47 protein-coding genes, 1 tRNA gene and 1 pseudogene (1 of these 49 running past the window's edge) are annotated in these 57671 nt (G+C 66.3%); 24 read left to right on the plus strand and 25 right to left on the minus strand.

Translation table 11 applies throughout. From position 1 onward, the window contains the following. From ACEQX1_RS16635 to ACEQX1_RS16675, 9 genes are all read right to left on the minus strand, one after another. The coding region (locus tag ACEQX1_RS16635; RefSeq protein WP_370197135.1) for a delta-60 repeat domain-containing protein at window positions 1-1324 on the minus strand (1324 nt) is incomplete at its 3' end. 650 nt (window positions 1325-1974) lie between these two features. Then, window positions 1975-4578 (minus strand): DEAD/DEAH box helicase, encoded by a 2604-nt coding sequence (locus tag ACEQX1_RS16640; protein ID WP_370195629.1) that lies wholly within the window; start codon window positions 4576-4578, stop codon window positions 1975-1977. Between the two features lie 2 nt (window positions 4579-4580). Then, window positions 4581-6353, minus strand: coding sequence for a site-specific DNA-methyltransferase (locus tag ACEQX1_RS16645; RefSeq protein WP_370195630.1), 1773 nt, complete (start codon window positions 6351-6353; stop codon window positions 4581-4583). A gap of 75 nt (window positions 6354-6428) precedes the next feature. Continuing rightward, the gene (locus ACEQX1_RS16650) at window positions 6429-7547 is read right to left on the minus strand and encodes a tyrosine-type recombinase/integrase (protein ID WP_370195631.1); all 1119 of its coding nucleotides are present in this window, start codon (window positions 7545-7547) and stop codon (window positions 6429-6431) included. 4 nt (window positions 7548-7551) lie between these two features. Then, window positions 7552-8025, minus strand: coding sequence for a helix-turn-helix domain-containing protein (locus tag ACEQX1_RS16655; RefSeq protein ID WP_370195632.1), 474 nt, complete (start codon window positions 8023-8025; stop codon window positions 7552-7554). A 2-nt stretch (window positions 8026-8027) separates the two neighbouring features. Then, entirely contained in the window at window positions 8028-8234 is a 207-nt protein-coding gene (locus ACEQX1_RS16660; RefSeq protein ID WP_370195633.1) for a helix-turn-helix transcriptional regulator, read from the minus strand. A 99-nt stretch (window positions 8235-8333) separates the two neighbouring features. Then, window positions 8334-9260, minus strand: coding sequence for a hypothetical protein (locus ACEQX1_RS16665; protein ID WP_370195634.1), 927 nt, complete (start codon window positions 9258-9260; stop codon window positions 8334-8336). 79 nt (window positions 9261-9339) lie between these two features. Beyond that, a complete protein-coding gene (locus ACEQX1_RS16670; RefSeq protein WP_370195635.1) occupies window positions 9340-10515 on the minus strand; it encodes a tyrosine-type recombinase/integrase in 1176 nt (391 codons plus the stop codon). A 186-nt stretch (window positions 10516-10701) separates the two neighbouring features. Next, window positions 10702-10786 (minus strand) — tRNA-Leu (locus ACEQX1_RS16675). Window positions 10787-11311: 525 nt separating this feature from the next. On the opposite strand from ACEQX1_RS16675, the gene ACEQX1_RS16680 reads away from it, so the two are divergent. Together ACEQX1_RS16680 and ACEQX1_RS16685 are read left to right on the plus strand one after the other, a co-directional pair. Beyond that, window positions 11312-12316 (plus strand): complex I NDUFA9 subunit family protein, encoded by a 1005-nt coding sequence (locus ACEQX1_RS16680; RefSeq protein ID WP_370195636.1) that lies wholly within the window; start codon window positions 11312-11314, stop codon window positions 12314-12316. 56 nt (window positions 12317-12372) lie between these two features. Further along, complete coding sequence (locus ACEQX1_RS16685) at window positions 12373-13122, plus strand: sulfite exporter TauE/SafE family protein (RefSeq protein WP_370195637.1); 750 nt, start codon at window positions 12373-12375, stop codon at window positions 13120-13122. A 21-nt stretch (window positions 13123-13143) separates the two neighbouring features. Here ACEQX1_RS16685 and ACEQX1_RS16690 read toward each other — a convergent pair whose 3' ends face one another. Further along, complete coding sequence (locus tag ACEQX1_RS16690; RefSeq protein WP_370195638.1) at window positions 13144-14037, minus strand: undecaprenyl-diphosphate phosphatase; 894 nt, start codon at window positions 14035-14037, stop codon at window positions 13144-13146. Between the two features lie 313 nt (window positions 14038-14350). Here ACEQX1_RS16690 and ACEQX1_RS16695 point away from each other — a divergent pair, with 313 nt between their 5' ends. Beyond that, entirely contained in the window at window positions 14351-15043 is a 693-nt protein-coding gene (locus tag ACEQX1_RS16695) for a glutathione S-transferase family protein (protein ID WP_009211238.1), read from the plus strand. Window positions 15044-15101: 58 nt separating this feature from the next. Next, window positions 15102-16247, plus strand: coding sequence for a tRNA epoxyqueuosine(34) reductase QueG (gene queG / locus ACEQX1_RS16700; RefSeq protein WP_370197137.1), 1146 nt, complete (start codon window positions 15102-15104; stop codon window positions 16245-16247). 69 nt (window positions 16248-16316) lie between these two features. Here the strand turns inward: queG and ACEQX1_RS16705 are convergent, their stop codons facing one another. Beyond that, on the minus strand, window positions 16317-16439 hold the full coding sequence (locus ACEQX1_RS16705; protein ID WP_370197139.1) for a hypothetical protein: 123 nt from the start codon (window positions 16437-16439) through the stop codon (window positions 16317-16319). A gap of 128 nt (window positions 16440-16567) precedes the next feature. On the opposite strand from ACEQX1_RS16705, the gene ACEQX1_RS16710 reads away from it, so the two are divergent. After that, a complete protein-coding gene (locus ACEQX1_RS16710; protein ID WP_370195641.1) occupies window positions 16568-17488 on the plus strand; it encodes an SDR family oxidoreductase in 921 nt (306 codons plus the stop codon). A gap of 16 nt (window positions 17489-17504) precedes the next feature. On the opposite strand, the gene ACEQX1_RS16715 is transcribed toward ACEQX1_RS16710, so the two are convergent. From ACEQX1_RS16715 to ACEQX1_RS16735, 5 genes are all read right to left on the minus strand, one after another. Further along, window positions 17505-17894 carry a PIN domain-containing protein gene (locus ACEQX1_RS16715; protein ID WP_370195642.1) on the minus strand — a complete coding sequence of 130 codons (390 nt, stop codon included), beginning with the start codon at window positions 17892-17894 and terminating at the stop codon, window positions 17505-17507. After that, window positions 17891-18094 (minus strand): type II toxin-antitoxin system VapB family antitoxin, encoded by a 204-nt coding sequence (locus ACEQX1_RS16720; RefSeq protein WP_370195643.1) that lies wholly within the window; start codon window positions 18092-18094, stop codon window positions 17891-17893. Before ACEQX1_RS16720 ends, ACEQX1_RS16715 begins: the two co-directional genes overlap by 4 nt. Window positions 18095-18210: 116 nt before the next feature. Then, the gene (locus ACEQX1_RS16725; protein WP_370197141.1) at window positions 18211-19728 is read right to left on the minus strand and encodes a RimK family protein; all 1518 of its coding nucleotides are present in this window, start codon (window positions 19726-19728) and stop codon (window positions 18211-18213) included. A gap of 9 nt (window positions 19729-19737) precedes the next feature. Beyond that, window positions 19738-21003: a GNAT family N-acetyltransferase/peptidase C39 family protein gene (locus ACEQX1_RS16730; protein WP_370195645.1), complete on the minus strand. Its 1266-nt coding sequence runs from the start codon at window positions 21001-21003 to the stop codon at window positions 19738-19740. Between the two features lie 756 nt (window positions 21004-21759). After that, a complete protein-coding gene (locus ACEQX1_RS16735; RefSeq protein ID WP_188075330.1) occupies window positions 21760-21978 on the minus strand; it encodes a hypothetical protein in 219 nt (72 codons plus the stop codon). 173 nt (window positions 21979-22151) lie between these two features. On the opposite strand from ACEQX1_RS16735, the gene ACEQX1_RS16740 reads away from it, so the two are divergent. Continuing rightward, window positions 22152-22883, plus strand: a complete 732-nt coding sequence (locus ACEQX1_RS16740; protein WP_370195646.1) for a glutathione S-transferase — start codon at window positions 22152-22154, stop codon at window positions 22881-22883. A gap of 82 nt (window positions 22884-22965) precedes the next feature. On the opposite strand, the gene ACEQX1_RS16745 is transcribed toward ACEQX1_RS16740, so the two are convergent. After that, entirely contained in the window at window positions 22966-23796 is an 831-nt protein-coding gene (locus ACEQX1_RS16745) for a lytic transglycosylase domain-containing protein (RefSeq protein ID WP_187390083.1), read from the minus strand. A 306-nt stretch (window positions 23797-24102) separates the two neighbouring features. Beyond that, on the minus strand, window positions 24103-25053 hold the full coding sequence (locus ACEQX1_RS16750) for a TAXI family TRAP transporter solute-binding subunit (RefSeq protein ID WP_370195648.1): 951 nt from the start codon (window positions 25051-25053) through the stop codon (window positions 24103-24105). A 188-nt stretch (window positions 25054-25241) separates the two neighbouring features. Between ACEQX1_RS16750 and ACEQX1_RS16755 the strand changes: the two genes are divergently transcribed. Further along, window positions 25242-27413, plus strand: a complete 2172-nt coding sequence (locus ACEQX1_RS16755; protein ID WP_370197144.1) for a malate synthase G — start codon at window positions 25242-25244, stop codon at window positions 27411-27413. A gap of 956 nt (window positions 27414-28369) precedes the next feature. Here the strand turns inward: ACEQX1_RS16755 and ACEQX1_RS16760 are convergent. From ACEQX1_RS16760 to polA, 5 genes and pseudogenes are all read right to left on the minus strand, one after another. After that, window positions 28370-29590 (minus strand): annotated as a pseudogene (locus tag ACEQX1_RS16760) (polyhydroxyalkanoate depolymerase); the annotation flags it as partial. Between the two features lie 256 nt (window positions 29591-29846). After that, window positions 29847-30140 (minus strand): DUF1330 domain-containing protein, encoded by a 294-nt coding sequence (locus ACEQX1_RS16765; RefSeq protein ID WP_187390087.1) that lies wholly within the window; start codon window positions 30138-30140, stop codon window positions 29847-29849. A gap of 72 nt (window positions 30141-30212) precedes the next feature. Next, window positions 30213-30929, minus strand: coding sequence for an orotidine-5'-phosphate decarboxylase (pyrF, locus tag ACEQX1_RS16770; protein WP_370195650.1), 717 nt, complete (start codon window positions 30927-30929; stop codon window positions 30213-30215). Continuing rightward, window positions 30926-32173, minus strand: a complete 1248-nt coding sequence (locus ACEQX1_RS16775; RefSeq protein WP_370195651.1) for a PAS domain-containing protein — start codon at window positions 32171-32173, stop codon at window positions 30926-30928. Before ACEQX1_RS16775 ends, pyrF begins: the two co-directional genes overlap by 4 nt. A gap of 92 nt (window positions 32174-32265) precedes the next feature. Further along, complete coding sequence (polA, locus tag ACEQX1_RS16780) at window positions 32266-35196, minus strand: DNA polymerase I (protein ID WP_370195653.1); 2931 nt, start codon at window positions 35194-35196, stop codon at window positions 32266-32268. A 635-nt stretch (window positions 35197-35831) separates the two neighbouring features. On the opposite strand from polA, the gene ACEQX1_RS16785 reads away from it, so the two are divergent. From ACEQX1_RS16785 to ACEQX1_RS16800, 4 genes are all read left to right on the plus strand, one after another. Beyond that, entirely contained in the window at window positions 35832-36941 is a 1110-nt protein-coding gene (locus tag ACEQX1_RS16785; RefSeq protein ID WP_370197146.1) for an S-(hydroxymethyl)glutathione dehydrogenase/class III alcohol dehydrogenase, read from the plus strand. Next, window positions 36941-37777 carry an S-formylglutathione hydrolase gene (gene fghA, locus ACEQX1_RS16790; RefSeq protein ID WP_370197149.1) on the plus strand — a complete coding sequence of 279 codons (837 nt, stop codon included), beginning with the start codon at window positions 36941-36943 and terminating at the stop codon, window positions 37775-37777. Before ACEQX1_RS16785 ends, fghA begins: the two co-directional genes overlap by 1 nt. Before the next feature lie 169 nt (window positions 37778-37946). Next, the gene (locus ACEQX1_RS16795; protein WP_370194545.1) at window positions 37947-39338 is read left to right on the plus strand and encodes a M20/M25/M40 family metallo-hydrolase; all 1392 of its coding nucleotides are present in this window, start codon (window positions 37947-37949) and stop codon (window positions 39336-39338) included. Between the two features lie 277 nt (window positions 39339-39615). Then, window positions 39616-40449 (plus strand): MipA/OmpV family protein, encoded by an 834-nt coding sequence (locus ACEQX1_RS16800; RefSeq protein WP_370194546.1) that lies wholly within the window; start codon window positions 39616-39618, stop codon window positions 40447-40449. A gap of 90 nt (window positions 40450-40539) precedes the next feature. Here ACEQX1_RS16800 and ACEQX1_RS16805 read toward each other — a convergent pair whose 3' ends face one another. Next, window positions 40540-41334 carry an SDR family NAD(P)-dependent oxidoreductase gene (locus tag ACEQX1_RS16805; protein WP_228239314.1) on the minus strand — a complete coding sequence of 265 codons (795 nt, stop codon included), beginning with the start codon at window positions 41332-41334 and terminating at the stop codon, window positions 40540-40542. A gap of 397 nt (window positions 41335-41731) precedes the next feature. Between ACEQX1_RS16805 and ACEQX1_RS16810 the strand changes: the two genes are divergently transcribed. From ACEQX1_RS16810 to ACEQX1_RS16850, 9 genes are all read left to right on the plus strand, one after another. Then, window positions 41732-43999: a transglycosylase domain-containing protein gene (locus tag ACEQX1_RS16810; protein WP_370197151.1), complete on the plus strand. Its 2268-nt coding sequence runs from the start codon at window positions 41732-41734 to the stop codon at window positions 43997-43999. 507 nt (window positions 44000-44506) lie between these two features. Beyond that, window positions 44507-46435 carry a molecular chaperone DnaK gene (gene dnaK, locus ACEQX1_RS16815; protein ID WP_370197153.1) on the plus strand — a complete coding sequence of 643 codons (1929 nt, stop codon included), beginning with the start codon at window positions 44507-44509 and terminating at the stop codon, window positions 46433-46435. A gap of 235 nt (window positions 46436-46670) precedes the next feature. After that, window positions 46671-47753: an acyltransferase family protein gene (locus ACEQX1_RS16820; RefSeq protein WP_370192389.1), complete on the plus strand. Its 1083-nt coding sequence runs from the start codon at window positions 46671-46673 to the stop codon at window positions 47751-47753. A gap of 150 nt (window positions 47754-47903) precedes the next feature. Continuing rightward, window positions 47904-49046 (plus strand): molecular chaperone DnaJ, encoded by a 1143-nt coding sequence (gene dnaJ, locus ACEQX1_RS16825; protein ID WP_370197155.1) that lies wholly within the window; start codon window positions 47904-47906, stop codon window positions 49044-49046. Window positions 49047-49164: 118 nt separating this feature from the next. Then, window positions 49165-49791 (plus strand): class I SAM-dependent methyltransferase, encoded by a 627-nt coding sequence (locus ACEQX1_RS16830; RefSeq protein ID WP_024350769.1) that lies wholly within the window; start codon window positions 49165-49167, stop codon window positions 49789-49791. Window positions 49792-49821: 30 nt separating this feature from the next. Then, entirely contained in the window at window positions 49822-50463 is a 642-nt protein-coding gene (locus ACEQX1_RS16835; RefSeq protein WP_188075344.1) for a class I SAM-dependent methyltransferase, read from the plus strand. Next, entirely contained in the window at window positions 50460-51044 is a 585-nt protein-coding gene (locus ACEQX1_RS16840; protein WP_009211266.1) for an NADPH-dependent FMN reductase, read from the plus strand. Before ACEQX1_RS16835 ends, ACEQX1_RS16840 begins: the two co-directional genes overlap by 4 nt. Before the next feature lie 92 nt (window positions 51045-51136). Next, window positions 51137-51742 (plus strand): HdeD family acid-resistance protein, encoded by a 606-nt coding sequence (locus tag ACEQX1_RS16845; protein WP_188075345.1) that lies wholly within the window; start codon window positions 51137-51139, stop codon window positions 51740-51742. A gap of 1 nt (window position 51743) precedes the next feature. Further along, window positions 51744-52391, plus strand: coding sequence for a hypothetical protein (locus tag ACEQX1_RS16850; protein ID WP_370192391.1), 648 nt, complete (start codon window positions 51744-51746; stop codon window positions 52389-52391). Between the two features lie 15 nt (window positions 52392-52406). Here the strand turns inward: ACEQX1_RS16850 and ACEQX1_RS16855 are convergent, their stop codons facing one another. Beyond that, complete coding sequence (locus ACEQX1_RS16855; protein WP_024350773.1) at window positions 52407-53162, minus strand: SDR family NAD(P)-dependent oxidoreductase; 756 nt, start codon at window positions 53160-53162, stop codon at window positions 52407-52409. Between the two features lie 144 nt (window positions 53163-53306). Between ACEQX1_RS16855 and ACEQX1_RS16860 the strand changes: the two genes are divergently transcribed. From ACEQX1_RS16860 to hrpB, 4 genes are all read left to right on the plus strand, one after another. Continuing rightward, complete coding sequence (locus ACEQX1_RS16860; protein ID WP_370192393.1) at window positions 53307-54551, plus strand: ABC transporter substrate-binding protein; 1245 nt, start codon at window positions 53307-53309, stop codon at window positions 54549-54551. 67 nt (window positions 54552-54618) lie between these two features. Continuing rightward, window positions 54619-56349, plus strand: a complete 1731-nt coding sequence (locus ACEQX1_RS16865) for an ABC transporter permease (RefSeq protein ID WP_370197157.1) — start codon at window positions 54619-54621, stop codon at window positions 56347-56349. Then, window positions 56346-57002: an ATP-binding cassette domain-containing protein gene (locus tag ACEQX1_RS16870; protein ID WP_370197159.1), complete on the plus strand. Its 657-nt coding sequence runs from the start codon at window positions 56346-56348 to the stop codon at window positions 57000-57002. Before ACEQX1_RS16865 ends, ACEQX1_RS16870 begins: the two co-directional genes overlap by 4 nt. Beyond that, on the plus strand, window positions 56999-57671 hold the start of the coding sequence (hrpB, locus tag ACEQX1_RS16875) for an ATP-dependent helicase HrpB (protein ID WP_370197162.1). Its footprint extends 1814 nt past the window's final position; the window shows 673 of its 2487 coding nt (coding positions 1-673); the start codon lies at window positions 56999-57001; its stop codon lies beyond the right edge, outside the window. The genes ACEQX1_RS16870 and hrpB overlap by 4 nt, the downstream gene beginning before the upstream one ends.

The raw sequence follows: 57671 nt of genomic DNA on the forward strand, positions 1-57671 counted from the left end.
CGTCGCGGATCGCCACGTCGTCGTCGAGAACCAAAGCCGCGCCGTTCTCGACATAGGCGAGCGTACCGCCGAGCGTCGGACGGGCATCGAAACTGGTGTCGAGACTGCCGTCGGCATTGTAGCGCACCAGCGCGAAGTCGTAGCTCGACCCGTTCCAGGTATCGCCGGCGACGAGGATGCCGCCGTCCGCCTGTACCGTCACGCTGTAGCCATTGTCTTGGCTGCCGGCGATATCGGTGGTGACGATGCCGTCACCGCCGCCGAAGCTCGTGTCGAGACTGCCGTCGGCATTGTAGCGCACCAGCACGAAATCGTAACTCGTCCCGTCATAGCTACGGCCGGCGACGAGGATGCCCCCGTCCGCCTGCACCGTCACGGTGGAGCCGATATCGGTGTTGCCCCCGATATCGGTGGTGACGATGCCGTCGCCACCGCCGAAGCCCGTGTCCAGGCTGCCGTCGGCATTGTAGCGCACCAGCACGAAATCGTAGCTCGACCCCGTCCAGCCACGGCCGGCGACGAGGATGCCCCCGTCCGCCTGCACCGTCACGCTGTAGCCAAAGTCGTGACTGCCCGCGATGTCGATGGTGACGATGCCGTCGCCGCCGCCGAAACTCGTGTCCAGGCTGCCGTCGGCATTGTAGCGCACCAACGCGATGTCGTTGTTCGCCCCGTTTAAGCCATACCCGGCGACGAGGATGCCTCCATCCGCCTGCACCGTCATGCTACGGCCCTGGTCAGCGCTACCCGCAATGTCCGTGGTGACGATGCCGTCGCCGCCGCCGAAGCCCGTGTCCAGGCTGCCGTCGGCATTGTAGCGCATGAGCGCGAAGTCGCTACCGCTATGGCCGGCGACGAGGATGCCCCCGTCCGCCTGCACCGTCACGCTGTGACCATAGTCGGCGCCGCCCGCGATGTCGGTGGTGACGATGCCGTCGCCGAAGCTCGTGTCCAGACTGCCGTCGGCATTGTAGCGCACCAGCGCGAAATCGTAGCTCGACCCCGTCCAGCCATAACCGGCGACGAGGACGCCCCCGTCCGCCTGCACCGTCACGCTGTAGCCCTGGTCGGTGCGGCCCGCGATGTCGGTGGTGACGATGCCGTCGCCGCCGCCGAAACTCGTGTCCAGGCTGCCATCGGCATTGTAGCGCACCAGCGCGAAGTCGTTGTTCGACCCGTTGAAGGTGTAGCCGGCGACGAGGATGCCCCCGTCTGCCTGCACCGTCACGCTCTGGCCATAGTCGTGACTGCCCGCGATGTCGGTGGTGACGATGCCGTCGCCGATTGCAAAGCTCGGCGCGCCGTTGGCAGCAGCGTCGCTCATCGCGGCTTCGCTCCCGCTGCCCAGGCCATTATCCATCGTCGTCATCATCCACTCCAAACCACACATCCAGGCCTGCGGATCTTGCGTCCCCTCGCCTCAACGCTCCCAGGAAATACATTCGAGTTCCGCCGCGTTCTTTCCGGTTCCTGGCATATGCCCGAGCGTCAAGGAAAGCAGTATGTGAAGAATTGGTAAACCCCGCGCGCCAAATGCGGCGTGATTATAGCCGATACGGCCCGCGCATGACTGGCGTCATTCTTTCCGCAGGCTGCACACGGGGTCAGATTATCTTGAGATATATCAGGCGATTGCGCCGATCCCGCGGATCGACGCCCGGCCCGAGCGCGACGGTCGCGCGCAGACGACGCCCGGCATGCGCGTCGTCATCGTCGCAAAGGGCCGCGACGGCATGCCCGGCGATGCCGGAGCCATCCTGTCGCGATGTGTTTCTGTTTTTTTTTTGGGGGGGGGGGTGTGGCTACTGTCCGGATCGCTGCGGATCATCTCGAACAGTCAATTGGTGCCAGGAGAGGCGCCGCACTGCAGGCTTAGCTATCTGAAATTGCTGCATCCTGTTCACTGCTACGGCACCGGATACCAACAAATATACCAACAAACGAGAAGGCTTGGAGCGATTTTCCCCGCGTCGCTCACAAGTACGTGGGCAACTTGGATGGCCATTCGCTCAAAAGAACAAGAGCGCATTCGACCGTCTCGCCGTTCGTCGTTGTCATTGCCAGCGTGCCGGCCGCCGTCGTCGTATCCCAGGCGAAGTTTCCGGAGAGGACGTTCAACAGTTCCCGTTTGTAAGCGGTATCAAGATTGTCGAGCTGATCGCCCTTCGTTTCAAGGACGACAATGCGCGATCCCTTTCCGGATTGCTGCGAGGCGAAGATGAAGTCGGGATAGACGCGCCCGCGTCGCCAGCCGGGAATGCCATACTGCCGAGAGGCCACGTTGCGATGCCACCATCTCAGTGTTTTCGCCTCGTCGAGATAGACCGCAACGGCTTGCTCGTCCTTGTTCAGCTCGTCCTCATAGACCGGGCTGAACAGGCTGAGCTGAAGCGGGCTTCCATCGCTTCGCTGTAGCTGACGAGAACCAATGTCCATCGTCGTTTCCATGACGTTCGGCACCTGCCAGTTTTGACCATCGACGCGAAGGCGGAATTGAATGTCGCCAGCTTTCACCGCGTCCTTGAAGACGACTTCGGCTTTATCCGATCGCGCCGCCTCCAGCCCGCGCCGCAGCTCTTCGCCGATCAGGATCGAGAGCCTGCCGATCAGCTCGGCGCCGAACCCGCGCTCTTCCAAGCGAGTGATCAGCTTGCCGACGATCTCGCGACCGACGAAGGGATTGGGCACGATGTCCGATATCCGCCGCACGGTGTAGGCGGGATCGAACACCCTCACTTCCCGAATTTGTTGATCGACGCGGGCGCTTTGAAGCCGTTCCTTGGCGTCCGTGACGGTGATCCGCTGAAGCTGGGATTCCGCCGCTTGCGCATTCTCAGGAATGCCATTGGCGATAGCGGTGGGATCGAAGCCGCGCCAGTCGAGCGCCGAAAGGATGTCCGTTTCGTAATCGAGTTCGCGCGTCGCGTTTCCCTCAACCTTCAGGACGAGAGGCAGATAAACTTGCGTCGTGGCGAAGGCCGGCCGGCGATCGATACGGCGCGAGCCCTTGTCCTTCGCCTTGGGATCGGTCGAGGCGACGCGCAAGACGAGGTCGCCGAGCCCGTCCTTTTCGAGCCCGTCCTTGATTGCGCCCACAACGTCGCCCGTCGCGGCGCGATGCGTGATCACATGACACTCGTCCAGATCTTCGAACCCTTCCACGTCGACCTTGCGCGGGCCCGGCTGGCGAAGGATGCGTCCGACAAGCTGGGTCATGGCGTTCAGGTTCGAATTCGCCGCCAGCGCGCAAAGCACGTAGGCGAAAGGACAATCCCAGCCTTCTTGAAGCGCCTGCTTTGTGATGATCGCCCGAACCCGGTTCGTCGGCGACAACAAATCGAGATTCTCGGGCTGCTTCAGATCGTTGGTTTCGGCCGTTTTGATCGCGATTTCGGCCTCGTCGAAGCCATGCGCGAGAAGCCATTCCTTGACTGCGTCGGCGTGGATATGGCCGCTGTCCCGCTGGTCCTTCCCGGTGCGCTCCACCTGAACGAGCATGATTGGCCGGATATAGCGGTTCGTATCGGCGCGAAGGTGGTTTGCCTTCGCCTGAAGGTCGTCGAGCTTATCCACTGCCGCCGAGAGCGCGCCACGCCAATCGGTCCCTTGCCGCGTGTCGAGATTGAGCGGCATCTTAATCATGCCTTCGCGATCGAGTTCGATGCCGGTGACTTCGACGAGAAGGTTGGCATACCGCCCTTCGCGCGGGTTGGCGCCGCCGCGCGGATGAATGTCGAGGGGGGTGGCCGTCAATTCGAGCACGTAAGCCGGATTGAAGCCATAAAGGGTTTTGAAGGCGAGGTCGGAAATGGCCTTGTGGCCTTCGTCTAGAACCACGATCGGCCTGATCTTGCGCAGCGCGTTGCCGAGCGAATCCTTCACCATCGGAAATATGTCGTTATAAGCGTCGAGATTGGGCGTCGCCTCGATTTCCGCCTTGTGTGCCGCCTGATCGCCTTCGGCCGGAAAGAAACCCTGGATGTCGCCGCGTTCCCCAAACATTTTAAGCTGTTCCTGCTTCCGCCGCGTCGCCGATTGCAGCATCAACAGCATGACGCAAAGATTGCCTTCGACGTCTCGCGCATTCAGCCGATCGCCTTTTTCGAGGATAAGAACGCGACCGGCCGCCGCCTGATCGAGCGCGCGGCGATAAAAATGCTGGCGGTCCTTCAAATGCTTCAGCGTTTGGGAATAGATCGCCTCGTTTGGCACGATCCACAGCACGAAGCCCGTGTTTGTGCCGAGATATCGCCCCATGATGTGCGAGAGCGACTGGATCGCCAGCCACGTTTTGCCGCCGCCGGTTGGCACCTTCAGAACCGTATTCGGCACCGGCCGGCCGCATTCATCTTCGCGCGGCGAAAATGGGATCGCCGCGCGGGAAGCCGGCAACGCTCCGGTCGCCGCCATTGCGTCCCATGCCTCTTTGGCAAAGTCTGGCACCATGAATTTCAGGTGCGGCTTGCCGGCGGCGATGGTGGCGATTTCGTCGGCTTCCGCTTTCTTCGCTTTCAAGGTGTCGAGATAGGTATCCAGAAGCTTAAGGACGCGGTCCTGATAGTCGAGTTGGCGCAGCATCGTCAGGTACGTTCGACGCGATAGAGCGCGAAGGGAAGCGGCGCAAATTCAACGTTCAGATTCTCGTCCGCCAGCATCTTCTGACTAACATAACGGGCCGGCGCGAAGACGAGGTGATTGGTTTGCTTGTCGCTCTCGGCAATGGTTTGGGCGCGCGCCAAGGTCAGCGCCGCGTCCGGCGACTTCAGCCATTCGAGGTCTGGTCTGTAGAGTAGCCAGACATGCCGGCCGGCTGCTTCGCCGATATAGCTCTTGGACTCGTCCAACTTGGCCGGATCGAAGGCCTGACTCGTCGCGGTGTTGAACAAAACGGATGCCAATGCGTCGTAGGAGGGCAGGCTTTCGCCCGACAGAATCGCGTCCATGTCGACGGGGTCGCCGAGTGTGCAATAGGTAAACGTACCGCCGAGCCCTTCGGCGCGCTCCGCGACCGCCTTCTCGCCAGTGACGATCAGTTCACCTTCTTTTATTACTTTCCTGATGCGATCGTATTCGTGGCCGTGGATGGTCTCGACCGCATCAACGGACGCCAAAACTTTATCTGCTTTTTGAAGGCGGGTCCAAGTGATTTTTTGCCTGAGCAACTCGGTCACTTGCCTTCCTTTATACTTGTAGCCAGCAATGACACGACGGACCCTCTCTGCAGTCAGCGAGTCTGCATAGTCTTCCATTTCGACCAAGATGAAATGGCGATTTCCGCCGTCGCGCTTATTGGCAGCCACGACCGCATGAGCCGTTGAACCAGATCCCGCAAAGGAATCCAAAACCAAAATGTCCTTCCTCTCGAAACAAGAAAAAATAAATTGTAAAAGCTGGATCGGCTTTGGAAACGGAAATTCGGCGTCTGGCATTATTTCACCGAAGGTTTTAGTGCCATTATTCGTATAGAAATTTCCGTTTATCATAGACGATACATTTGTTCGCGCGTCCAATTCTGACAAGAACGCTTTACGACGCGGCCGACCGCCATCTTTCTCAGGCCAAATTATCCTGCGCTCATTGATAAGGCGAGCCATAGTCCCGGGCTCAAACCTCCATCCCTTTTTGGGACAGCCGTAGTTCTTTGCGGAATCTGGGTCGATCAGGTCATAATGCAAATTTGGGCGCTTTTCCTTGGTGGCTAGCCCCACCATATTTGCGCTGGCCCAAGGTCCACGCTTATCGCCATCGGTATTTGAATAGTCGGAAGCGGAACGCAACTCTCCGTCCAAGGCACTCCCATAGATTAGTACATATTCATGGTCGTTCGATAGGCCATCCTCGTTTCTATTGTCTTTATTATTTCTTGATTTCCAGATAAATTCACCGATATAGCGATCATCACCAAATACCTCGTCGCACATGCCTTTTAGGCGACTTAACTCAACTGAATTAATTGATATAAAAATGAGGCCCTCTGGTGAGAGCAGTTCATCAAGCAATTTCAAACGCGGCCACATCATGGCGCACCATTTGTCATGCCGCAGACCGTCGTCCAGCGATATGGGGTTAGTGTTGAACCACTCATGAATCATCGGAGCGTTGACATCGTCTCGATAGGCCCACTCCTTGTTTCCGGTGTTGTATGGGGGATCTATGTAAACGCAATCGACCTTGCTCGCGTAGAGCGGCAAGAGCGCCTTAAGAGCGTGTAGGTTGTCGCCCTGTACGATCAGATTGCCGTCGAGTGCGACCGGACCAACGCCCTTTTCAGCGTGCGGAACGAGGGGACGAAACGGTACGGACAGATGGTGGTTGTAGACAAACTCCTTGCCCTTGAAATTCAGCTCGGTCATCGAATTGCCTTGTCCAACATCATGCGTCCAATAGCGCGCATGTGACCGATCCACCGGCCGCTTGGCAATCGCGACTTATCCGTTTGTTGGGGATGCGTGCCTTTCGAGAAGCCGGCGCATTTCTTCTATGATTGGATCTTTTCCTGCATCATTGGGCGCTCTCCTGCGGCCGGATGTTCGCAGCGCGGCCATGATCTCTTCCTGCCGATCACGGGACACGACGCCATAGCTCGTAAGGGTCGTCAGGACATCCTTATGGCCGAAATTCTGCGACCACGCCTTGAACGCTTCTAAATCGCCATTGCAGGCGGTCATACCCAGGCGCGTCAACGTTTTCCGAAGGCTGTGGGGATTGAAATAGGGAAGGTCGGCACCTTCGAAGCTTTCGCGAAAAATTCGGCGGATCGGATCGGCGTTCGACCAATGCGCTCTTTCGAGGCCGGCCGGCGCGAATTGTCCGTCATTCAGTCCGACCTTCGTCTTGGGAAACAGCGGATCGTCGGGACCGAACAAGAGCGCTTCTTCGAGGTAGCTCTTCCAGTCCCGCACGATCGCTTCGATATCGTCGCCGACTGGAAAGAACCAGGTCGGAAATGTCTTGCGGTTCTTTGTGCGGACCGAACGCGCATCCTGATCGAGAAGCCGCCGATCCATGTCGACATGCTTTAAGGATAAGGACGCCACAGCGTCGTCTCTAGCCCCTGTCAGGAGTATAAAGGCGATCAGCGCCCGATCGCGCATTTCAATGTCCAATCCGGCCGGCATCGATGCAATCACGTGGCGCACCTGTTCCAGGCTCGGCGCCCGCTGTTCACGGCTGGCCGTCGCGATTCGCGCGTCGTTCGCAGACGGGTTAAAATAGTCCGCATCAGAGTAGCGAATTTTCGATTTGTAACCCGGCTGTCCCGCGAGCCAGTGAATGAAGCGACCCACCGCCTTGAGCTGCGCATAGCTCGTTGCCTTGGCGATCGGCCGGCCAGTTTTCGGATTCAGATCCTCTTCGAGCTGCCTCTTGTACTTGCGCGCCTGTTCGATGTGGAACCGGGCGAAGTCCCGCCAGCCTGTCGACGCCTCGAAGCACGCGATTGCCGCCAAGGCGCGATCGACACTTTTCGTCGCCATGCGCTGCGCCTCTTCGAGATAGATGGCGTAAGCGCGTTTGATCCGCTCGTTTTTGGGATGATGTTTTCGCACGGGCTCACCTCGTCGTTTCCATGTCATCATTCGGACAGGGGTAATGGCTCTCGCCTATGCGTTCTTCCGCTTGCACGAAGGACACCGTGACCAACCGGCAGAGTTCAGGGATTCGGGCGCCAGAAACTGGTTTATGCATGACGGTCGCGCAGGTCTCGCAAAGCGCCCGCATCATCACCGTTGCATGAGTCTTCGGCCTGACCTCGACTTCGCCGAATGCCGGATCGCGGGGCTCGCGACATGAGAAACAGAAGCCTTGGTGAAGGCGACACGTCCGCCGTTCAGGCCTTCGATCGGCGAGGAAGTCGATCAGGTCGCATCCCAAGATCAGCGCGGGCCGCTGATCTGTGAGGGCGGGCAAGCCGATCTTAAGCCACCGGCGCACCGTGCCCTTCGCTACCGTCAGGACCCGAGCCGCCTCATCGACGGTATAGGTGCGATGCTTCTTGATTGCCCTGCCGTTCAGGCGCCGGGCCACTTCTAGAGCGCTCCCTTGTTGATCAATTCGCGGATATCTTCCACCCGCCAGACGGTGATCCGGCTTCCCAGCTTCGTCGGTTTGGGAAAGCGCCCATCGCGCACGCCTGCCCACCAAGTAGACTTGGAAACGGGAATAGGGCCGGCCGGCGCGAGAATGGATCGCAGGCGCAGAAAGCCGGTGCGGGGAAGGTCGTCGGAATGTGCCATCGTGTCACCTCGTCGTTATCAGGACGAGATGGGCTTAGGAGAGCCGATCGAGGCGTTGGCCGAATTCGGTTAAGGCGAAACCGAATTCGGTTATGCCAGCTATTCGGCCGGGTATGACGCGAGCAGGCTCGCCGATTCCTTCAGGTATTTTCGAACAGTGTCCTCATCCATCGAAAGCCCGATCAATGCCAGATCGCTCGCAATCTCTTTCGCGATCGGGCTTCGGGTGGAAGTCGGATCGTAGCTGTAGCCCTTTACGGCCATCCCAATGACCAACTTCAGCAAGCTATCGCGCTCCCTCAATGCAAAGTTCTTCGGGGCGGGCACCATCGGCGACGCTTCCGCAGATACTTCTTTCTTGCGCTCCGCCTCTAGCTCCAGGCGCACTGATATCAAAAGCTCTCGCTCTTGTTCGTAAAGCGATTTCCAGTCTCCGACCTGCAAGCCGAGCGCCCTAACGGCGCTGAACAACTTGTCCGGCACAGTCAGTTGCATTCGTTCCGCCCAAGCGAGGAAAAATGACGGAATGGTCTGCGCATATAGTTGTCCCATCACCTCAGCCCGCCCGATTAGGTCACGACGGGCCGCGTACATCTTCGCGAATGGCGAGATGTGGATATAAGGCTGAACGACCTTCCAATTCGCGATGCGGGGATCTCTGCCGAGAGAGAGGGCGGTCGCTTCTTCGGTGGTCCAATATGCTGCGGCAGCCCATTGCGTATAATCAGCCACCGCCGACGGCTTGTTGAAGACCCGATTATCCTCTTCTAGCCTCTCGAATTCTCTGAGCCGTTCAGACTCGTCACTTCGAGCTTTTCTGAGTAACTTTTCAAACTCCTCGATCGGCAGCGCTTGCAGCGCACACCTATACTTGTTGGATTCGTCAATAACACTCTGCCATTTTTCATGTGACCAAGACAGGTGCTTGCGAGTTATTTCACTTCGGAACGCGGCTAAAGCGGGAAACTTCCAAAGCACCACGTACTGAACGGGATCGCTTTCCCAGAGCGGTCTGACAACAGGCATTTAGCACGCATCCAAGCCTTACAATGATTCGCAATCATAGCTCGCGGTACGCGTCTCAATGCAAGCTTGCGCCGCCTTGCTATTGAGAGCCCGACAATCTCTCCGCCCACCATTCAGTCATTCTCACTCGCTCGTCCCAATAGGCGGCACGGTGATAGGCCCGCCGGACCTCGTCAGCGCCTACATGCCCTAGCTCGGCCTCGATCGCGTCCGAATGCCAATGCCCGCTTTCGTTCAGAAGCGAAGAGGCGGAGGCGCGAAAGCCGTGCGAAGTCATTTCGTTCTTGCCGAACCCCATCCGCCGAAGGGCGCCGTTCAGCGTGTTCTCGCTCATCGGACGCAACACCGTATGAATGGCAGGGAAGACGAGGCGTCCCGAGCGCGTCTTCACGCTTTCCAGGAGGGCAACCGCCGCATCGGAGAGTGGCTTACGATGCTCCCGCCGCATCTTCGTTCGCGCGGCCGGTATCGTCCAAACCCGTTTCGCCAGATCGAATTCGCCCCACTCCGCCAGCCGCAACTCACCCGGTCGCGGATAGAGCAAGGCGAGAAGCTTCAGCGCCGCGCGCGTGTCGGTCGCGCCCTCATACGAATCAATCGCTCGAAGCAGCCCGTTGAAGCTTTGCCAGTCCGTGAAGGCCGCGCGATGCGAGACGGTCGGCGCCGTGAGAGCGCCGCGTAGGCCGTAGGTCGGATCGTTTTCAGCGCGAGCCGTTGCGATTGCATAGCGGAATACCTGTCCGACGACGGCGCGAAGCCGGCGCGCAGTCTCATAATTGCCTTGAGCTTCGACGCGGCGAAGCGGCACGAGGATTTCGGCCGCGCTGATATCCGTGACGGGCCGGCCGCCGATGTCGGACCGGACCAATCCGAGAAGCCAGCGCTTCTTCATCAACGTCGCGGCGGCTTTCCCTTCCCGCTCCGCTTTCGCAAGCAGTTCTTCAGCCACCGCATCGAAGGTTGTCGCGCGCGAAGCCGTCAACGCGATCCGATCGAGTTTTGATTTCTCCGATGGATCGACATTCCGTTTCAGGAGCGACTTCGCCGCGTCGCGTCGTGCGCGGGCATCCGCCAGCGAGACCGTAGGATAGGGGCCGAGCGAGAGAAGCTTCTGCTTTCCGCCGAAGCGATAGGAGACGCGCCAAAGCTTCGAGCCGGTCGGCGATACCAACAAATGAAGCCCGCCGCCGTCGCTGTGCTTGATGGGCCGCTCGGAAGGTCTGAAAGCCTTGATTTGCAGATCGGACAGGGCCATGCCGTCATTCGTTTGTTGGTATCGCGTCGCCGTCACCGCCTCTTTCGAGAGCGGATACCAACAAAGCTACCAACAAACTCACCGGATACCAACACCCCGCCCCGGACGATGCCGGACTAACAATTCAACGTTTTCGGGGGTTTTGGCTGCTGTTCGGACCACTTCGGATCGTCTCGAACAGGGAAATGGTGCCCAGGAGAGGACTCGAACCTCCACGCCTCGCGGCACACGGACCTGAACCGTGCGCGTCTACCAATTCCGCCACCTGGGCACGGCGCGGAGCATTAGAGGGAGGCCGGGTCGCTGTCAACGCAGTTTTGCGACGATTGGCGCCGGCGCACGAATTTTCTGTCGCAGTGCAGCGGACCGGCGTGGACAGCGCGGTTTTCGCAGGCGATGGCGCACCGTTCCGCTAAGTGCTGCGAGACCGGGACGCGCATGCCGGACGCGCCCGCCGGCTGTCGCGGGGCAAGCCAGGACGCGCGGCGGGAGCGGGGCAATGGCGCCGGGCGGCGGGCGTCCCCGTGGCCGCGGCAGGGCCCTGCGACGGTTTGTGCCGCGGGCTTGCGGACCGGGGGCGATGCGCCATCTGCGCGATTGTGCGGGACCGGCGTCCCCGGTCCGGCGGACGCTGCGTGAAACAGCCGGCTCGCGGCGCGGCGCCGCCTTCACCTGACGCCGCAGACGGGCTATGACGCGGCGGAACGGGGCCCGCGCCGGGCGGCGCGAATCATCCGGCCCCGCCCGGACGGGAACCGGGCCGACGGGCCACAGGCAAGGCAGGAGCTTGAGTACGATGAGTGTCGACACGAACAAGACGGTGGTGGTGTTCGGCGGTTCGGGCTTTGTCGGCCGCTACCTGGTGCAGGCCCTGGCCCGCCGCGGCCATCGCATTCGCGTCGCCTGCCGGCGCCCGGATCTGGCCTATCACCTGCAGCCCAACGGCAATATGGGCCAGATCATGCCGATCCAGGCCAATCTGCGCTATCCGTGGTCCGTCGAGCGGGCGGTCGAGGGGGCCGACCATGTCGTCAACCTCGTCGGCATTCTCGCCCAGAGCGGACAACAGAGCTTCGACGCGCTGCAGTCCTTCGGCGCCCGCACCGTGGCGGAGGCGACCGCGAAGATCGGGGCCGGCATGACGCAGATCTCGGCCATCGGCGCTGACGAGACCTCCGAATCCGAATATGCCCGCACCAAGGCCGAGGGCGAGAAGGCGGTGCTCGACGTTATTCCCGGCGCCTATATCATGCGTCCGTCGATCGTCTTCGGCGCCGAGGACCAGTTCTTCAACCGCTTCGCCGACATGGCGCGGTTCTCGCCGTTCCTGCCGTTGATCGGCGGCGGCAAGACCCGGTTCCAGCCGGTCTATGTGGGCGATGTCGCCGAGGCGATCGCCGACACGGTGGACGGCAAGGTTCCCGGCGGACGGGTCTACGAGCTCGGCGGGCCCGAGGTGCTGACCTTCCGCCAGATGATGGAGGAGATGCTGCGCATCATCGAGCGCAAGCGCAACTTCGTCACCATCCCGTTCGGCGCCGCCGCCTCGATGGCCAAGCTGATGCGCTTCCTGCCCGGCGCGCCGCTGACGCCCGACCAGGTCACCCAGCTGCAGACCGACAATGTCGTGTCGCAGGACGCCATCGAGGACGGCCGCACGCTGGAGGCCTTCGGCATCCGGCCGCGCACCGTCGACGCGATCCTGCCGACCTATCTCGTCCGCTTCCGCAAGCATGGGCAGTTCACCCACCCGCAGCCCCAGGCCGGCGGCGTGCGGATGCCCGACGACGAGGCGGTCTGAGCCACGGCGATCGGTGAGCCCGACATGGCCGTGACCGGCTGACCGGCTTGGACGCGATGCTGCTTCCGCCGGGCCTTGCGGCCGGCACCGCGCTGCTCTTGGTCGTGGCGAGCTTCTTCACCTCGGCCGCCACCGCCGCCTTCGGCATCGGCGGCGGGCTGTCGCTCCTTGCCATCATGAGCACGGTGCTGCCGGTGGCGGTGCTGATTCCCGTCCATGGCCTGGTGCAGCTCGCCTCCAATCTCGGGCGGGTGCTGGTGCAGCGGCGGGCCGTGTCCTGGCGCGCGTTGCTGCCGTTTCTGGCCGGCGCGGCGCTGGGCGCGCTGATCGGCGCGCGCTTCGTCGTCACCCTGCCGGAAGCGGTGCTGCAGACGACGCTCGGCGCCTTCATCCTGATCCTTGCCCTGGCGAAGCTGCCGGCGATCGGCAGGATCGGGCCGCCGGGCTTCGCCTTCGCGGGTCTCGCCACGACGTTCCTGTCGATGTTCGTCGGGGCCACCGCGCCGATCAACGCGGCGTTCTTCGCCAAGGCCTTCGACGACCGCACGGAACTGGTTGCGACGCTGGCGGCGACGACCTTCCTGCAGCATCTGTTCAAGAGCCTCGCCTTCTTCGCCCTCGGCGTCGGGCTCGCCGCCTATGCGCCGCTGATCGCGGCGATGATCGTCACGGGCTTTGCCGGCACGCTGGCCGGAACGGCGCTGCTGAAGCGCATCGACGAGCGGCTGTTCCGCTTCGTGCTGACGGCGATCCTCGTCGTGATCTCGCTCGACCTCCTGCGCCGCGGCCTGACCGGGCTGCTGTGAGCCAGACTTCGACGGCCTAGGCTAGCGCGCGGGCGGCGTCCCACCGTCGGTGGCGAGCGGCTGCGAGACGGAGGCCGGCACGGGCGTCACGGCCTCGCCGCCATCCTCGGCCGGCAGGGCCAGCAGCAAGACCATGCCGACGAGGCCGACGCCGATGCGCCACCAGGCGAAGACGGCGAAGCCGTGCCGCGAGACGAAATCGAGCAGAAAGCGGACGACGAAGAGCGCCGAAACGAAGGCCATGACGAAGCCGATGACGATCAGCCCGGCATCGTCGACCGACAGAAGGTCGCGATTCTTCATCAGGTCGTAGGTGAAGGCGCCGAGCATGGTTGGCATGGCCAGGAAGAAGGAGAACTCGGCCGCCGAGCGCTTGTCGGTGCCCATCAGGAGCGAGCCGGCGATGGTGGCGCCGGAGCGCGACGTGCCCGGGATCAGGGCCAGGCACTGGAAGATGCCGATCTTCAGGCAGAGCGACAGCGGATAGTCCATGACGTCGTCGTAGCGCACGATCCGCGGCATGCGGTCGATGACCAGGAGCAGGATGCCGCCGACGATCAGCGCGACGCAGATCACCATCGGCGTTTCGAACAGGATGGTCTTGATGAAGTCGTGCGCCAGAACGCCGACGAAGGCCGCCGGCAGGAAGGCGAGCAGGATGCCGGCGGTGAAGCGGCGGCTGCGGGGGTCGGTCGGCAGGGTGACGAAGATCCGCCAGAGCCGGCCGAAATACAGGATCAGGATGGCGAGGATCGCGCCGAGCTGGATCAGCACCTCGAAGCTGCGGGCGGTGGACTGGAAGCCGAGAAAATGGCCCAGCAGCAGGATGTGCCCGGTGGAGGAGACCGGAAGGAACTCCGTCAGTCCCTCGGTGATGCCCAGAATGACGGCGTCGCCGACTGCTGCGAAATCCATGACAATCCCCTGCCCCGTTCCAGCGCGGCGTCTACCCGATCTGCCGGCGAAGGGAAACGGGGACGGCCATCGGATGGCCGGAATCCTCGGCCAGTGTGGCGAGTGCGCCCGTTCGCGGCGCAGCCCGCCCCGCTTGCCGCCGGTGCGATTCCGGCTATGTCGCTCAAAGCAAAGGCAGACCCGTTGACGGTCCATTGACGAGTGTCTGCCATCATGACGCGCAGGGACGTCCTTTCGGGCGCGCCGTCGATCATTTCAAACAGGGGCAGCCCGCGCGCGGGTGATCCATCCGAAGAGCACCCGATCCAACCGCATGCTGAAGCTACACCATCATCCGATGTCCGCCGCCTCGCGTTTCGTGCGGCTCGTCCTCGGGGAATATGGCGAGCGCGCCGAATATCTGGAGGAGCGTCCGTGGGAGAAGCGCCGCGACTTCCTGGCGCTGAATCCGGCCGCGACCCTGCCGGTGATGCTCGAGGATGACGGCCCGGCGATCGTCGGCGCGACGGTGGCGGGCGAATATCTCGACGAGACCCGCGGCGTCTTCCAGCGCGACAAGCGGCTCCTGCCGGAAAAGCCGCTGGAGCGGGCCGAGGTGCGGCGGCTGACCGAGTGGTTCCTGGGCAAGCTCGACAGCGAGGTCACGCGCTATCTCGTCCGCGAACGGGTGTTCAAGCTGGAAATGAGCGCCGATGCCGGTGGCGGACCGCCGGACGCCTCGGCGATCCGGGCGGCACGGGCCAATCTGAAGCATCATCTCCGCTATCTCGGCTGGCTGGCCGAAAGTCGCGACTGGCTGGCCGGCCCGCGGCTGTCCTATGCCGATCTGGCGGCTGCGGCCGAACTCTCGATCCTCGACTATCTCGGCGAGATCCCGTGGGAGAAGGAGCCGGCGGCCAAGGACTGGTACATGCGGATCAAGTCGCGCCCGTCCTTCCGCCCACTCCTGACCGAGCGTGTGCGCGGCCTGCCGCCGGTGCATCACTACGTCCAGCTCGACTTCTGAGCCGCAACGCGGCCCCCGGGGGCGTGCGCCGGACCGACGAACCGCCTATATCGGCACCATGACCGCGCGCGAGACACTGACCGACTTCATCCGCAAGGACGCCGGCCGGCTGGGCTTTTCGGCGGTCGGCATCGCGCCGGGCACCGGCGATGTCGCGGCCGGCCCCCGCCTCGACGAATTCATCGCCAAGGGCCGCTACGGCACGATGGGCTGGATGCCTGAGACCGCGGAGCGTCGCCGTTCCGCCCGGGCGCTGTGGCCCGAGGTGCGCTCGATCGTCGTTCTCGGCATGAATTACGGCCCGCAGGACGATCCGCTGGCGATCCTGGAGCGTCCGGATCGCGGCGCGATCTCGGTCTATGCCCGCCACCGCGACTATCACGACGTCATCAAGGGCCGGCTCAAGGAACTCGCCGGCCGCATGGTCGCAAAAGCCCGCCAGTCCGGGCTCGGCGAGCACGACGCCAAGGTCTTCGTCGACACCGCACCGGTGATGGAAAAGCCGCTGGGCGAGATGGCCGGGCTCGGCTGGCAGGGCAAGCACACCAATCTGGTCTCCCGCGAGCACGGCTCCTGGCTGTTCCTCGGCTCGATCTTCACCACGCTGGAGATGACACCCGATGCGCCGGGCCGCGATCTCTGCGGTTCCTGCCGGGCCTGCCAGGACGTCTGCCCGACCGACGCCTTTCCCGAGCCCTACAAGCTCGATGCGCGGCGGTGCATCTCCTACCTGACGATCGAGACCCGCAAGCCGGTGCCGCAAGAGTTCCGGGCCGCGATGGGCAACCGCATCTATGGCTGCGACGATTGTCTCGCCGTCTGCCCCTGGAACAAGTTTGCCGGCAAAGCCAGCGAGGCGAAGCTGATCGCCCGCGACGATCTGAACGCGCCGAAACTCGCCGATCTCCTCGCCTTGGATGATACCGCCTTCCGCGCCCTGTTCTCCGGTTCGCCGATCAAGCGGATCGGACGCGACAAGTTCGTCTCCAACTGTCTGATCGCGGCCGGCAATTCCGGCGATGCGGCGCTGCTCGGGGCCGTGAGGGAGCATCTCGCGGACGCGGCGCCCCTCGTGCGGGCCATGGCGATCTGGGCCCTCGCCCGGCTGTCCCCCGAAGACGCCTTGCAGCGCCGGCCCGCCGCGCTTGATAGGGAAGACGATCCCGTCGTCAGGAGCGAATGGCATGCTCTTCAAGGACCGTAAGCCATCCCGATCCGGTGCCCGCGCTGCCGAGGTCGAGACCAAGGTGCGACGGGCCGTCGGCCAGTTGCGTCACGGAATGCCGGTGACACCGGCCGCGGCCGCGGGTTCCGGGGCGCTTGGTGCCGGCGCAATCGGCGCATTGGCCATCGGCGCGCTGGCGATCGGATCGGTGGCGGTGGGCGCCTTCGCCATCGGGCGATTGTCCGTCGGAAGCGCCGTATCGGAACGGCCGACATCGGCAGGCTGCGGATCGGCCGGCTCGAGTTCGGCGAGATGGCCCGTCCGCACGATCCCCGCCGAACCCTGGAGCGACTGACCCCATGCATTTCTTCGTCTTCGGCCACGGCTATTCGGCCGGGCACTTCGTCGACACGCTCGATCCGCACGACGTCACCGGCGTGACGGTGCGCACGGCGGACAAGGCGAGCCGGCTGGCGGCGCATCATCTGAAGCCCTTCGTCTTCGACGGCGAGCATCCGACCGACGGCATCTCGCCGGCGCTCTACCGCGCCACGCATCTGCTCGTCTCGGTGCCGCCGGGCCATGCGGCGCCGAAGGGCGCCAGCGTCGGCGGTGCCAATGCGCCGCCCGGCGACCCGGTGCTGCGCTGGTATGGCGATGCGATCGCCCATGGCTGCCCGAACCTCGAATGGATCGGCTATCTCTCGACCGTCGGGGTCTATGGCGACCACGACGGCGGCTGGGTGGACGAGGACAGCGAGACGCGGCCGGTCTCGGAGCGATCGAAGGCCCGCATCGCCGCTGAAGTCGCCTGGCAGGAGGCCGCGGCGACGCGGCGAGTGCCGCTCGCGATCCTGCGCCTGTCCGGGATTTACGGCCCCGGCCGCAATGGCTTCGTCAACCTGGCGAAGGGGACGGCCAAGCGGCTGGTGAAGCCCGGCCAGGTGTTCAACCGGATCCATGTCGACGACATTGCCGGCGCGCTTGGCCTCCTGGCGGAACAGCGGCGTGGCGGCATCTACAACGTCACCGACGACGAGCCGGCCCCGCCGCAGGAGGTGGTCGCCCACGCGGCGGCGATGGCAGGCGTCGAACCGCCGCCGGAAATTCCCTTCGACGCCGCCGAACTCTCGCCGATGGCGCGCAGCTTCTATGGCGAGAACAAGCGGGTTTCCAACGGCCGGATCAAGGCGGCGGGCTACCGGTTCCGCCATCCGACCTATCGCGAGGGACTGGAAAGCGTGCGGGCCGATGCGGCACTGATCGGCGCCGGCAGCTAAAGGGGGGCCTTCCGCCTCAGGCGGTCTGCAGCCCGCAATGGGCTGCCAGCGCCGCCATGTCGGGATCGGCGTGCAGGACGCGATGTCCGCGGTCGATGGCATGGGCGGCGATCAGCGCCGCTTCGGGCCGCTGCAGCACGACGCCCCGCTCCCGCAGAATACGTGCGAGACCGGCAGCCCGCCCGACCGACCGCTCGCTCGTGACGGGCAGGATCGGAAACTGGCGCAGATAGCGGCCGATGCGGTCGGCGTCGCGATCATCCGCCGCCCCTGCCAGCAGCCGGAAAAGGGTCAGATCCGCGATACCGATCTCCGACAGATCGGGGCTCTCCCGCAGCAGGCGGATTTCGCGCGTGTCCTCGCCCCTCAGATTGGCGATCCAGACCGAGGCGTCGACCAGGATCATCCGCCGGCCGCGCCCGTCTGGCCGGGTCCGCCCGTCCCCGGCCAGCCCATGCCGTGCATGTCGGCGAGAGCGCGGCGGCGGCGCTCCTGGGCGATCAGCCGGCGCAGGGCCTCCTCGACCGTCGCCTTCTTGGTCGACAGGCCGGCGGCGGCCATGGCCTCGGCCATCAGCCGGTCGTCGATCTCGATATTGGTGCGCATGACCCGCTCCGATGTGCAGACAGGCCCCGCGGTCTACACATCGCCCCGGACCGCTTCAAGCGGCGTGCCGATGGCCGGGCGATCCGGGAACTACCGAAGCACAGCAGCCGAAGGTCCTAGCGTTCGATGCGGTCGATGAACCAGCGGGTGAGCCGGGTCCAGACCTCGTCCTTCTCGGCGTAATCCTCGACGCCGTGTTCGAGGTTCGGATTGTCGTTGACCTCGATCAGGAAGACGCCATCGTCGGTTTCCTTCAGATCGACGCCATAGAGGCCGTCGCCGATGCAGCGAGCGCCGCGCAGGCCCGCGTCGAGCACATGCGGCGGCACCTCGCCCAGCGCGAAGGGGCGGAAGCCGCCCTCCATCGGCCGGCCGCCGGTCTCGTGATTGATGATCTGCCAGTGCTCGCCGGCCATCAGGTACTGGACGGCGAAGAGCGGTTCGCCGCCGAGGACGCCGATACGCCAGTCGAATTTCGTCGGCATGAACTTCTGGGCGATCAGCAGGTCGGAATCCTCCAGCCACGCCGTCGCCAGCCTGACCAGCCCGGCCATGTCGTCGAGCTTCTTGACGCCCCGCGAAAAGGAACCGTCGGGGATCTTCAGCACCATGGGGAAGCCAAGCTCGTCGGCCGCCTTCTGGAAATCCTCCTTGCCGCCGATCATCACCGAGGGCGGCGTCGCCACCCCGTTCGCCGCCATCAGCTCGTTGCAATAGACCTTGTTGGTGCAGCGGATCATCGAGATCGGATCGTCGATGACCGGCATGCCCTCCTGCATGGCGCGCCTTGCGAAGCGATAGGTGTGGTTCGAGATCGAGGTCGTCTCGCGGATGAACAGCGCGTCGAAATTGGCCAGCCGCGGCAGGTCGCGGCGGGTGATCGGCTCGACATCGACCCCGAGCCGGGCGGCCGTGCGGGCCCAGTGCTTGAGCGTGTCCACGGAGGATGGCGGCAGCGTCTCGTTGGGATCGTAGAGTGTCGCGAAAGCATATTTTGCAGGCGTCTTGGCCTTGGCGGCGCGCCATTCGCGGGCGGTGTAGCGCTCCATGGCGGCCAGCAGGCGGCCGGTCTCGACCGCGTCCAGCTTGGCGGGCGCGGCAAAGCCGATACGGCGGATTTTCGCCCGCCCGTCATGCGGCGCCTGGATGCCGGTCCGCCGCGCGGACGCGGCTGGTGCCGGTCGCTCGGCGGCTTCGGCGCCGTCCAGATGCACCTCCAGCGCCGGGGCGCGGAACCAGTCGAAGACCAGCTTGGCGAAGCGCTCCAGGCGCGGATCGTCCGTGTAGCCGAAATAGATGCGGATCGGCGATGTCGGCCGCTCGCCCTTTTCCAGTGCCTTGGCGAGGGCGGCGTCCAGTTCTGGCAGGGCGTTGTCGTAGAGTTTCTTTTCCGACAGGTCGATCATCGTCTCGACCGACGGGATGATGCGATGGCCCCGCGCCTCGGCGAGCAGCGAGCCGTAATAGGCGCGGCTCTGATAGGCGTAGGAGCGCGACAGGTTGATGATCTTGGGGCGCTGGCCGCGGAACAGGCCCGGCCGCGCGAGATAGTCGCGTACCGTCATGACCTTGTGCGGCGTCGCGCCGTTGTCGAGATCGGACAGGCGTCCGACGAGAACCACCCATTGGGACATGAAAGACGGCTAAGCCTCGCGCCTGGACAGGAACACCGCGGCCCGGAGGCCGACCTTGCCGAAACGCGCGATCCGGTCGAAGGTCTCATAGGGGATCGGAAGATTGGCCGCGTCGGCGACCGTCTCGCCGCGCTCGTCGGCGACCCAGGGGTCGTGGATGACGATATGGCGGCCGTCGTCGCCATGGGCGAGCACCCAGTGCGGCACCTTCTTGCCGAACATGTGATAGCCCGAGATCAGCACGACGGCGGTCTTGCCGGCGGCGATCGCGGCGCGCAGATCGTCGAGGGTGAAGCGCCCGATGGTCACGTCGATGGCGTAGCGCTCGGCGCGGCGGCGGAAATCCTCCTGGGCGAGCCCCATCACCACCTGCTTCTCGGGACTGCGGACGCCTTCCAGAAACAGGTCACCCGGCTCGGAGACGTGAATCTCGGCGGCAAGGCCCGCCTCATGCGCGGCGACCGCCAGACCATAGGGCTCGCAGCCGCCCGGCCCCGACATCATGAAGATGGTCGTCGCCTCGCGCCACAGCCGGATCTCGGTCACCGGCTCCAGCACGAAGCCCGGAATGTCGCGGCCCATGGCCATCATCAGGCAGCAGGCGCCGCAGGTGAAGTCGGTGGTCTGCTCGTAATAGGGCACGCCAGTGTCGATCGGGTGATCGCCGCGCAGGGTCTTTTCGAAGCGCAGCGCCGTTTCGTGGTCGGCGTAATAGTCGAGATAGGTGCCGATGGGGCGGAAACCCTCGCCGCGATAAAGCGCGATGGCGGCGTCGTTATCGGCGCGCACTTCCAGCCGCAGGGCGATGCGGTCGCGTGCGAAGGCCGCGGCTTCCGCCGCCTTCAGGAGGGCCCGGCCGATGCCGCGTCCAGCCGCCTGTTGGGAGACCGCGATGGAATAGAGTCGGGCGAGACCGGTGCCGCGCCGCACGAGGAGCGCGGCATAGGCGAGGATCGGACCGGACCGTGGCGTATCGCCGGCCGCACGCGGCGCGTCAGCCGTGTTGGCGTCAACGCTCCCGGCACCCGTACCGGCCGCCTCGACGACGAGGACGACGGCGCTGGGCGAGGCGATGAGATTGCGGAAGGAGCGCCGGGAGATCCGGTCGGCCTCGAAGACCGCGGTCTCGATCGCCACGAGGGGCTCGAGATCGCCCGGCCGCGCGGGACGGATGACATATCCGGTGTGTGCGGCGGTTTCGGGATCGCGATGGGGGGATCGGGGGTGCCCGTCTTCCCGCGGGGAGACGGAGCTGGGCGACGGCTGGTGCAGCATCGGGGCGTCATCGGCAGGGAGGTGACGCAAACGACACGATGCCGCCGCCTGTCCCTTCATAGGCTATCGCTTATAGGCCTCTGCCAGAGGGAATGCGACGGGAATCGGTAGCGGTGACGCGCTGGTGATGGGCGTCGCACGGCCTCGCCATCTGCGCGACTATGCCTGCCATACAGACGTCCGAGGGCGGTGAATTGCGGCCTCGCGGGGCCATTTCTACTGACCAGTTCGTGCCGGCGCGCAGATACGGCCCGCAGCCATCGCCACACGCGATCAGCGGCCCTCAGCGCGCGGCAACGAGACGCCAGGCCAGCGAACGTCGCAGCATCCTCGGAGACGGCGCTCCGCCGGCATACACACAGGCATCCGCATCGCAGAACATCGCGATCCGGCGCTCGGAATCGGCCTCAGCTCAGGCGCCCGCACTCAAGCGGACGGGCGTGATGGAGACTTGGGAGCAGCTATGGTTCGGGCCTTCGACGAGTGCAACAGCCCGTCAGCCGCTCCCAAGGCCTGTCAGTGAAAACGCCGCTATGCGGAGGCCCGTACAACAACCTCGGCAGTCCGTGCGGCGACATGCATAGGTGGTTCCATTCGACACCTCCCGCAGCGTCATTGACGCAGTTATCAGCCTACGCTTTCAGGGCTGTGCGTCAAGTCCATGACAGCAAAATCGGTTGCCGCTCCGTCAGTTCCGGCCAAGGCGCGCGCCATGCCCATCGAGGGGGGGGGGGCCGCCTTATCGGCCCGCCGCCGTCATCCCAAACCGGCGACGAAAGGCCGGCGCCCGGTCGGCGTGATCGTCTCGGCGTAGCGCAGGGCCTGCAGCCGCTGATGCGGCGTCAGGGAGTGCAGCTTCGCCTCCGCCTCCGTCGAAACCCGGTACTCGCCGCAGCGCTCGCAATGGATCGCGCGCTGGTCCGGCTTTTCCGGCTCCAGCAATGTCGCCTCACCCTCGCAGATCGGGCATTTCATACGCTTCCTCCTCGAATGTCAGACGCCCGCGATGATACGCGACGCAGAGCGCCCCGACGAGGCCTGCGGCGCGATTGCGGGACAGGGGTTCAGACGCGGCCCGCGGCCCCTATAGTCACGGCGATGGACGGGCGAGCGATCGCTCGCTCGCGTCACCTTTGGCAGGAGCGACAATGGCCTATGATCTCTATTACTGGCCGCTGATCCCGGGCCGCGGGGAATATCCGCGGCTGGTCCTGGAAGCTGCCGGTGTCGCCTATCGCGACGTCGCCCGCCTGCCGGAATCCGAAGGCGGCGGCATTGCCGCGATGCAGGCCTTCATCGCCGGAAAGAACGGCCATCTGCCGCCATTCGCGCCGCCCTTTCTGGTCGATGGCGATCTCGTCGTCTCGCAGGCGGCGGAGATCAGCATCCTTGTCGGCGAGCGGCATAGGCTGGCGCCGAAGAGCGAGGCGGAGCGGCTCTTCGCCCGCTCGATCGCGCTGACTACGGCCGATCTCGTCGCCGAGGCCCATGACGTCCATCATCCCCTCGGCGTCGGCCTCTATTACGAGGACCAGACCGATGCGGCGCGCGAACGCGCCCTCGGCTTCCGCGAAGAGCGGCTGCCGAAGTTCCTCGGCTGGTACGAGCGGATCCAGGCCGGCAACCCGGCCGGCTCCGGCGTCCTCGTCGGGGAAGCCATCAGCTATGCCGATCTCGGCCTGTTCCAGACGATGGCGGGCCTGCGCTATGCCTTTCCACGGCGCATGCAGACGCTTGCGCCCGACTACCCGCGCATCGCTTCGCTGGTCGAGCGGGTGGCCGCGGAGCCGCGCATCGCGGCGTATCTCGCCAGCGACCGTCGCATGGCCTTAAACGAGGACGGCATCTTCCGCCACTACCCGGAACTCGACGCGGATTAGCCGTCAAACGAAAACGCCCCGGCAAAGAGCCGGGGCGTGAAACGCAGCAGAGGGCCGGACCCTGGTCCGGCCGCCTGCTTGATCAGTTGGCGAGCTTGGAGGCGAAGAGCGCCAGGGCCTTCTGGTAGACGCCGGCCCGGTTCCAGTCGCGCAGGATGGCGAAGTTCGGCTCGCCCTGCTGGTAGCCAGCGCCCGGACGCCAGCCGTGCTGGCGCAGGAAGTTCGCCGTGGAAGCGAGCACGTCGGCCTTGGAGTTGATCAGGTCGCGGCGGCCATTGCCGTCGCCGTCGACGGCGAAGCGCAGGTAGTTCTTGGCGAGGAACTGGGTCTGGCCGATCTCGCCGGCCCAGGCACCCTTCATCTGGCTCGGCTTCATGTCGCCGCGATCGACGATCGCCAGGGCCGCCAGCAGCTCTTCGGTGAAGAAGGCCGAGCGGCGGCAGTCATAGGCCAGCGTCGCCAGCGAGCTGAAGATGTTCATCGAGCCGGAATTGGCGCCGAAGCCGGTTTCCATGCCCCAGATCGCGACGATGATCTCCTTCTGGACGCCGTAGCTCTTCTCGATCGAGTTGAGCAGGCCGGCATTCTGCTGGATGATCCGCTTGCCCTTCTTGACGAAGGAGGCCGGCGCGCGGCGCTGCATGAACGCCTCGAGCGAGATGTTCATGGAATGCTGGTTGCGGTCCAGCTTGATAACCTGGTTGGAATAGCTGGTCGGCATCAGGGCCGACTGCACGGTGCCTTGGGAGATGCCGGCGCGCACGGCTTCCTGGGCGAATTCCTGCTTCCACTGGTTGAAGCCACCGGCGCTGTTGCCGCACTGGGCGGCAAGGGCCGGCGCGGCGGCGCCGAGGCCGATGGTCAGGGCGAGCGATGCGGCGAGCGTCCGCAGGGACGTCAGGCGTACCTTCATGGGTCTGCTTCCTCGTTTCAGGTCGTGGGGCCGCGCGGGCCGCGTTGCGTCGAATGGGGTGAACGGCGGCGCCGGGGCGCATGGCCATCGGCGGCGGACACCGTCCGGGTGCATCCTATCACCCTCTTTCCTAACCGATTGCGCGGTGCCTGCGTAGTGCAGCACTGCGACACGGGGACCGGGAAGTGCCGCGCGGGCGCTCTTCGGGCCGAAGCCGCGCCCTCAGACGCGAACGGCCGCGCCGCCCCCGGGGGCGACACGGCCGTCACAGCTTTGCGGCGCCCGAACGCGCCGCACGTTAACTGACTAGAGCAGGCCGGCTTCCTTGTAGTAGCGCTCGGCGCCCGGATGCAGCGGCACCGGCAGGTTCTTGCCGGCGGTCTTCGGGTCGATGCCCTCGGCCGCGTTGTGGGCGGCGATGAGCTCCGGCAGGTTCTCGAAGAGCTGCTTGGTCATCTGGTAGGCGAGTTCCTCGTCGACTTCCGACGAGGTCACGAGAATGTTGGTGATCGCCAGGGTCGGAACGGCGGCGTCCTGGCCGTCATAGGTGCCGGCCGGGATCTCGGCCGCAGCGAACGGCGCACCGAGCTTCTCGGCGATCTCGGCGGGGACCGCCACGACGGTGATCGGCAGCGAGGAGGCCAGATCGCGGATCGAGGCGACGCCGAGGCCGGCGGACTGGAGCGTCGCGTCGAGCTGGCGGTTCTTGATCAGCTCGACGGATTCGGCGAAGGGCAGATATTCGGTCTTGCCGAGATCGTCATAGCTCATCTCGGCAGCGCCGAAGATCGCCCGGGCGTTCAGCTCGGTGCCCGAGGCCGGGGCGCCGACGGACAGGGCCTTGCCTTTCAGGCCGGCCAGATCGGTGATGCCGGATTCCTGCGAGGCGACGATCTGCACGTAGTTCGGATAGATCGCGGCGATGGCGCGCAGGTTCTCGACCGGCTGCTGGAAGCCGGCGTCGGCATTGCCTTCGGCAGCGGCCTTCACCGTGTCGCCGAGGGCGAAGGCGATCTCGCCGCGACCCTGGGTGACGAGGTTGACGTTCTCCACCGAGGCCTTGGTCGACTGGACCTGCGTCTTCACGCCCTCGATGTTGTCGGCATAGACCTTGGCCAGCGCCACGCCCAGCGGATAATAGACGCCCGAGGTGCCGCCCGTCAGGACGTTGATGAACTGCTGGGCCGAGGCGGTGGCCGGCGCGAAGGCCAGGCCCGCGACCACGGCCGAGGCGGCGATGCGGTGGAAAAGCGTCATGAAGTGTCCTCCCAGTGGCGGGCCGACGGGCCCGTTCGGCCAATAAGTACCAGCCGCACGGGAAAGCTCAAGGGTCCGGTACCCCGACCATCGTCGGTAGCAACTTGCCCGGGCGCGGTGCCCTGCCTCGATTGACTTCGCCGATGCCATGTCCGATGTCGATCGCAAAGCATCTCTGGAGGAAGCGCATGCCTGAAATGACAGACGTCCACGGTTTGAGCGTCGCGACGACCCTGAAGACCTTCATCGACAGTGAAGCCCTGCCGGGCACGGGCCTCGAGCCGGACGCCTTCTGGAAGAACTTCTCGGACCTCTTGAACGGCCTGGCGCCGAAGAACCGCGAATTGCTGCAGATCCGCGCGGACATGCAGCGCGCCATCGACGAGTGGCACGTGGCCCGTCGCGGCAAGCCGCAGGACATGGACGAATACCGCGCCTTCCTCGACCAGCTCGGCTACATCGTGCCGGAAGGGCCGGACTTTGCCATCGAGACCGCCAATGTCGATCCGGAGATCGCGCTGGTGCCGGGTCCGCAGCTCGTCGTGCCGCTGATGAATGCGCGCTACACGCTGAATGCCGCCAATGCCCGCTGGACCTCGCTCTACGACGCGCTCTACGGTACCGACGCCATGGGCGACATGCCCGAGGGCAAGGGCTATGACCGCGCCCGCGGCGCGCGTGTCGTCACCTGGGCCAAGAGCTTCCTCGACGGTGTCGCGCCGCTGGAGGGCATCTCCCATATCGACGTCACCCGCTACACCGTCGACAGCGGCGCGCTGGTCGCCGAATTCGGCGCGGGCAAGACGGCGCGGCTGAAGACCCCCGCCGCCTTTGCCGGCTATCGCGGCGACGCCGCGGCCCCGACCGCGGTGCTGCTCAAGCATAACGGCCTGCATGTCGAGGTGACGATCGACGCCGAGCACCGGATCGGCAAGAACGACACCGCCCATGTCGCCGACATGCTGATGGAATCGGCCATGTCGACGATCTGCGACTGCGAGGATTCCATCGCCGCGGTCGACGCCGAGGACAAGACCGCCGTCTATCGCAACTGGCTCGGCCTGATGAAGGGCGATCTCGAGGACAGCTTCGAGAAGGGCGGCGAGACCGTCATCCGCAAGCTGAACCCGGATCGCGAATATACCGGCGCCGACGGTTCGACCCTGACGCTGCCGGGCCGCTCGATGCTGCTGATCCGCAATGTCGGCCACCTGATGACCAACCCGGCGATCCGCCTGAAGGACGGCTCGGAGGCGCCGGAAGGCCTGATGGACGCGATGATCACGTCGATGATCGCGCTGCACGACCTGAAGAAGACCGGCGGCCTGCGCAATTCGCGCGCCGGCTCGGTCTACATCGTCAAGCCGAAGATGCACGGCCCCGACGAGGTCGCCTTCTCCAACGAGATCTTCGGCCAGGTCGAGGATGCGCTGGGTCTTGAGCGCTACACGCTGAAGATGGGCATCATGGACGAGGAACGCCGCACCACGGTGAACCTCAAGGAGTGCATCCGCGCCGCCAAGCACCGCGTCTTCTTCATCAACACCGGCTTCCTCGATCGCACCGGCGACGAGATTCACACCTCGATCGAAGCCGGCCCGGTCGTGCGCAAGACCGTCATGAAGGACCGCACCTGGATCCAGGCCTATGAGGACTGGAACGTCGATGTGGGTTTGGCCTGCGGCCTGCGCGGCAAGGCGCAGATCGGCAAGGGCATGTGGGCCATGCCGGCCAAGATGAACGACATGCTCGCCGCCAAGATCGGCCACCCGCAGGCCGGCGCCAACTGCGCCTGGGTACCGAGCCCGACCGCAGCGACGCTGCACGCGACCCATTATCACACGGTCGACGTGCTCGCGCGGCAGGAAGAAATTGCGCAGAAGGGCCGCCGCGCGGTGCTTTCCGACATCCTGACCATCCCGCTGGCCAACCGCGCCAACTGGCCGGAAGAGCAGGTGAAGGCCGAGCTGCGCAACAACGCCCAGGGCATCCTCGGCTATGTCGTGCGCTGGGTCGACCAGGGCGTCGGCTGCTCCACCGTTCCCGATATCAACGATGTCGGCCTGATGGAGGATCGCGCGACCTGCCGAATCTCGTCCCAGCATATCGCCAACTGGCTGCATCACGGCGTCGTCTCGAAGGACGAGGTCATGGACGCCATGCAGGAAATGGCGGCGAAGGTCGACGCGCAGAACGCCGGCGATCCGGCCTACGAGCCGATGGCCGGTCACTTCGACACGTCGATCGCCTTCAAGGCCGCCTGCGAACTGGTCTTCGAGGGCCGCGAGCAGCCGTCGGGCTACACCGAGCCGGTGCTGCATCGCCGCCGGCTGGAGAAGAAGGCCCAGCAGGCCGGCTGATCAGCCGAGCAACGACATCGGCCGCGCCGGTTTCCCGCGCGGCCGATGTGCTTCGCAGAGTAGCGGTTCGGGACATTCCCGGCGCGGAAACCGGCGCATGTATCGCCGCCCCGCCGGTGAGGCGGATGCGCTTACGATGAGCTGACAATGCAACGCGGACGACGCCCTCGGCGCCGTCCGTCATGCCATTCCGTCGAGGCGCCGTTTTAGCGGCGGCGGCGCGTGGCTGCGGCGCGCCGGGTCTGGCGGTTGCCGCCGGTCTCCGGCTTGCCTGCCACCGGCGTCGCGGCCTTTGTCTCCGGCGCCGTCTTCCCTGCGGATGCCGAGGCCGCCACCTGTTCGGGCTTCGCAATATCCGGCTTGGCCGCTGCAACATTCTCGGCGGGCTTTGCGACTTCGACTGCCGGCTTGGCAGCCGCGACGGTCCCTGCCGGCTTTTCAACCTTCACTGACGGCGTCACCGCTTCGGCCACAGGCTTCGTCTCGGCCGCAGGTGCCGGCTTGGCAGCGTCGGCCGAGGCCGGCTGATCGTTCGCGGCGGGGCGCGGCTGCGGCGCAGGCGCCTTCGCCGGCTTGGCTTCCGCCACGGGCGCGGATTTGGCAGCAGCCTTGCGCGCCGCCGGCTTGCGGGTGGTCGCCGGGGACTTGGCGGTCGTCTTTGCCGCTGCGGTCTTCGCTACGGCTGGCGCGCTCTTCTTCGCCTTGGCCTGGGCCGGGGCAACAGCCTCCGATGCCGGTGTCACGGCCGCCTGCGCGGCGGCTGCCACGGCCTTGGCGGCGCCGCCTTCGGAGACGACGGCGCCGGCCAGAACCGTCTCGCCGGCACCGGTCACGTCCTTGCCGAGGGTTTCTGCCTTGGCCTCGCGCTCGGCGACGGCACCTTCACGCTCGGGCGTACCCGTGGCCTTTGCCGGCTGGCCCCGCTTCGGCAGCGAGGCGGACGAATGGGTGGTACCGTGGGTCAGGGCGAAGTCGACGATGCGCGGGCAGATCTCGGCCCGAAAGCGCGAGCCGTTGAAGACGCCGTAATGGCCGACCTTGGGCTGCACGTAATGGACGCGCTTGTCGTCGGGGATGTTGACGCACAGATGCTGCGCGGCCTCGGTCTGGCCGACGCCGGAAATGTCGTCGTTCTCGCCCTCGACGGTCAGCAGCGCGGTGCGCCTGATCCTGGTCAGGTCGATCCGCTTGCCCCGATGCATCATCTCGCCCTTCGGCAGCGAGTGCTTGATGAAGACCTCGTCGACGGTCTGCAGGTAGAACTCGGCGGTCAGGTCCATGACCGCGTTGTATTCGTCATAGAACTCGCGGTGCTTGTCGGCGGAATCGCCGTCATCCTTGACCAGATGCCAGAAGAATTCCTTGTGGGCGGTCATGTGCCGATCGAGATTCATCGACATGAAGCCGGTCAGCTGCAGGAAGCCCGGATAGACCTGACGCATGAAGCCCGGCTGCGGGAAGGGCACCGGCATCACGACATTGTCGCGGAACCAGTCGATGCCCTTTTCCTGGGCGAGCTGGTTGACCGAGGTCGGATTGATGCGGGTGTCGATCGGGCCGCCCATCAGCGTCATGGTGGCCGGCGCGCAATCGTCGCCCTCGGCCTCCATATGTGCCACCGCCATCATCACCGGCACGGCCGGCTGGCAGACGCCGATGACATGGGTGTCGGGCCCGAGGAACTGCAGCATCTCGATCAGGTAATCGACATAGTCGTCGAGATCGAACTTGCCGTCGGCCAGCGGCACCTTGCGGGCGTCGCGCCAGTCGGTGATGTAGACGTCGGCATAGGGCAGCAGCGCCTCGACCGTGCCGCGCAGCAGCGTCGCGTAGTGGCCGGACATCGGCGCCACGACGAGGAAGCGCGGGTCCTTGCCGTGCCGCTTGGGCAGCTCGCGCTCGAAATGCAGCAACTGACCGAAGGGCTTCTGCCAGACGATTTTGTCCTGCACCGGAATGCGCTGGCCGTCGACGACGGTCTCGTGCAGGCCGAATTCCGGCTTGCCGTAGACGCGGGTGGTGCGCTCGAACAGCTCGGCCGCTGCCGCCATGGAGCGGCCCACCGGCATGTGGGACAAGGGATTCAGCGGGTTTTCGTAGAACAGCTTCGTGGCGTCCGCGGCGGCGCGGAGCGGGACGAGCGCGGCATGGTTCCATTCATAGAAGTGGTACAGCATCGGCTCTCGCTCGTTTTAGTTTCCGGCAATCTAGCAATTATTGCTGCAATGCACAAATCCGCTCACGGTGAGGCACGCAAGGATACGCTCTTGCCAACGCGGCTTCCCACGTTGCAACGCAGCGACGACCCCGGCGTTCCGGAGCCGCCGACGACGTTCGGTCAAGCATGCGCCGAAATGCTTGCGCCAGACAGTCACGGGACCGCCACACCCGGCCATCCAGCTCGGGTGCGGGTCCCATGCGCTGCGGCCGTTCTCAGCCGTCATAGCCCTCGACGATGACCATCTCGGCGTCGGCATAGCGCTGCCGGATCGCCTTGGCCTTCTGGTACTGCTCGCTCTCGTAGCAGGCACGCGCCGTCTCGACGCTGTCGAACTCGATCACGACATTGCGGCTGCGCGCCGTGCCTTCCAGTTCGACGAAGGGGCCGCCGCGCACCAGGAAGCGCGCGCCATATTCCTTGAAGGCCGGCCCCGCGGTCTCGACATAGCCCTTGTAGCCTTCGGCGTCGTGCACATCGACGCGTGCGATCCAGTATCCCTTGGCCATGAGTTTCCCTCCCGTTGCGCCGCGTCCCCAACGGCCGCGGCGGCGATGCATGACATCGGCTTGATATTGTCGTCAGCCCAGCGCGGCGGCCATCTCGTCGAGAATGGCGATGGCGGCCTGGCGCGGATCGCCGGCGGCCACGATCGGCCGCGCCACCACCAGATGCGAAGCCCCTGCCCGCAGCGCATCGCCGGGCGTCGCCACCCGCTTCTGGTCGCCGGCTGCGGCACCGGCCGGGCGGATTCCGGGCGTGACGATCGCCATGTCCGGACCGATCAGTTCGCGCATCGGGCCGGCCTCGGACGCGGCCGAGACGATGCCGCCCATGCCGATGTCGCGCGCCTGCTGCGCCCGCCGGGCCACCAGCTCGGGCACGGTGAGGCCGTAGCCGGCATCCTTCAGGTCGGCATCGTCCAGCGAGGTCAGAACGGTGACGCCGAGAAGCGTCAGGGGCGAGCCGCTGGCCGCCTCGACCGCCGCCTTCATGGCGTGGGGATAGGCATGGACCGTCAGCATCGCGGCGCCGAGCGCCTGGGCGCTCTCGACGCCCTTGGCAACGGTGTTGGAAATATCGAGGAGCTTGAGGTCGAGAAACACCTGCTTGCCGGCGCGGGCGAGCTCGCTGACCAGCGGCAGGCCGCCGGCATAGGCGAGCTGGTAGCCGATCTTGTACCAGAGCACCTCGTCGCCGAGCGTATCGACGATCGCTTCCGCCTCCGCCCAGGTCGGCACGTCGAGGCCGACGATCAGCCGGTCACGGGCTGCCGCGCGGTTTGTCACTGCGTTCAATTGGAATCCTCCGGGGGAATGTCGACGGTCACGACCGTCCCCGCCATCTCGCTGCTGACATCGATCCGGGCGTTCAGCCCCTGCACGAGCGATAGGGTGATCCGTCCGCCGAGGCCACCCTGCGCCTGGGTCCGGCGCTGGCGGGCGAGCGCGTTGCCGCTGGTATCGACGACCTCGCTGCCGGTCTCTGCCGCGGAGTCGTCGTCGCTGCCGGCGCGGCCATGGCCGATGGATTCGGCGATCTGGCGGGCGACATTGGGCTCCTGCGCCGCATCGGCGGCGCGGGCGCGATCGGCCGGCCGGTCGTCGCTCCGGTAAGGCCACGTGCTGCCGTCGGGCAGGCCGATGCCATCGTCGGACACGGTCATTCGGATGACGCCGGAGGACAGCATCTTGAGGCGCGCCTCGACCAGCCCTTCCTCGCGGCCCTCGAAAGCGTGCTTGAGCGCATTGGTCAGGAGTTCGGAGAACAGGAGCCCGATCCGCGCCGCCCGCTCCACGTCGTCCTCGATGGCATCGCAGTCGATGTTGACGCGGATCGAGCGCCGCCCGTCGAGATGGCCGATGGTCGATGCGATCCGGCTCACATAGGCGCCCAGCGGCACGCGCTTGGACCGCGTCGACGCGATCCCGCCCTCGGTCATCTCCTGATAGAGGAGCTGCAGGCTCTCGATGCGCCGCGCCAACGCGTCGAAGGCTTCCTTGCTGGTTTTGGCCCGGGCCTGCATGCGGATCATGCCGACGACCATGGCCAGATGGTTCTTGACCCGGTGCTGGACCTCGCCGATCGCCGCGTCCATCCGCTCGGCCTCGCCGCCCTGCCGCGACGGGTCGAAATCCGCCCCCTCGCTCATGTCGCGCTGGACGCCGAGGAAGCACTGGAGATTGCGTTCCTCGTCATAGAGCGGCGTGATCATCAGCCGGTTGAGGAACTTCGTGCCGTCGGAGCGGTAATTGACGATGTCGACGGAGAAGTCACGCTCCTCCCGCACGGCCTGCGCCAGCTGGCGAACCTGTGCGGGGTCGGTATCGTCGCCCTGCAGGAACCGGCAATTGCGGCCGATCACCGCGTCGGAGGAATAGCGGGTGATCTTCTCGAATGCCCGGTTGGCGTAGACAATGGGATTGTCGTCCAGATTGGGATTGGTGAGGACCAGAGCCAGCGGCATCTTGGCGAGGGCAGTCGTGCTGATGTCCTCGGGCATGGCGGGCGTGCCATGCGCATCTCCGTCGAAACGCCCCATCGAACCTCTCTCACCGTCGTCTGCCCGCGTTCCGGGCCGTTGGGCAAAGATAAAGCCGATTGCCCGTCAGGCAATGTCCGGATGCCGCCGACCTAGTGCGCCTCGTCCCAGTTCGCCGCCGCCTTGGCATCAACCTCGATCGGCACCGAGAGTTGGACGACCGGCAGGGCGGCTTCCTCCATCACCTTGCGGACCACCGGAATGGTCGCTTCGACCTCCTCGTCCTCGACTTCGAAGATCAGTTCGTCGTGGACCTGCAGCAGCATGCGCGCCGACAGGCCGGCGTCCGCCAGCGCCGGTTCCATGCGGATCATGGCGCGGCGGATGATGTCGGCCGCGGTGCCCTGGATCGGCGCGTTGATGGCCGCCCGCTCGTTGAAGGCGCGGATCGAGGCATTGGGCGAGCGGATGTCCGGATAGTGCACCCGCCGGCCGAACAGGGTCTCCACATGGCCGTGTTCCTTGGCGAAGGCCTTGGTGGAATCCATGTAGTCGCGAATGCCGGGGAAGCGCTCGAAATAGCGCTTGATGTAGGTGCCGGCCTCGTCGCGCGGGATCGACAGCTGGTTGGCGAGGCCGAAGGCCGAGATGCCGTAGATGATGCCGAAATTGATCGCCTTGGCGCGGCGGCGGATCTCCGACGGCATGCCCTCCACCGGCACCCCGAACATTTCCGACGCGGTCATGGCGTGAATGTCGAGCCCTTCGCGGAAGGCCTCCTTCAGCTGCGGGATGTCGGCGATATGGGCGAGGATCCGCAATTCGATCTGGCTGTAGTCGGCCGAAACCAGGCTGTGGCCGGCCGGCGCGACGAAGGCGGTGCGGATCGCCCGCCCCTCTTCGGTGCGCACCGGGATGTTCTGCAGGTTCGGCTCGGAGGATGACAGCCGCCCCGTGGTGGTCGAGGCCATGGAATAGGAGGTGTGGATGCGCCCCTGTGCATCCATGTGGCCCGGCAGCGTGTCGGTATAGGTGCCCTTCAGCTTGGTGAGCTGGCGCCAGTCGACGATGCGCCGCGGCAGCGGATGGCCTTCGGCGGCCAGGTCCTCGAGGACCCGCACGTCGGTCGACCACTGGCCGCTCTTGGTCTTCTTGCCGCCGGGCAGGCCGAGCTTGCCGAACAGCACCTCGCCGAGCTGCTTGGGCGAGCCGGGATTGAAGGTCTCCCCCGCGATCTCGGCGATCTCGGCTTCCAGGCCCGCCTGCTTCTGGGCGAAGCGGCCGGACAGGCGCGACAGGATCTGCCGGTCGACCTTGATGCCGCGCTCTTCCATGCGGGCGAGGACGGCGACCAGCGGCCGCTCCAAGCGCTCGTAAACGGTGGCGAGGCCCTCGGCGACCAGGCGCGGCTTAAGCACCTGCCACAGCCGCAGCGTGACGTCGGCGTCCTCGGCGGCGTAGGCAGTGACCTTGTCGATGGCGCAGGCGGCGATCGGCCTGGCGCCCTTGCCGGAGCCGCAGAGCTCCTTGTAGCTCATCGGCTTGTGGCCGAGGAAGCGCTCGGACAATTCGTCCATGCCATGGCCGGCCAGCGAGGCAGAGGCGTCGAGGGCGTAGGAGATCAGCATGGTGTCGTCGAAGGGCGCCATGGTGATGCCGTGGCGGCGCATGACGAGATAGTCATATTTGACGTTCTGGCCGATCTTCAGGACGGCGTCGTCCTCCAGCACCGGCTTCAGGATGGCCAGCGCCTCGTCCATCGGCAGCTGCGGACCGATCTCGTCCTCCACCGCCTTGTCGGACAGGAGGTCGGCCTCGCCCGAGGGCGAGACATGGGCGAGGGGCACATAGGCGGCGCGGCCCGCTTTCGTGGCGAAGGACACGCCGACGAGGTCGCATTTCATCGCCGACAGCGAACTCGCCTCGGTGTCGAAGGCGAGAAGGCCGGTCTCGCGCGCCTCGTCCATCCATGCCGACAGCGTCGCCGCGTCGCGAATGGTGACATAGGCGCCGAGGTCGAAGACCGCGGCCGCGGCAGCCGCCCGGCGGCTTTCGACGAGGGCTGAGGGCGTCAGCGGCAGGGCGGCGTCGCCGGCGCCGGGCGCGGCGACGGCTGATCCGGCCGGGTCGAGGTCGGGCCCGCGCGCCGGCGTGTCGACGGCGATCGCCGCGCTCTCCACTTCGGAGGCATCGGTGCCGAGCTGGGCCGCAGCCCGCCGGGTCAGGGAGGTGAACTCCATCGCCTTCAGGAAGGAGATCAGCTTCTCGCCATCCGGCTCGTGTATGAACAGGTCGTCCAGCGGCACGTCGAGCGGCGTGTTCTGGTCGAGGGTGACCAGCGTCTTCGACAGCCGCGCCTGGTCGGCGAAGGCGATCAGGTTCTCGCGGCGCTTGTTCTGCTTGATCTCGGCGGCGCGCTCCAGCAGCGTTTCGAGATCGCCATATTCCGCCAGCAGCTGCGCGGCGGTCTTCGGGCCGATGCCCGGCACGCCCGGCACGTTGTCGGAGGTGTCGCCGACCAGCGCCTGCAGGTCGATCATCTTGTCCGGATGAACGCCGAACTTCTCCTTCACCTCGTCGGGGCCGAGACGCTTGTCCTTCATCTGGTCGTAGAGGATGACCCGCGGCCCGACGAGCTGCATCAGATCCTTGTCGGAGGAGACGATGGTCACGTCGCCGCCGGCCTCGACCGCATGGCGCGTATAGGTGGCGATCAGGTCGTCGGCCTCAAAACCCTGCTTCTCGATGCAGGGCAGGTCGAAGGCGCGCACCGCCTCGCGGATCAGCGCGAATTGCGGGACGAGGTCCTCGGGCGGCGCCTCGCGATTGGCCTTGTAGTCGGCATAGAGCTCGTTGCGGAAGGTCGTCGAGGAATGGTCGAAGATCACCGCGAAATGGGTCGGCGCGACGCCGACCGAGGTGTCGCGGGATTCCTCGACCAGCTTCCACAGCATGTTGCAGAAGCCCGAGACGGCGCCGACCGGCAGGCCGTCGGACTTGCGTGTCAGCGGCGGCAGCGCGTGGTAGGCCCGGAAGATATACGCCGATCCATCGACGAGGAAGAGATGGTCGCCCTTGTTCATGGGCCGGTCGTAGCTTGGCGCCTCGCGCGAGTCCATCCGGTTTGCACCCTCTCCAAAGCGTCTGCCGACATGGCCCGGAGAAGGGGTTTGCGCCGCCATTTCCGCGGCCTTCTAGGTCCGCGGCGCGGCGCGCAGGCGCACAAATTAGCCCGCCCCCTTGCAATCACACGATTGTTGCTGTTTGTTACGGTTTGGCAATGGTGCGATCACGGCGATGTGATCGCCCTTCACGAGTCCATTGCTTGATTTCCCCCACCCCACGACGCATCTCTTGTTCAACGACGCCCCGAGCGTCGTGTTCGGCCACAAGCACGTCCCCCGCTTATGTGCCGGAATGGAGAGCGACACGGCCCCTTTCCCCCTCTCCGGGGCGCGCCGCTCGGACTAAGCGAGAGAGTCGTTGCGGTGTATCCCCCTCCAGGCCGCGGCGGCTCTCTTCTCGCGTCCCCACCCCTCTTCAAGACCATCATCGTCGCAGGCTGAATCGCGTCGGCCGCTATCGCTTCGGCGCTGATCGCAAGCGTTTGTCGCGGCTTGCCGGCTGCCATTTGTCGGCGCCGACCGCCTTTCGGGGTATTTGCATCGCGGCCCGAAACGTCTAGCAGGAACCCGGCACCGACAGTCTGGAGACCTCTATGAAGACCCGCGCCGCCGTCGCATTCGAAGCCAAGAAGCCGCTGGAGATCGTCGAACTCGACCTCGAAGGCCCCAAAGCCGGCGAGGTCCTCGTCGAGATCATGGCGACCGGCATCTGCCATACCGATGCCTACACGCTGGACGGCCTCGATTCGGAAGGCCTGTTCCCCTCGGTCCTCGGCCATGAGGGCGCGGGCATCGTCCGCGAGGTCGGCGCCGGCGTCACCTATGTGAAGCCCGGCGACCACGTGATCCCGCTCTACACGCCGGAATGCCGCCAGTGTAAGTCGTGCCTGTCGGGCAAGACCAATCTGTGCACCGCCATCCGTGCCACCCAGGGCAAGGGCGTCATGCCCGACGGCACATCGCGCTTCTCCTACAAGGGCAAGCCGATCTACCATTACATGGGCTGCTCGACCTTCTCGAACTTCACCGTGCTGCCGGAGATCGCGGTCGCCAAGATCCGTGAAGACGCGCCCTTCAAGACCTCCTGCTATTGCGGCTGCGGCGTGACCACCGGCGTCGGCGCCGTGGTCAACACCGCCAAGGTCGAGCCGGGCGCCAATGTCGTGGTCTTCGGCCTCGGCGGCATCGGCCTGAACGTGATCCAGGGCGCCCGCCTCGTTGGTGCCGACAAGATCATCGGCGTCGATCTCAACAACGACAAGAAGGAATGGGGCGAGCGCTTCGGCATGACCCATTTCGTCAATCCGAAGGAGATCGACGGCGACATCGTCGCGCATCTGGTCGAGCTGACCGGCGGCGGCGCCGACTACACCTTCGACTGCACCGGCAACACCATGGTCATGCGCCAGGCGCTGGAAGCCTGCCATCGCGGCTGGGGCGTCTCCGTGGTCATCGGCGTCGCCGAGGCCGGCAAGGAAATCTCCACCCGGCCGTTCCAGCTGGTCACCGGCCGCGTCTGGAAGGGCTCGGCCTTCGGTGGCGCGCGCGGGCGCACCGACACGCCGAAGATCGTCGACTGGTACATGGACGGCAAGATCCAGATCGACCCGATGATCACCCACACGCTGACGCTCGAAGAGATCAACAAGGGCTTCGACCTGATGCACGAGGGCAAGTCGATCCGTTCGGTGGTGGTGTTCTGATGGAGACCGTCTCCACCAACACCGCCCATGGCGGCGTGCAGGGGGTCTACCGTCACGCCTCCAAGGAAACCGGCACCGAGATGACCTTCTCGGTGTTCGTGCCGCCCCATGCGGACGGCGCGAAGCTGCCGGTGGTCTGGTACCTGTCGGGCCTCACCTGCACCAATGCCAACGTCACCGAAAAGGGCGAGTACCGGCGCATCTGCGCCGAGCTCGGCCTGATCTTCGTGGCGCCGGACACCAGCCCGCGCGGCGAAGGCGTGCCGGACGATGCCGAGGGCGCCTACGATTTCGGCCTCGGCGCCGGCTTCTACGTCGACGCCACGCAGGCGCCCTTCGCCGAGAACTACCGCATGTGGTCCTATGTCACCGAGGAACTGCCGGCGCTCGTCGCAGCCGAATTCCCGGCCGACATGGCCCGCCAGTCGATCCTCGGCCATTCCATGGGCGGCCATGGCGCGCTGACCATCGGGCTGACCCATCCGGACCGCTACAAGGCCGTCTCGGCCTTCGCGCCGATCGTCGCGCCCGGCCAGGTGCCGTGGGGCCACAAGGCCCTGCCGCTCTATCTCGGCGACGACAAGGCCGCGTGGCGCAAGCACGACGCGGTGGCGCTGATCGAGGACGGCGCACGGGTGAAGGACCTTCTGGTCGACCAGGGCGAGGCCGACAATTTCCTCGCCGAGCAGCTGAAGCCGGAACTCCTGGAAAAGGCCTGCGCCGACGCCGGGATCGCGCTGACGCTGCGGCGCCAGCCGGGCTACGACCACAGCTACTACTTCATCTCCTCCTTCATGGAAGACCATCTGCGCTGGCACGCCGAACGGCTCGGCTGAGCGCGCGACATCCTGCCGGGCGGCGCCGCGACGCGCTGCCCGGCAGCGGCCTTGATCCCCACCCGATGTCTCCCGTAACGAAGGACATCGCGTGCCTGCGCCCCATCTTCACGGGCACGACCCGGCCCCGCCCGCCGCGCGGCCGCTCCCTTGCAGAAACGGATCTCCCATGGCCAATCTCGACAGCGTCCTTGCCTGCCTCGACCTCAATCTCGAGCGCTCGCTCGGCCGGCTCACCGATCTCCTGAAAATCCCGTCGATCTCCACCGATCCGGCCTATGCCGCCGATTGCCGCCGCGCGGCGGAATATCTCGTCGGCGATCTCGACGCGATCGGCTTCGACGCCTCGCTGCGCGAGACGCCGGGCCACCCGATGGTCGTCGCCCATCACGACGGGCCGGACGGCGCGCCGCACGTCCTGTTCTACGGCCATTACGACGTCCAGCCGGTCGACCCGCTGGAATTGTGGGAGACCGCGCCCTTCGAGCCCGTCGTCAAGGACGGCCCGGACGGCACCAAGCGGATCGTGGCGCGCGGCTCGGCCGACGACAAGGGCCAGCTGATGACCTTCATCGAGGCCTGCCGCGCCTACAAGGCGGAGACCGGCGGCCTGCCCTGCAAGGTCACGATCTTCCTCGAGGGCGAGGAGGAATCCGGTTCGCCCTCGCTGACCCCGTTCCTCGACGCCAATCGCGAAGAGCTCTCGGCCGACGTGGCGCTGGTCTGCGACACCAATATGTGGGACCGCGAGACCCCGGCGATCTCGACCGGCCTGCGCGGCCTCGTCGGCGAGGAAATCGTCCTGACGGCGGCGAACCAGGACCTGCATTCGGGCTATTTCGGCGGCGCCGCGCAGAACCCGATCCGCGTCCTCGCCCGCATCCTTGCCGACATCCACGACGCCGACGGTCGCGTCACCGTCCCCGGCTTCTACGACGGCGTCCAGGACATTCCGGACGAGGTGCGCGCCATCTGGGACGGGCTCGACTTCTCGGCCGAGGAGTTCCTCGGCTCGGTCGGCCTGTCGGTGCCGGCGGGCGAGACCGGCCGCTCGGTGCTGGAGCAGGTCTGGGCGCGCCCGACCGCCGAGTTCAACGGCATTTCCGGCGGCTATACCGGCAAGGGCTTCAAGACCGTCATCGCCTCGCAGGCGATGGTGAAGGTCTCCTTCCGGCTGGTCGCCGGCCAGGACCCGGACAAGATCCGCGCCGCCTTCCGCGCCTTCGTCGAGGCGCGCCTGCCGGCCGACTGCTCCGTCGAATACCATCCCCATGGCGGCTCGCCGGCGATCCAGCTGCCCTTCGATTCGCCCTGGCTCGGCAAGGCGCGCGCCGCGCTCTCGGACGAATGGCCGAAGCCTGCCGTGATGATCGGCATGGGCGGCTCGATCCCCGTGGTGGGCGAGTTCAAGGCGCGGCTCGGCATGGAATCGCTGCTGATCGGCTTCGGCCTCGGCGACGACCGCATCCATTCGCCGAACGAGAAGTACGAGATGAGCTCCTTCCACAAGGGCCAGCGCTCCTGGGCCCGCGTGCTGGCGGCGCTGGGCGCCGGCGACTGAGATCGCCAGGGCTCTCCGACCGCTCGAACGACAGGGCGCGGCGCCAACCGGTGGCCGCGCCCTTTGCTTGTCGGACCGAGGGTTTTCCCGGCGCGCCATCGCGCCCTGCCGGCCTGCGCCATCCTGTCACTGTGCCTGCGGCGCAACGGCGCGCCGGCAAAGCGTCGGCGGGGTCGTTCCGGCAATTGATGGATCGCGAATTTCCCGTATGAACGAAGGCAACACGCCACGCGGTCCGATGGATCGAAGAATGGCGTGACAGGCTGGAGTATCAGACATGCGCATTCGTACCGCCGCCTCGGCCCTCGCCCTGCTGCTCGCGACCTCGCTGAGCGCGGCTGCCGCCGATGCCGTCTACGCCCCCTACGACCCGGCACCGGCGCCGCTGGCACCCGCCGCCAACGACTATGGCGATACCGACTTCGTCTTCGAGCTCGGCATCTCCGGCATCGTGTCGCCGGAATATCTCGGCTCGGACGAGTACCAGATCAATCCGTCGCCGATCATCAGCGTCGAATATCTGAACCTGCCGGGCATCGGCTCCTTCGGCGGCAAGGACGGCCTCGGCCTGTCGATCGGACCCTCCTTCGACTATATCGGCGACCGCGACGCGAGCGACTATTCGGAGCTGACCGGCCTCGACGATCTCGACGCAACCTACGAGCTCGGCCTGAAGGCCAGCTACGAGTGGCAGAGCGCCGAAGTCTACGGCGCCGTGCGCTATGCCTTCGGCGGTGCCGACGGCTTCGTCGGCGACATCGGCGCGAATCTGATCGCCCGGCCGACCGAGCGCCTGGTGCTGAAGGCCGGCCCGACCGCCAGCTTCGCCTCCAGCGACTACATGGATTCCTATTTCGGCGTCAGCGCCCGCGAATCGGCCGCCTCCGGCTTCCGCCTCGGCGCCTACGATCCCGATGGCGGCTTCAAGAGCGTCGGCGTCGCCGCTTCGGCGCGCTACGAGATCTTCACCGACTGGTTCATCAATGCCGACGCCAAATACGACCGGCTGGTCGGCGACGCCAAGGATTCGCCGATCGTGCAGGCCGGCGACGAGAACCAGTATTTCTTCGGTCTCGGCGTCTCCAAGCGCTTCTCGCTCGACCTCTGGTAGGACGGCAGGCTTTCAACGCCTTTCTCTTCAAGGGCCCGGTCGCCAGCGACCGGGCCCTTTTCGTATTGGGCTCCGCGTACCGGTAGCCCGTCAGGCGATGGTGTCGACCACGCCGCCATCGACGCGCAGCGCCGCGCCGGTGGTGGCCGACGCCTCCTTCGAGCAGGCATAGACGATCATGTTGGCGACCTCCTCGACGGTCGCGGGCCGGCCGATGATCGAACTCGGACGCGCCGCCTTGACGAAGGCGACGCCCGCCTCCTCGATCGAGATGCCCTGTTCCGACGCCATCTCCGCCAGCATTCCCTCGACGCCCTCCGACATGGTCGGTCCCGGCAGCACCGAATTGACGGTGACGCCGGAGCCACCGGCCAGCTTGGCGAGCCCGCGCGAAATCGACAGAAGCGCCGTCTTGGTGAAGCCGTAATGGATCATGTCGGCGGGAATGTTCAGCGCCGATTCCGACGACAGGAACACTACGCGCCCCCAGCCGCGCTCCATCATGGCCGGCATCCACGCCCGCGACAGGCGCACGCCGGACATGACGTTGAGCTGGAAGAAATCCTCCCAGACATCGTCCCCGATCTCGAAGAAGGGTTTCGGCCCGAAGATCCCGACATTGTTGACGACGATGTCGGGGTCGGGCACGGCGCGGACCAGCGCCTTGCAGCCGTCGGCGGTCATCAGGTCGGCGGCGGCGCCCGAGACGTCGGCGCGCGGCACGGCGTCGACCACCTTGCGCACGGCGGTCTCCACCCGGTCCTCGCCGCGCCCGTTCACCACCACGCTGGCGCCCGCACGGGCAAGGCCGATGGCGGCGGCCAGACCGATCCCGCCGGTCGAACCGGTGACGACGGCGCGCTTGCCGGACAGGTCGATGTTCATGGCGTCTTCCTTCTCGCAAATCTCCGGGTCGGGGCGCCAGGCGTCCCCGTTTCGGCGGGACATGGCGCAGCGCTTCGGGCGCATCAATGGCGTCTCGTGGCAGCGCGAGGCGGCTGGCAGGCTGGCATTCGCGGCGTTCCGGCCGCTGCCGCATTGCTTAATGCCCCGTTAATTCGCCGCATTTAAGCTGCATCGCGGATTTGCGGAGACGTTTGCGACAGGGCTTGGGGGCCCGGTCGTTTGGCGCATGGACCGGTCCGACGCAAGTCGGCGATCTGGCCGGGCGACGTCTCCTGCGCGACACTTGGGGTTGGAGGCCGATCCGCGCTCGACGCGCAACGGCCTTCGCGTAACGAACAGGACCGGCCCTGCCGGTTCGTGAGGGAAAGACGTCCGAATGGCGGCACGACGGCACGAGCGCATCGAACCCAGCTTCGGCGGTTCCGAACTCGGCGACGACGATTTCCGCATCAGCGCCGACGATCGCGCCGTTCCGAACGGTTCCAGCGGTCCGCGCCGCAAGACCGCGAAGAAACCCGTCAACGATCGCAAGCCGGCCAAGCCCGCCGCCGCCAGCCGGCGCGGCCGCGGCAAGACGCAGGGCGGCGGTGGCTCGGGCCGCGGCGGCGGACGCCGCCGGCGCAGCTTCCTCGGCCATGTCTTCCGGCTGTTCCTGATGCTCGGCGTCGTCGGCGGGCTCACCGTGGCGGCCGTCGTCGGCTACATGGCCGTCAAGCTGCCGCAGGAAGCCTGGGCGATCCCGGACCGGCCGCCCAACGTCAAGATCGTCTCGGTGGCCGGCGAGCTGATGGCCAATCGCGGCCTGACCGGCGGCAAAGAAGTCTCGCTGGACGAGATGAGCCCCTATATCCCGCAGGCAGTGATCGCCATCGAGGACCGGCGTTTCTACGACCATTGGGGCGTCGATCCGATCGGCATCACCCGCGCCTTCATGCAGAACATGGCGGCCGGCGAGACCGTGCAGGGCGGCTCGACCCTGACCCAGCAGCTCGCCAAGAACGTCTTCCTCAATCCCGACCAGACCATCCGCCGCAAGATCCAGGAAGCGATCCTGGCTTTGTGGCTGGAGCAGAAATTCACCAAGGACCAGATCCTCGAGATGTATCTCAACCGGGTCTATTTCGGCTCCGGTTCGACCGGCGTCGAGGCAGCGTCCCGGCGCTATTTCGACAAGCCGGCCGAAGAGGTGAATCTCGGCGAGGCGGCGCTGCTGGCGGGCCTCCTGAAGGCGCCGTCGCGGCTGTCGCCGGCCAACGACCCGGCCGCCGCCAAGGCGCGGGCCGAGGTGGTGCTGGCAGCGATGCGCGACGAGGGCTTCATCAGCCAGGCCGAATATGCCGACGCCAAGGCGCAGAAGCCGACCAATGCCAAGAGTTACTGGACGGGCGGCGAGCATTACGCCGCCGATCTGGTGATGCGCGACATCAAGCAGCTCGTCGGCGACATCGACCAGGACGTCATCGTCGAGACCACCATCGACCTCGCCCTCGAGAAGAAGGCCGAGGAGGTCGTACGCAAGACCGTCGACGGTGCCTCGCAGAATGTCAGCCAGGGCGCCCTCGTGGCGGTGGACGGCACCGGCGCGATCCGTGCGCTGGTCGGCGGCCGCGACTATGCCCAGAGCCAGTTCAACCGCGCGGTCGACGCCAAGCGCCAGCCGGGCTCGACCTTCAAGCCCTTCGTCTACGCCACCGCGCTGGAAAAGGGCTGGCGTCCGGAATCGATCATCGACGATGCGCCGGTGCGGATCGGAAACTGGTCGCCGCAGAACTACGACAACAAGTTCCGCGGTCCGGTCACCGTCGCCGACGCCCTGCGCCAGTCGCTCAATACGGTCGCGGCGCGGCTGGTGGACAGTGCCGGCGCCGACGCGGTGATCGAGACGGCGCATCGCATGGGCATCAAGTCCGATCTCGTCGACAATGCCTCCATCGCGCTCGGCACGTCGGAAGTCTCGCTGGTCGAACTGACCGGTGCCTTCACGGCGCTGGCCAATGGCGGCTACCGCGCGACGCCGCATCTGGTGAACCGCGTCATCACCGAGCAGGGCAAGGTGGTCTGGGAACGGGGCGCCGAAGTGCCCCCGGTGGTCGTCTCACCGGAGATCGTGGGCATGATGAACGCCATGCTGACGCGCGTCGTGTCGGCCGGCACCGGGCGCCGGGCGGCGATCGACGGCTGGCAGGCCGCCGGCAAGACCGGCACGACCCAGGACTTCAAGGACGCCTGGTTCGTCGGCTACACGGCCAATCTGACCACCGGCGTGTGGCTGGGCAACGACAACGGCGCCAAGATGCGCAAGGTCACCGGCGGCTCGCTGCCGGCCGAGGCCTGGCACGATTTCATGACGGCCGCGCATGAGGGGCTGGACCCGATCCCGCTGCCCGGCGACTACCGGATCGGCGAGGCGCAGGCGCCGCTGACGGCCGATAGCGGCTATTCGGATGGTGGGTTCTACGAGGGGGAATCGGCCGATCCCTATTACCGTCAGAACGGCGAGGCGCCGATCCCGCCGCAGGGTCTGCCGGCCGAAGGGGGCGGCCGCGTCTATGACAGCGCACCGCCGCCGGGGGTGACCGTCGAGGGGCCGGCCCGGGGCCGCTCCAGCGACCGCTCGCTGTTCAGAAGCATCTTCGGGGGCTGATCGGCCCTTGCGTTGGCCGGCGGCACGTCCGCCGGCTGTCTTGTCGGTTCTGCGCGTTCCCGGACCTTCCGCGACCCTTGCGGTCGCGTGAGGCGGACGCGTCGCGTGGGGTCCTTACAGGACGCCGAGCAGCGACAGGACGATGGCGACGACGACGACCAGGCCGACGAGATAGATGATGCTGTTCATGGCTTGTCTCCTTCAGACCGGCAGGAGGCGGACCATCCGCGCGCCGGCGTATTCGGTGGGGTAAGTCCCGACCGTCCGTTGCGGTTCCAACCATTTTCGGATTCAGTCGCCCGCAAGGCCCGCAGGACGCGAACTCACGAAAGCGCGACCATCCGTCTTGCACCCCCAAATGCCACTTCATATATACCCGCCAGCCCCGCCGAAGCCGGCGACGCAGTCGTTTCGGCCCTGCGGTTCATCCCAGAATTTCCAGGGGCTGCCCAATCCGGAATGCCTCTTCGAGGGTCCCGGGCGGCTCGCTAAACAAGGAGACTATGCATGGCGAAGGTAATCGGAATCGACCTTGGCACGACCAATTCCTGCATCGCGGTCATGGACGGCAAGAACGCCAAGGTGATCGAGAATGCCGAGGGCGCGCGCACCACGCCCTCCATGGTGGCCTTCACCGACGATGGCGAGCGCCTCGTCGGCCAGCCGGCCAAGCGCCAGGCGGTGACCAATCCCGAAGACACGCTGTTTGCGATCAAGCGTCTGATCGGCCGGACCTTCCAGGATCCGACGACGCAAAAAGACAAGGGCATGGTCCCCTACAAGATCGTCAATGCCGACAATGGCGACGCCTGGGTCGAGGCGGCCGGCGAGAAATATTCGCCCTCGCAGATCTCGGCGATGATCCTGCAGAAGATGAAGGAAACCGCCGAGGCTTATCTCGGCGAGAAGGTCGAGAAGGCGGTCATCACCGTTCCGGCCTACTTCAACGACGCCCAGCGTCAGGCGACGAAGGACGCCGGCAAGAGCGCCGGCCTCGACGTCCTGCGCATCATCAACGAGCCGACCGCGGCGGCGCTGGCCTACGGCCTCGACAAGAACGACGGCAAGACCATCGCGGTCTACGATCTGGGCGGCGGCACCTTCGACGTGTCGGTCCTGGAGATCGGTGACGGCGTCTTCGAGGTGAAGTCCACCAATGGCGACACCTTCCTCGGCGGCGAAGACTTCGACATGCGTCTGGTCGATTACTTCGCCTCGGAGTTCAAGAAGGACCAGGGCATCGACCTGAAGAACGACAAGCTCGCCCTGCAGCGCCTCAAGGAGGCCGCCGAAAAGGCCAAGATCGAGCTGTCCTCGGCCTCGCAGACCGAGATCAACCTGCCGTTCATCACCGCCGATGCGTCGGGTCCCAAGCATCTGACCATGAAGCTGACCCGCTCCAAGTTCGAGAGCCTGGTGGACGACCTCGTGCAGCGCACGATGGACCCGTGCAAGGCGGCCCTCAAGGATGCCGGCGTCACCGCCTCGGACATCGACGAGGTCGTTCTGGTCGGCGGCATGACCCGCATGCCCAAGGTGCAGGAAGCGGTGAAGAACCTGTTCGGCAAGGAGCCGCACAAGGGCGTCAACCCGGATGAGGTCGTCGCAATGGGCGCCGCCATCCAGGCCGGCGTGCTGCAGGGCGACGTCAAGGACGTGCTGCTGCTCGACGTGACGCCGCTGTCGCTCGGCATCGAGACGCTGGGTGGCGTGTTCACCCGCCTGATCGATCGCAACACGACGATCCCGACCAAGAAGAGCCAGGTGTTCTCCACCGCCGAGGACTCGCAGAACGCCGTGACCATCCAGGTCTTCCAGGGCGAACGCGAGATGGCGCAGGACAACAAGTCGCTCGGCCGGTTCAACCTCGAGGGCATCCCGCCGGCACCGCGCGGCGTGCCGCAGATCGAGGTCACCTTCGACATCGACGCCAACGGCATCGTCAACGTGTCGGCCAAGGACAAGGGCACCAACAAGGAGCAGCGGATCACCATCCAGGCTTCCGGTGGTCTGTCCGACGCCGATATCGAGCAGATGGTCAAGGACGCCGAGGCCAATGCCGACGCCGACAAGAAGCGTCGCGCGGCCGTCGAGGCGAAGAACCAGGCCGAGAGCCTGCTGCATTCGGCCGAGAAGTCGCTCGAGGATTACGGCGACAAGGTCTCCGAGGAAGATCGCGCTGCGATCAGCGCGGCGATCGAGGACCTGAAGGCCGAAGTCGAGAAGCCGGAAGCCGACGCTGAGGCCATCAAGGCCAAGAGCGACCGGCTCGCCGAAGCGTCGATGAAGCTCGGCCAGGCAATGTACGAGGCCGCCCAGGCAGAACAGCCCGAGGGCGAGGACGGCGCCGATGCGTCGGAAGCGGCCAAGGACGACGTCGTCGATGCGGACTTCGAGGAAGTCAACGACGACGCGGACCAGAAGAAGTCGGCCTGATCCATCAGGCAACGGGCAGGCCGGATCGGCCTGTCCCCCGATCGCCAAGACCTGCAGAGCCCCGGCCCCGCGCCGGGGCTTTGTCGTTTGAGGCCGCGTTGCCCAACAGGCGCGGCGTTTACCGTTAATTCATCCTTGGCTTGCAGGCTGCGGTGTCTCACGCGCCTATGGCACGGCGAACAGGGCGCGCGGCGCAAGGCCCGCCCGTTCCGATCGGGTCGCGACAGGAGCAGCCATGCACTTCCGTGTCTTCGATTGCTGGCGTCTGACCGCCGCCATGTTGATCATGGCCTATCATTTCCTGTTCTTCGCGCCCTATGGCGTCGAGGCCGGTACGCAGTTCCTGCATCGGCTGCTGCCGCTGCTCGACATGTTCTTCATGATCTCGGGCTTCCTGATCGCCAGCCGCTACGCGACCCGCATCGCCTCGGTCGCCGACTACGCCAATTTCATGCGCCGACGCATCGCGCGGCTCTATCCGCTGCATTTCCTGACCACGATGTTCTTCGCCGTCGTCGCGCTGGTGGCGCTGGTCGTCGGCTCGGCCCACCATCCCTGGGCGCGCGACCTCGCGGCGCTGCCGCTGCACCTCCTTGCCCTCCACGGCCTCGGCACGACCGACGAGCTGGCGCTCAACTATCCGTCCTGGTCGGTCAGCGCGGAATTCTTCGCCTATGCGCTGTTCCCAATCATCCTCCTGGCGTTCCGCTGGAAGGGGCTCGCCGGATTGTTCGCGCTGCTGGCCGTCTGGGTCGGCGGGCTGGAATACGCCTCCTCGCGCGGCGTCTTTCCCTCCGGCCACTGGACCGGCGCCGACACGATGGGCGCCTACCGCGCCTTTGCCGATTTCATCGCCGGCTCGGCGATCGCCGTCGTCGTCGGCCGGCGGATGGTCTCCATCACCGCCCACTGGCCCGGCATCGTCCTGAGCGTCGCCGCCGTCGCGGCGATGATCCTGCAGGCGCCGCCCTACCCGACCCTCCTGCTCCTGGCGCTGGCGCTGACCGCCACGGCGCTGGCCGAGACGGCTCGGCCGGACTCCACCGCCATGCTGGCGCCGCTGATGCCGGTGACGCGGGTGTCCTTCGGCATCTACCTCCTGCATCCCGTCATGGAGTTCGTCTTCCTGACGGTGATCTGGCAGCGCGTGCTGGAGCCCCTCGGGATCATCGATTTCTACGTCTACTGGACCCTGCCGATGGTCGCGACGGTCGCCGTGGCGATGCTCTCCGACCGCTTCGTCGAGCGCCGGTTCGGCGGCTGGATCGCCGGTCCGCGCCGGCCCGAGGGCAAGCAAGCGCGCATGGCCTCGGCCTGAGCCGCAGAGGAAGCCGCGGTTCCTTTCGGGACGCCGCTATGGTATCGCGCCCCAGCCGTTCCTACATCGAAGGCATGTTGTCGCGGGCGCGGCGGGCGAAAGCCCCTGCTGCCGCGCAAATCGTCTGTCCAGAACCCATGGAAGTCCTGAATGAAGGCCGATTACTACGAGATGCTCGGCGTGCCCCGCGATGTCGACGAAAAGGGGCTGAAGTCCGCGTTTCGCAAGCTCGCGATGCAATACCACCCCGACCGCAATCCCGGAAACGCGGACGCCGAGGTGAAGTTCAAGGAACTCGGTGAAGCCTACGAGGTCCTGAAGGACGGGCAGAAGAGGGCCGCCTACGACCGCTTCGGCCATGCCGCCTTCCAGAATGGCGGCGGCGGCAATGCCGGCTTCCGCGGCGATTTCTCCTCCTCCATGGCCGACATCTTCGACGACATCTTCGGCGAGATGATGGGCGGGCGCGCCCGCGCCGGACGCCAGCCCGGCAACGGCCGCGAGCGCGGTTCGGACCTGCGCTACAACATGGAGATCAGCCTCGAAGAGGCCTATGACGGCAAGACCGCCGAGATCGGCGTGCCGACGACGATCCAGTGCGACGAATGCACCGGCAGCGGCGCCAAGCCCGGCACCAGCCCGAAGACCTGCCCCACCTGCGCCGGCGTCGGCCGCGTCCGGGCCGCCCAGGGCTTCTTCTCCATCGAGCGCACCTGCCCGAACTGCCAGGGTCGCGGCCAGGTCATCGCCGATCCCTGCGGCAAGTGCGGCGGCGACGGCCGGCTTCCGGAAGAGCGCAACCTGTCGGTCAACATCCCGGCCGGCATCGAGGACGGCACCCGCATCCGTCTTGCCGGCGAGGGCGAGGCGGGCCTGCGCGGCGGGCCGCCGGGCGATCTCTACATCTTCCTGTCGGTGAAGCCGCACGAATTCATGCAGCGCGATGGCGCCGATTTGTTCTGCCAGGTGCCGCTGTCCATGGTGACCGCCGCGCTGGGCGGCCATTTCGACGTCTCGACGCTGGACGGCAACACCACCCGCGTGAAGGTGCCCGAGGGCACCCAGACCGGCAAGCAGTTCCGGGTGAAGGGCACGGGCATGCCGGTGCTGCGCTCGCCGCAGGTCGGCGACCTGTTCATCCAGGTCTCCGTCGAGACACCGCAGAACCTGTCGCGTCGTCAGCGCGAACTCCTGGAGGAATTCGAGGAGATTTCCTCTTCCGACAATTCTCCCCAGTCCACAGGCTTCTTCTCGCGGATGAAGGAGTTCTTCGAGGGGTTGAGTGAAAATTGATCCGCGACATGTTTAGTGAGACGCAGAGCGCATCGACGGCTGCGTCGTAAAGCCGTTACACAGGCACGGCATCACGTGTTGCCGGACCTCGGCCGTCGGGCCGGACTGGAGGACACGAGTGTTGGGAACCCCGGAGCCGCGTCAGACCAACCCGTTGCGCAAGCGCAAGAAGGTCAGCGACGAGGCGCGCTTCTTCCGGGGATGGCTGCAGCGGCCGCTGGTGATGGGGGCGGTGTCGCCCTCCTCGCGCACGCTCGGCCGGGCAATGGCCGCCTATGTGCCCGATCCCGCCGGTTTCGACGCCGATTCCCGCGTTCTGGAACTGGGGCCGGGCACCGGCGTCGTCACCCAGTGCCTCGTCGACCGGGGCGTGCCGGAAGCCGCCCTCGTCCTCGTCGAATATTCTCCCGAATTCTGCATCCTCCTGCGGGCCCGCTTTCCCGCCGCGCTGGTCATCCAGGGCGATGCCTACGCGCCGAGCGCCGCGGTGAGCCGGGCAATGGAGGGAAAGCGCCTGGAAGCCGTCGTTTCCAGCCTGCCGCTGTTCACCAAGCCGGACGCCAAGCGCGAGGCCGTCATCGGCGGCTCGCTGGCGCGCATGGCCCGCGGCGCACCCTTCATCCAGTTTTCCTATGCGCTGACCATGCCGGTGAAACCCGAGCGGATCGGCGCCGAACTGATCACCAGCCCGTGGATCAAGCGCAACCTGCCGCCCGCCCGCGTGTTGGTGTATCGATCCGCCTGACGGCGGCAGCATCACGGGAGAGGACGGCAGATGGCGGGCAACGGCGCACGGGGCGAGACGACGCAGGCAGGTGAACGCTACGAAGGCGACTGGGCGCGCTTCTTCGCCAACTGGGTTCGCCATCCGGTCAAGATGGGCGCGGTCGCTCCCTCCAGCCGGGCTTACTGCAACATGATGGTCCGCCACGCCACGATCGATCTCGACGGACCGATCCTGGAACTGGGACCCGGCCTCGGCGTCGTCACCCGCACCCTGCTCGAGCATGGCGTCGCGCCTGAGCGGATCACCTCGATCGAGTATGATTCCGAGTTCGCCCGGCAGCTCCAGCGCCGCTTTCCCGGCGTCAACGTCATCAATGGCGACGGCTTCGACCTCGACCGGACCCTCGGCGACCGCCGGGACGAGAAATTCGCCGCGATCCTGATGGCCATCCCGATCGTCAGCTTCTCGCAGGAAAAGCGCCAGGCGCTGTTCACCGACTATCTCTCGCGGCTCGTGCCCGGCGGCAATCTGACGGAGCTGTCCTACATGCTCACCCCGCCTGTCCGGCCGGTTCCGGGCGTGTTCTCGGTGTCGTCCTCGCCGCGGGTCTGGAACAACATCCCGCCTGCCCGGGTGTGGATCTACTCGCAGGACACGGCTCCGGCTGAGAATGCGGCGACGGCTTCGTGAGCGCCAACATCCTCGTCCTGCCGGGCTCGCTGCGGCTTGCCTCGCACAATCGCAAGCTGGCCGCCGAGGCGACGCGCATGCTGGCGCTGTCCGACGCGGTGGTGACCCGGCTCGATCTCGCCGACTATCCGCTGCCGCTCTATGACGGCGACCACGAACAGGACAACGGCATTCCCGAGAACGCCGTGCTGCTCGCCCACCGCATCGCGGTGCAGGACGGGCTGCTCCTGGTGAGCCCCGAATACAATCACTCGATCCCGGCGGTGCTGAAGAACGCCATCGACTGGGCGAGCCGCGTCCGCAAGGTGCAGGGCCGGCCGGTGCAGCCCTTCAAGGGGCTGGTGGTGGGTCTTGCCTCGGCCTCGCCCGGCCGCTTCGGCGGGGCGCGCGGCCTCGAAGCGTTGCGGCTGGTGATGCGGGCGCTGGGCGCCGAGGTGCTCACCCAGCAATGCAGCGTCGCCGACGCGGCCAATGGCTTCGACGAGAACGGCCGCCTGTCCGACGATATCGCCCGCACCTCGCTGGAATCGCTGGTCGACAAGCTGCTCGACACCTCGCGCAGCCTCAGCCGCCGCGGCTGACGCATTGCGCCGAGCGTCGAACGCGGCGGCTTGGAACCGGGGACGGGCGGCGCGAATTCCGGTTCGAACAGGCGACGGCAAGGGAACGCGACATGAGCATCGACCCGGACCATCCGCAGACGCTGCGTCCGCAGGATCTCCAGCGCACGGTGGAACGCCATCTCCACGACCACTGGAAATCCTACGCCTTCCAGGGCGGCCTGATGGTGGTCGTCGGCGTTCTGGCGATCCTCGCCCCCTTCGCGGCGACGCTGGCGACGACCCTGCTGTTCGGCTGGCTGCTGATCTTCGCCGGCATCGTCGGTGCCGTCAGCGCGTTCCGGGCGAAGGGCGCACCGGGCTTCTGGTCGAGCCTTCTCCTGTCGCTGCTCGCGGTCGTGCTGGGCGCCGTCATCATCTACGATCCGGTGGCCGGCTCGATCACCCTGACCTGGATGCTCAGCTTCTATTTCCTCCTGTCCGGCGTGTTCAACTTCTCCATCGCCCGCGCCTTCCGGCCGTCGACCGGCCGGTTCTGGCTGCTGGTGGTCTCCGGCCTCGTCGACATCGTGCTGGCGGTCTTCCTGATCCTCGGCCTGCCGGGCACCGCGGTCTGGGCGGTGGGCCTGTTCCTCGGCATCTCGCTGATCACGTCGGGCATGGCGCTCCTGTTCTCGGCGCTCGACGCGCGCAACAACGCGCCCACCCGGGGGGCGTGACATGAGCCGGTCGAAAGAGGATCTGGTCGCGCGCCTTCTGGAGCGCAGCAACGGCGCGACCTTCGCCGACGATCTGGGCGTCGATCTTGGCCGCAACGAGCCGATGGGGCTGTTCCTGTGGCTGGTGGCCGCGAACCTGTCCTCGGCGCGCATTTCCGCCGATCAGGCGCTGCGCGCCGCCAAGGCCCTGAAGGATGCCGGGCTGACCACCGCGCAGCACATGGCCGATGCGACCTGGAAGGAGCGCGTCGTCATCCTCAACCGCAACGGCTATGCGCGCTTCGACGAGAAGACCTCGCGCTTCCTGCAGGACATGGCCGACCATTGCCTGGCGGAATATGACGGCGACCTGCGAAAGCTGCGCGCGGCGGCCGGAGAGGACCCGGCCGAAGAGCGCCGGCTCCTGAAAGCCTTCAAGGGCATCGGCGATGTCGGCGTCGACATCTTCTTCCGCGAGGCGCAGATCGCCTGGGAGGAGATCTATCCCTTCGCCGACAAGCGCGCGCTCAAGGCTGCCGAAGAGCTCGGCCTCGGCAAGGATGCCGAGACCCTGGCCGGCCTCGTGCCGAAGCCACGCTTTCCGGCGCTCCTGGCGGCGCTTCTCAAGGCCGATCTCGACAAGGCGCTCGACGAGATCGCGGAGGGCTGAGCGGCCGCGCCGGCGTCAGACGTGCTGGCCGCCATTGATATGCAACTCGGAGCCGGTGACGTAGGACGCCTGCCCCGAACACAGGAAGTAGATCACATCGGCAACTTCCGCGGTCTGGCCAAGGCGGCGCAGGGGGATGTCGTCGATCATCTTCTCGGTGCCCGGCGACAGGATCGCCGTCTCGATCTCGCCCGGCGCGATGGCGTTGACCCGGATGCCGGCCGGGCCGAAATCATGGGCCATCTCGCGGGTCAGCGAGTTCAGCGCCGCCTTCGACGTGGCATAGGCCGTTCCGGCGAAGGGATGCACCCGGCCGCCGGCGATCGAGGTGATGTTGACGATCGAGCCCCGCGCCTTGGACAATTCCTTGAACAGGCCGCGCGCCAGCATGATCGGGGCGAAAAAGTTCACCTGGAACACGTCCCGCCACGCATGCATGGGCGTGCGGATCGAATCCATGCGCGAGCCGCCCTCGCCCTTGGGCGAGATCGCCGCGTTGTTGACCAGCGCATGCAGTTCCGAGCCGTTGGCCTCCAGCCGGCGCCGAATCTCCGACACGGCGAAGCCGACATCCTCCTGGTCCGACAAATCGACCCGGATGTGATCCTCGGGGCCGGCCGGCCACGGGCAGTCGTCGGAGAAATCCTGACGCGAGCAGGTGATCACCCGCCAGCCTTCGCGGGAGAAGCGCTTAACGGTCGCGTGACCGATGCCCCGCGACGCGCCGGTCAGAACCAGCGTCTTGCGGTCGTCCTGCGGGGTGTCCGCCATTGGTAGAGGCCCTCTTCGAAACTCGAATTCCCGCGCCCGGCGATCACGGAATGATCAACTTGTCCGATGGCGCGCGACATGCGGTTGCTTCTAGCACGTTCGCCGATGCACATAGGCGATCCGGGAAGCGGAGACGAACAATTGATGGTGCGTGTCGGCAAAAATGCTCGTCTCGTCGCAAGACAGTGCGTCGCTGCTCTGGCGACGGCCCTGCTGCTGGCAGCGCCGGTGCGTGCGGCCGATCCCGATCCGTCCGACTGGCCCGCGGTCCTCGAAGCGGCCGAGGGGCAGACGGTCTATTTCAACGCCTGGGGCGGCTCGCAGAACATCAATGATTACATCGGCTGGGTCGCCGACACGGTGAAGGACCGCTTCGGCGTCACCCTGCAGCACGTCAAGCTCGACGACACCGCCAACGCGGTGGCCGCGGTCGTTGCGGAAAAGGCGGCCGGCAAGGATACGGGCGGGTCGGTCGACCTCGTCTGGATCAATGGCGAGAACTTCGTCTCCATGCAGGGTGAGGGCCTCCTGGCCGAGGGCTTCGCCACCGCCCTGCCCAACTGGAAATTCGTCGATACCGACAATCCCAGCGTGACCACCGACTTCACCGTGCCGACCAAGGGCCAGGAATCGCCCTGGGGCGGCGCCAAGATGGTGTTCTTCGCCGATACCGCCCGAAGCGGCGCCATTGCCGACATGCCGCAGGACACCGACGCCTTGCTGGAATGGGCCAAGGCCCATCCCGGCCAGTTCTCCTATCCGGCGCCGCCGGATTTCATCGGCTCGAGCTTCCTGAAGCAGGTGCTGATCGAGCAGGCGCCCGACGCGTCCGTCCTGCAGCAGGCCGCGACCGACGCGAATTTCGCGGAAACGACGGCGCCTTTGTGGGCCTGGCTCGACGCAATCCGTCCGGTGCTCTGGCGTGAGGGCCGCGACTATCCGCAGAACTACCCGGCCATGAAGCAGCTTCTGGGCGACGGAGAACTCGGCATCATCTTCGCCTTCAACCCGTCCGAGGCCTCGGCCGGCATCGCCGCCGGCGAACTGCCGGACACCGTGCGCTCCTTCACCTTTCCCGGCGGCACGCTGGGCAACACCCATTTCGTCGCCATTCCGTACAATTCCTCGGCCAAGGCCGGCGCGATGGTGGTCGCCGACTTCCTGATCTCGCCGGAAGCGCAATTGCGCAAGGAAGACCCCGCCTATTGGGGCGACCCGACGGTTCTTGCCATGGACCGGCTGGATGCGGCCGATCGCGAAGCCTTCGCCGCCATCGACCGGGGCGTCGCCACGCTGCCCCCGTCCGAGCTCGGTCCGGTCCTGCCGGAACCCCACGCCTCCTGGATGACCCGCATCGAGGACGAGTGGAAGCGCCGCTACGGCGGCTGATGACCTGCACGGATGCCCCTGCCCGGACGGCCGGTCCACCTCGGGCGGCGCCCGGCGGCCTGACGCCATGAAGGGCGACGCGCCCCCCTGCCGGCTGTGTTTCACCGCGATCCTGCCGGCGCTTCTGGCGTTGCTCCTCGCCGCGCCCGTCGCCGTCGGGCTGGCCGGGGTGGCGCTGCCGGCCTTCGGCTATCTGCCGGCGCTGGGCGGCGACGCCTTCTCCCTCGAACCGCTGCGGGCCGTTCTGGCCGCTCCGGGCATCGGCGTCTCCGTCGGGCTGAGCTTTGCGGCCGGGCTCCTGACGACGGCCGTCTCCGTCGTGGGCGTCGCGCTGTTCCTCGCCGCCTTTTCCGGCAGCCGGGGCATGGTCGTGGTGCGGCAGGCGCTGGCGCCACTTCTGGCCGTGCCGCATGCGGCGGCCGCCTTCGGCATTCTGTTCCTGATCGCGCCGTCCGGCCTTCTCTTCCGCCTCGCCGCGGTGCCGCTCGGCCTGGAGCGTCCGCCGGACCTTCTGATCGTCGGCGATCCGCTGGCCCTGTCGATGATGGCCGCGCTCGTCGCCAAGGAGATGCCCTTCCTGATGCTGGTCGCCTTCGCGGCCCTGCCGCAGGCCGATCCCGAACGCCGGCAGCGGCTCGGCCGGTCGCTCGGCTATGGGCGGATGGCCGCCTTTCTCCTCACCGTCTGGCCATCGGTCTATCGCCAGATCCGGCTGCCGGTGATCGCGGTCGCGGCCTTCGCCTCGGCCGTCGTCGACGTCGCGCTGATCCTCGGGCCCTCGACGCCGGCGCCCCTCGCCGTCCGGCTGATCGGCTGGATGAACGATCCCGACCTCGCCATGCGCTTTAAGGCCTCCGCCGGCGCGCTGGTGCAGCTGGTGGTCACCCTCGCCGTCATCCTCGCCTGGCTCGGCCTCGAGCGGGTCGGTGGCTGGCTCGTCCGCCGGGAGGCGGCCAAGGGCCGGCGCCATGCCTCCGACGCGGCCCTGCGCGGCTTCGCCGCCCTGCCGGTGCCGCTCGCCGCTCTTGCGGTGTTCGTCGGGCTTGCGCTCCTTCTCCTGTGGTCGGTCGCCGGCTTCTGGGGCTTTCCCGATCTCCTGCCGCCGACCCTCAATCTGCAGAGCTGGCGCCGCGCCGTCGACGCCGCCAGCGGGCCCTTGTGGACGAGCTTCGTCGTCGCGTTGGCCGCCGCGACCATCGCCCTCGGCCTCGTCGTCACACTGCTCGAAGCCCGTCGCCGGCGTTTTCCTGCCGCGCGTGCCGGCGAGATCCGCCTGCCCTCGGCCATTGCCGGCCTGATCTACCTGCCGCTGATCGTTCCCCAGATCGCCTTCGTCTTCGGCCTGCAGGTGCTGACCCTCGCGGCCGGCCTGACGCCCTCGGTGCCGCTGCTGGTCGCCGCCCATCTGATCTTCGTCGCGCCCTATGCGGCGCTGGCGCTGGCCGATCCGTGGTTCGCCCTCGATCCGCGCTACGAGCGGGTGGCAGCCGGGCTTGGCCGGTCGCGCCGGGCGATCTTCTTCCGCGTCCGCCTGCCGATGCTGACGGCGCCGATCCTGACCGCGCTGGCCATCGGCTTTGCCGTGTCGATCGGCCAGTATCTGCCGACCGTTCTGATCGGCGCCGGACGCCTGCCGACGATCACGACCGAGGCGGTGGCGCTGGCCGCCGGCGGCAATAGGCGGGTCATCGGCGCCTATGCCCTCCTGCAGACCGCGCTGCCCTTCCTCGCCTTCGCCGCCGCCAGCCTCGTGCCGGTCTTGCTTGCACGCGGCCGTCGCGGCATGAGGGCGCCATGACCCCAGACGAAGGATTGCGCCTCGACGCCGTCGAGATCAGCCTCGGAACCCGCCGCCTCCTGACCCTCGACCGGCTGGTGCCGCCGGGCCAGACGCTCAGCGTCATGGGACCGTCCGGTTCGGGCAAGTCGACGCTGTTTGCGCTGATCGCCGGCTTCCTCGATCCGGCCTTCACCGCGACGGGGCGGGCGCTTCTCAACGGCCGCGACCTGACCGGCCTGCCGCCGGAGCGACGCCGGGTGGGCCTCCTCTTCCAGGATGCGCTGCTCTATCCGCACATGTCGGTCGGCGGCAATCTGCTTTTCGGCCTGTCGGCCCAGGTGACGGGCCGCAGCCGTCGCCGCGCCGCGGCCGAGGCGATGCTGGAGCGCGTCGGCCTGCCCGGCCATCTCGACCGCGATCCGGCGACGCTCTCGGGTGGCCAAGCGGCCCGCGTCGCCCTTGCCCGCACGCTGCTGGCCGACCCCGAGGCGCTGCTACTCGACGAGCCCTTCTCGCGGCTCGACACGGATCTGCGCCAGACCGTGCGGCAGCTCGTCTTCGATCTCGTCGCCGAGCGGCAGATCCCGGCCCTGCTCGTCACCCATGACCGGGCCGACGCCGAAGCCGCCGGCGGGCCGATCGTCGATCTCGGCGCGGGAGCCACCTCGTGACGTCGGCCCCCCTGCCCGATCTGCCGGTCAAAGACGTTCTCGGCGACTTGTCGGCGGCGATGGCGGCACGCGGCCGCGCCGTCCTCGTCGCGCCTCCCGGCGCCGGCAAGACGACGCTGGTGCCGCTCGCCTTCCTGGCCGAGCCATGGCTGGGCGACGGCAAGATCATCCTCGTCGAGCCCCGACGCCTTGCCGCCCGCGCCGCCGCCCGGCGCATGGCCGACCTTCTCGGCGAGGCGGTCGGCGACACGGTCGGCTGGCGCATGCGGCTCGATACCAAAGTCTCGCGCAAGACCCGCATCGAGGTCGTCACCGAAGGCGTCTTCACCCGCATGATCCTGTCCGACCCGGAGCTCTCCGGCGTTTCGGCCGTCCTCTTCGACGAATTCCACGAGCGTTCGCTGGACGGTGATTTCGGCCTGGCGCTGGCCATCGACGTCGCCTCGGCACTGCGCGAGGATCTGAAGCTCCTCGTCATGTCGGCGACGCTGGACGGCGCCCGCGTGGCGACGCTTCTGGGCGATGCGGCGGGCGACCCGGTCGCCGTCGTCGAAAGTCATGGCCGCGCCTTCCCGGTGGCCCTGCGCTATCGCGACCGGCCGGGCACCGAGCCGGTGGAGGATGCCGTCGTCGCCGCGATCCGCACCGCGCTCACCGAGGAAAGCGGCA

Source organism: Aurantimonas sp. (genome assembly GCF_964217435.1).
GTDB classification, from domain to species: Bacteria; Pseudomonadota; Alphaproteobacteria; order Rhizobiales; family Rhizobiaceae; genus Aurantimonas; species Aurantimonas coralicida.

Coding starts and splice junctions, on each gene's coding strand:
- ACEQX1_RS16795 (WP_370194545.1), top strand. CDS start 37,947: ATGGCCAATCTCGACAGCGTCCTTGCCTGCCTCGACCTCAATCTCGAG.
- ACEQX1_RS16680 (WP_370195636.1), top strand. CDS start 11,312: ATGAGTGTCGACACGAACAAGACGGTGGTGGTGTTCGGCGGTTCGGGC.
- ACEQX1_RS16640 (WP_370195629.1), bottom strand. CDS start 4,578: ATGCTGCGCCAACTCGACTATCAGGACCGCGTCCTTAAGCTTCTGGAT.
- ACEQX1_RS16855 (WP_024350773.1), bottom strand. CDS start 53,162: ATGGCGGACACCCCGCAGGACGACCGCAAGACGCTGGTTCTGACCGGC.
- ACEQX1_RS16870 (WP_370197159.1), top strand. CDS start 56,346: ATGACCCCAGACGAAGGATTGCGCCTCGACGCCGTCGAGATCAGCCTC.
- ACEQX1_RS16850 (WP_370192391.1), top strand. CDS start 51,744: ATGAGCCGGTCGAAAGAGGATCTGGTCGCGCGCCTTCTGGAGCGCAGC.
- ACEQX1_RS16670 (WP_370195635.1), bottom strand. CDS start 10,515: ATGGCCCTGTCCGATCTGCAAATCAAGGCTTTCAGACCTTCCGAGCGG.
- ACEQX1_RS16805 (WP_228239314.1), bottom strand. CDS start 41,334: ATGAACATCGACCTGTCCGGCAAGCGCGCCGTCGTCACCGGTTCGACC.
- ACEQX1_RS16710 (WP_370195641.1), top strand. CDS start 16,568: ATGCATTTCTTCGTCTTCGGCCACGGCTATTCGGCCGGGCACTTCGTC.
- ACEQX1_RS16750 (WP_370195648.1), bottom strand. CDS start 25,053: ATGACGCTTTTCCACCGCATCGCCGCCTCGGCCGTGGTCGCGGGCCTG.
- ACEQX1_RS16690 (WP_370195638.1), bottom strand. CDS start 14,037: ATGGATTTCGCAGCAGTCGGCGACGCCGTCATTCTGGGCATCACCGAG.
- ACEQX1_RS16800 (WP_370194546.1), top strand. CDS start 39,616: ATGCGCATTCGTACCGCCGCCTCGGCCCTCGCCCTGCTGCTCGCGACC.
- ACEQX1_RS16715 (WP_370195642.1), bottom strand. CDS start 17,894: ATGATCCTGGTCGACGCCTCGGTCTGGATCGCCAATCTGAGGGGCGAG.
- ACEQX1_RS16695 (WP_009211238.1), top strand. CDS start 14,351: ATGCTGAAGCTACACCATCATCCGATGTCCGCCGCCTCGCGTTTCGTG.
- fghA (WP_370197149.1), top strand. CDS start 36,941: ATGGAGACCGTCTCCACCAACACCGCCCATGGCGGCGTGCAGGGGGTC.
- ACEQX1_RS16810 (WP_370197151.1), top strand. CDS start 41,732: ATGGCGGCACGACGGCACGAGCGCATCGAACCCAGCTTCGGCGGTTCC.
- ACEQX1_RS16705 (WP_370197139.1), bottom strand. CDS start 16,439: ATGGCGAAGGCGCCCACCGCCACCGATCCGATCGCCAGCGCGCCGATG.
- ACEQX1_RS16745 (WP_187390083.1), bottom strand. CDS start 23,796: ATGAAGGTACGCCTGACGTCCCTGCGGACGCTCGCCGCATCGCTCGCC.
- ACEQX1_RS16775 (WP_370195651.1), bottom strand. CDS start 32,173: ATGGGGCGTTTCGACGGAGATGCGCATGGCACGCCCGCCATGCCCGAG.
- ACEQX1_RS16685 (WP_370195637.1), top strand. CDS start 12,373: ATGCTGCTTCCGCCGGGCCTTGCGGCCGGCACCGCGCTGCTCTTGGTC.
- ACEQX1_RS16755 (WP_370197144.1), top strand. CDS start 25,242: ATGCCTGAAATGACAGACGTCCACGGTTTGAGCGTCGCGACGACCCTG.
- dnaJ (WP_370197155.1), top strand. CDS start 47,904: ATGAAGGCCGATTACTACGAGATGCTCGGCGTGCCCCGCGATGTCGAC.
- ACEQX1_RS16865 (WP_370197157.1), top strand. CDS start 54,619: ATGAAGGGCGACGCGCCCCCCTGCCGGCTGTGTTTCACCGCGATCCTG.
- ACEQX1_RS16835 (WP_188075344.1), top strand. CDS start 49,822: ATGGCGGGCAACGGCGCACGGGGCGAGACGACGCAGGCAGGTGAACGC.
- ACEQX1_RS16845 (WP_188075345.1), top strand. CDS start 51,137: ATGAGCATCGACCCGGACCATCCGCAGACGCTGCGTCCGCAGGATCTC.
- ACEQX1_RS16720 (WP_370195643.1), bottom strand. CDS start 18,094: ATGCGCACCAATATCGAGATCGACGACCGGCTGATGGCCGAGGCCATG.
- ACEQX1_RS16735 (WP_188075330.1), bottom strand. CDS start 21,978: ATGAAATGCCCGATCTGCGAGGGTGAGGCGACATTGCTGGAGCCGGAA.
- ACEQX1_RS16660 (WP_370195633.1), bottom strand. CDS start 8,234: ATGGCACATTCCGACGACCTTCCCCGCACCGGCTTTCTGCGCCTGCGA.
- ACEQX1_RS16730 (WP_370195645.1), bottom strand. CDS start 21,003: ATGCTGCACCAGCCGTCGCCCAGCTCCGTCTCCCCGCGGGAAGACGGG.
- ACEQX1_RS16645 (WP_370195630.1), bottom strand. CDS start 6,353: ATGACCGAGCTGAATTTCAAGGGCAAGGAGTTTGTCTACAACCACCAT.
- ACEQX1_RS16740 (WP_370195646.1), top strand. CDS start 22,152: ATGGCCTATGATCTCTATTACTGGCCGCTGATCCCGGGCCGCGGGGAA.
- ACEQX1_RS16765 (WP_187390087.1), bottom strand. CDS start 30,140: ATGGCCAAGGGATACTGGATCGCACGCGTCGATGTGCACGACGCCGAA.
- ACEQX1_RS16785 (WP_370197146.1), top strand. CDS start 35,832: ATGAAGACCCGCGCCGCCGTCGCATTCGAAGCCAAGAAGCCGCTGGAG.
- ACEQX1_RS16725 (WP_370197141.1), bottom strand. CDS start 19,728: ATGTCCCAATGGGTGGTTCTCGTCGGACGCCTGTCCGATCTCGACAAC.
- ACEQX1_RS16665 (WP_370195634.1), bottom strand. CDS start 9,260: ATGCCTGTTGTCAGACCGCTCTGGGAAAGCGATCCCGTTCAGTACGTG.
- queG (WP_370197137.1), top strand. CDS start 15,102: ATGACCGCGCGCGAGACACTGACCGACTTCATCCGCAAGGACGCCGGC.
- dnaK (WP_370197153.1), top strand. CDS start 44,507: ATGGCGAAGGTAATCGGAATCGACCTTGGCACGACCAATTCCTGCATC.
- polA (WP_370195653.1), bottom strand. CDS start 35,196: ATGAACAAGGGCGACCATCTCTTCCTCGTCGATGGATCGGCGTATATC.
- ACEQX1_RS16820 (WP_370192389.1), top strand. CDS start 46,671: ATGCACTTCCGTGTCTTCGATTGCTGGCGTCTGACCGCCGCCATGTTG.
- ACEQX1_RS16860 (WP_370192393.1), top strand. CDS start 53,307: ATGGTGCGTGTCGGCAAAAATGCTCGTCTCGTCGCAAGACAGTGCGTC.